This is a genomic window from Vibrio sp. QJM3NY_35, from assembly GCF_057785915.1.
The window spans coordinates 1,727,092-1,784,762 of sequence record NZ_CM173507.1 but is presented as its reverse complement, the minus strand read 5'-3'; the positions used below and the strand labels follow the sequence as shown (position 1 = coordinate 1,784,762).

Genomic DNA, 57,671 nt, shown 5'->3' with positions numbered 1-57,671 from the left:
GAAGATTCGTTCTTTATTGGCAGCTCGTAGCTGATAAATGCCATCTAAGGTTTCCACCAAGCGATTCTGAAAGCGTTCGAAAGATTGGTTCTCGTACTTTTTAAGGTGCTTAACCTTGCTGCCTAGTTTACGAGAGAAATAAATAACAACAGGATTGACCAGTAGAATGAACAGTCCTAAACGCCACTCTAACCATAACAACACGATTGCGGTGCCAAACACGGTTAAGAAGCTGATGAGGAACTTAGACAGAGTCGAACCAATGAACTTATCTATCGTCTCTATGTCTGTTATCAGGTGGGCGTTGATACCACCGCTGCCTTTGGTTTCGTACTGTCTAATGCTAATGCGGCCAAGCTTATCTATCATCTTGCTTCGCATTTGATAGGTAATTGTTTTAGAGACGAGTGTAAATTGACGCCCTTGCAGAATGTTTAACGCTTGGCTAACGGTGCGCATGATAATCACTAACAGCAAAGTTAGTGCTATATAGCCAGTCGGTGTTTGTAACGATGATGGAAGTAGGTGGTTCATCATCTCTAAACCAGAAGCCGGCTTATCAAGTAATACTTCATCAACCATTAATGGCATGAGCAACGGGATAGGGACACTAATGAGAGTTGCAAATATGGCAATAATGTTAGCAAACAGTAATTTGGACTTGTGTTTTTTTACTTGAGTTATTAACCAAGAACGGCTAATAGTGTCTTTTGAATTGTTCATTGTAATGAGAATAAGTCCTATTTAGTTTGATGGCCGCATTCTACTGCGTTCTCTTGATAATGGAAGTCTCAATTTAATTGGAAGTTAATATGAAAATAGAACATTACCAACGCTTAACCAAACAAGCCGTTGCATTAATTGAATCAGAAACCGATCTAACTGCTAATCTTGCTAATATCAGTTCATTATTATTCATGGAGTTGGATGAACTGAATTGGGCGGGTTTCTATTTAATGAAGCAGGACCAAGCTAAGGAAAAAGACGAACTTGTACTGGGTCCTTTCCAAGGCCAACCTGCTTGTGTACGAATTCCTGTAGGGCGTGGTGTGTGTGGAACTGCGGTTGCGACGAATACAGTACAGCGCATTCATGATGTTCATGAGTTCGAAGGTCACATCGCATGTGACGCTGCAAGTAACTCCGAAATCGTTATTCCGTTCTCGATTGGCGGAAAAATCGCGGGCGTTCTTGATATCGATAGCCCAAATGTTGGTCGTTTTTCTCAAATTGACGAGGACGGATTAACATTTTTCATGGCAGAAGTGGAAAAGCTGCTTAATTCGCACGCGAACAAGGCATAAATTATTCTCTTACTGTGGTTTTTCCCAAGCATCTCTCTATAATACGTAAAAATATTTTCTTAATGCTCGCGGAAAACCGCAAAAACCAGGAACCCACATGGAAAACACTGAAAAGTTAAAAAACAGCAAAGAAGTTATCGCATATATTGCTGAATGTTTCCCTAAATGCTTTACTCTAGAAGGTGAAGCGAAGCCACTTAAAATTGGTATTTTTCAAGATCTTGCTGAACGTCTAAACGAAGACGAAAAAGTAAGTAAGACTCAGCTTCGTGCAGCGTTAAGACAGTACACATCATCATGGCGTTACCTGCACGGCGTAAAAGCTGGCGCAGAACGTGTTGACCTAGACGGCAACGCGTGTGGCACACTAGAAGAAGAGCACGTTGAGCACGCTAAAGCTACACTTGCAGAAAGCAAAGCGAAAGTTCAGGCTCGTCGTAAAGAACAAGCACAAAAAGCTCGTGAAGAAGGCAAAGCGAAACCTAAGGCGAAGAAAGCTCAACAGCCTCGTCGTCAAGCGCCTAAAGCACCAAAAGTAGAAAAGCCTGTAGAAACACGCGCTTTGAACGCTGACGAATTCATCGCTGGCAAAGAAGTAAATGTGAACATGGGTAAAGGAAACATGGCTGCGACCATTGTTGAAATCAATAAGGAAGATGTGCGTGTTCAGTTAGCAAACGGCCTACAAATGGTTGTTAAAGCGGAGCACTTGCGCGCTTAAAGGAGATACTCCTACGCATGAAATGCCGTTCAAAATTGACACTGATTGCTGCTAGCTTTTGGCTAGCAGCTTCAGCTCAGGCTCTCGAAGCCAAATTAGATCAGGACGATTTACCTCTACTCGCTCCTGAGGTCCAACACGAAACTGCTAGTAAACGTGTTACTTCTCGATTTACTCGTTCTCACTATAAACACTTCAATCTCAACGATGATTTCTCTCAAGCTATCTTTAATCGTTACTTAGAGATGCTGGATTATAATCGTAATATCTTCACTCAAGCTGATATTGACTCTTTCGCTGCGTCATCTACACAAATTGATGATCAACTGAAAGCGGGTAATAACCAGATTGCATTCGATGTTTATAATTTGTCCATGCAGAAGCGTTTTGAACGTTTTCAATATGCATTGTCTTTGCTAGATACAGAGATCAAGTTTGATACCGATGAAAGTATTGAGCTAAATCGTAGCGAAGCGGAATGGCCAAAAGATATCGCTGAAGTGAATGAGCTTTGGAGAAAACGCGTTAAATACGATGCGTTAAACCTAAAACTTACTGGTAAAGAGTGGCCAGAGATTCAAGAAGTTTTGGAAAAGCGCTACAACAATGCGATGAAGCGTATTACGCAATCGCACAACGAAGATGCTTTCCAAATCTACATGAACGCATTCGCGCGAGAAGTTGATCCGCACACCAGTTACCTTTCTCCAAGAAATGCAGAGCAATTCCAATCTGAGATGAATCTATCTCTAGAAGGTATTGGCGCTGTACTTCAGATGACAGACGACTATACCGTTATTCGATCTTTAGTTGCTGGTGGCCCTGCGTCAAATAGCAAACAATTGAGCGATGGCGACCGTATTGTTGGCGTTGGTCAAGATGGTGAAGAGATTGTTGATGTTATCGGCTGGCGTTTGGACGATGTAGTGCAATTAATTAAAGGACCGAAAGGGACTAAAGTTAAGCTACAGATCTTGCCAGACGGTAAAGATGCAAAAAGTCACGTTGTCACAATTGTACGCGATAAGATTCGTTTAGAAGACCGCGCTGTTAAATCAGAAGTGATCGAGAAAGACGGCAAGAAGATTGGTGTATTAGAAGTACCAAGTTTCTACGTTGGCCTTTCTAAAGATACCGATAAACTGATCACCGAGCTTAAAGAGCAAGGTGTTGAAGGTATTATTGTTGATCTGCGAAACAATGGCGGTGGTGCACTAACGGAAGCAACCGAGCTCTCTGGTTTATTTATCAAAGAGGGGCCTGTTGTTCAGGTTCGTGATAGCTACGGTCGTGTCAAAGTGAACAGCGATACTGATGGTGAAATCAGTTACCAAGGTCCGTTAACGGTATTGGTGAATCGCTACAGTGCTTCGGCATCTGAGATCTTTGCAGCAGCGATGCAGGATTACGGTCGTGCAATCATCCTAGGTGAAAACTCTTTCGGTAAAGGTACGGTACAACAACATCGTTCTTTGAATCATATCTATGATTTGTTCGATAAAGAGTTGGGCTACGTTCAATACACAATCCAGAAATTCTACCGAATCAATGGTGGCAGTACGCAAAACAAAGGTGTAGTACCTGATATTGCTTACCCAACGCCAATTGACCCGGCAGATACTGGTGAAAGTGTTGAAGACAATGCTCTACCTTGGGACAGCATTGATAAAGCAAATTACTCAGTGTTACAGCGTAACGATGAGCAAATTGCTGCTTTAACAGCTCAACACCAAGCTCGTATTGCGACAGATATGGAATTTGGCTTTATCGCGCAAGATATTGAAAAATATAAGGCAGATAAAGACGATAACGACCTTTCTTTGAATGAAAAGGTACGTCAGCAAGAGAGCGATGATGCGGATGCGCTTCGTCTAGATCGTATTAATCAACGTCAAAAAGCCGCTAAGTTAGAGGCGTTTAAAACGTTGGATGATATTCCTAAAGACTATGAAGCCCCGGATGCTTATCTTGATGAGTCTGTTGCTATCATGCTGGATATGATCAAGAAATAGAGCAAGCGCCTGTTAAAAGGTGATTGTTTCAAGACGCAAAATTTAAAAAGCGAGCCTAGGCTCGCTTTTTTTGTGTCTATGATTTGACAGAAATATCTGATTGTAACCGTTTAGGTTGGCGCAAATAGCACTCAATATTCAGGGTAATTTAGCTCTGTTTTGTGTTGAATAATGACACTTAAGTTACTTCGCACTTAAAATTTAGTGACTTGGATCATATTTTTTCGCTTTCTAATCATTACGTGCCTAAGCTTAAAGAAAACGAGGGGGCGCGTATGAAATGGATTCTACTAATTTTATCTTGTTTAAGTTTTGTTGCTTTTGGGAGCGAGGTCGCTTCTAGCAGCCAACAATCAAAAAGTGATAGTAATCTATCTCATTTTGACCTTCCTCTGTTGCTTGGTGATTGGTATTTGATGAATCCAGATCCTGAGCAAGGTACTGAAAACTTTAGAGCAATCAAACTTACTCTCGATTCAAATTACTCATTCACTATCGATATCCAAAAGAAAGACTACAGTGTGGATCATTGGGAAGGTTTGTATAACGCCAATGAAGACACGATTATTTTGGGTTTGAATACTTCTGAGCCTCAGGTTTACGCGTACAGTAGTAATCATAATATGCTGAATCTTAACGGTGTTATGTTCACCAAAGCCTTGCCCAACGCCCTAGCTGGAATTTGGTCAAGCGCTGAATTGTCTGGAAGCGATTTGCGTGCGAGTAACATTCAAAAAATGGATTTAGTGCTTCAACCTGATTTTATCTTCATGTTCCGAGTGTCCGATGAAGAAGGGGGTGAAGTGATTCGTCGCGGTGTGTATTACACTGAGGGCGACCAATTAGTACTACTTTATGAGAACGGCGAACACGGTACTCGTTACACATTGAACAGTGATGTTTTGACGCTTCAAGGTGAAGAAGGAGACATGCTCGCGGTGCTTAATCGCATACGTTAAGGACGAGTTTAGCCATAAAATCGGCTCGTTGAAAATACGGCACACAGTTCATTTCTTAGCCGTTCCTTTCTGATTTGATTGATAAAATAGCAAAACATGGAGGCATTTTCCTACAATTCCTCCTTTTTTTAATATTCCCCTTGTGTTCTCGGCGCTCAACCTTTAGATATATACAGTTAACAAATAATTACGTATAACGATCAAAAGGAACCCGTCATGGCACATACACCTCAAGCCAAGTATCGTAAAGATTATCAATCACCATCTCACACTATTTCTGAAATCGATCTTACTTTCGATTTGTACGATTCAGCATCCATCGTTACGGCGGTGTCTAGTGTTAAGCAAGAGAAAGATAGCTCGACCTTAGTACTTGATGGTGAAGGCTTGAAGCTGGTTTCTGTTCTGGTAGAAGGTAAAGAGTGGACTCAGTATGAGCAGTCTGAAACTCAACTGACACTGAACGATCTACCACAAGAATTCACATTAACGATCGTGACTGAAGTCGATCCTGAAGGGAACAGTGCACTTGAAGGCCTGTACAAATCGGGTGGTGCTTTCTGTACTCAATGTGAAGCGGAAGGTTTCCGTCGTATCACTTACTACATGGATCGCCCAGACGTATTGGCAAAATTCACCACCACGGTTATCGCAGACAAAGCAGAAAATCCATTCTTATTAAGTAATGGTAACCGTGTTGATGAAGGTGAAGCTGAAAATGGACGTCACTGGGTGAAGTGGCAAGACCCACACCCAAAACCTGCTTACTTGTTTGCACTTGTTGCTGGTGACTTTGATGTACTTCGTGATGCTTATACTACGCAATCGGGTCGTAACGTTGACCTAGAAATCTTTGTCGACAAAGGCAACCTAGACAGAGCTAACCACGCGATGGTTTCTTTGATTAACTCAATGAAGTGGGATGAAGAGCGTTTCAACTTAGAGTACGACTTAGACATCTACATGATTGTAGCCGTTGATTTCTTCAACATGGGTGCGATGGAAAACAAAGGTCTGAACGTATTCAACTCTAAGTTTGTTCTCGCGAACGACCAAACTGCTACGGATACCGATTACCTAGGCATCGAAGCGGTAATCGGTCACGAATATTTCCATAACTGGACCGGTAACCGAGTGACTTGTCGCGATTGGTTCCAGCTGAGCTTGAAAGAAGGCTTAACCGTATTCCGCGATCAAGAGTTCTCATCTGATCTTGGCTCTCGCGCAGTAAACCGAATCAACAATGTTCGTATTATTCGCGGGCCACAATTCGCTGAAGACGCAAGTCCGATGTCTCACCCAATTCGTCCAGAAAAAGTGATAGAAATGAATAACTTCTACACATTGACCGTTTACGAAAAGGGCAGCGAAGTGATCCGAATGATCCACACATTGTTGGGTGAAGACGGTTTCCAAAAAGGCATGAAGCTTTACTTTGAACGTCATGATGGCACGGCTGCAACATGTGAAGACTTCGTCGCGGCAATGGAAGATGCATCTGGCGTTGACCTATCTCAGTTCCGCTTATGGTACAGCCAGTCTGGTACGCCGACGCTGTCTGTTGAAAGTCATTACGATGCAGAAAACAAACAATACACGTTAACAACTCGCCAAGTAACGGCACCAACGCATGAGCAAACTGAAAAGCAGGCTTTGCATATCCCTCTGGATATCGAGCTGTACACGGCTTCAGGTGATGTTGTTGAGTTACAATGTAACGGAAAGCCAGTTAATAACGTATTAGATGTCAAAGAAGCGGAACAAACCTTCGTGTTTGAAAACGTTTCTGAACAACCAATCCCATCACTACTTCGTGAATTCTCTGCGCCAGTGAAATTGGAGTACGACTATTCAGATGAAGAGCTTATCTTCTTGATGGTGAATGCGCGCAATGAGTTCTCTCGTTGGGATGCTGGTCAAATGCTATTGGCTAAGTATATTCGCAGCAACGTTGAGAAGGTTCAACAGGGTCAAGCATTTGAGCTTTCTGATTCTGTTGTTGATGCATTCCGTGGCGTACTGCTGAGTGATTCACTAGAGCCTGCGTTTATCGCAGAAATGCTTTCACTGCCAAGCCATAATGAAGTATCAGGTTGGTACGAGCGTGTTGATATTGATGCGGTTGCATCTGTTCTTAACTCAATGAAAGTAACATTAGCCGCTGAACTTGAAGACGAGTTAGCTGCGGTTTATCACAGCAATGCTCTCACTGAATACACAATCGATCACGATTCGATTGGTAAGCGCACTTTACGTAAAGTTTGCCTAAGTTACTTAGCGCACACAGAACAGGGTAACGATTTGGTTGTTGCAATGTACCAACAAGCAAACAACATGACCGATACAATGGCAGCAATGGGTGCGGCAAACAGTGCGCAACTACCATGTCGTGAAACCTTGATGGCGGATTACAGCGACAAGTGGAAACACGATGGTCTTGTTATGGATAAGTGGTTTGCTCTACAAGGTACAAACCCAAGTTCCAATGCTCTTGAAGTGATCAAAGCATCGATGTCACATCAAGCGTTTAGTTTGAAGAACCCGAATCGAACTCGTAACTTGGTTGGTTCATTCTTAAACATGAACCCGGTACAGTTCCATGACAAGTCAGGTCAGGGCTATGAGTTTGCTGGCGAGATCTTGCGTGAGCTTAACAGCAGTAACCCGCAAGTTGCTTCACGTCTGATTGACCCGCTTCTTAAATTCCGTAAGTACGATGATGAACGCCAAGCTCTGATCAAACAGGAACTTGAGACATTGAAGAACATGGATAACTTAGCAAAAGACCTATTCGAGAAAGTAACGAAAGCACTAGAAGCTTAAGTTAAACGTTCTCAAGGTTAACGGTTTACTAATAAACTGTTTGCCATAACGAAAAGTCATCAGTGGTAGAGAATATCTGCCACTGATTTTTTGTTTCTGGTTCATCGAATTTTCGATAAGCTAGAGAAGTTTTCAAGCTAAGTTTCACAGTCAGACATCGTTAAGTGCCAAAAAACACTGGCACTGTGTTTTTATACAGGTATCGTATGAATCGCTATATTTTCCAACTTAACATCTCATATCAGCAGTTTTTGGCCAGTTATTCTGGTGCGGCAAGTAAAGTTCAAGTGATAACAACAACAGGTTTACGTTTACAGTTACCTGCAACTCGATTCAGGCCATTTCTTACACAAATAGGGGTTAGAGGGCAGTTTAGGCTGACAACTGACCAAAAAAATAAGTTTATTAAGTTGGAAGCTCTGTAAACCTTGGCGTGCCTAGTGAGTTAAAAGGAATCTTAATCACATAATCAAACATTTCACCTCTTACCACCTCCAAAACAATTAACTATTTTTCAATAATGCTTTTACAATAAATGAATGCATTACCTTTGCTTAACTCGTTAGTAGAAAAGCGCTCAACGGCACGTTTCAAACACCAGATTAAGTGATCCCCCTAATAATAAAATATAATTCTAATTGTGGAGTGTGACTATGACCGCACGTGAAACTGTGGTTCCAGTTTTACTTGAAAAAGTTTACAAGCTGATTCAAGACAAACTTGACCTTGCTCATCGACCTCTCGTAACTCAACTTGCTCAACACTTGTTTAGTAACGTTTCTCACGACGATCTGACTCAGAGAAACGAATCCGATTTATATGGTGCTGTAGTTAGCTTATGGCATCACATCAATGAAAAGAAAGCCGACGAAATCTCTGTACGCGTTTTCAACCCGACGGTAAGTCGTCAAGGCTGGCAGTCTACTCATACTATCGTTGAGATAGTCGTTCCAGACAGTCCGTTCCTTGTTGATTCTGTAAAAATGGCACTTACTCGCCTAGACCTTTCTTCTCACCTTATGCTTCATAACCCAACACAAATCTCTCGCTCAGATAAGGGCAGTGTTGTCGGTGTTAGCAATAACGAAGGTGCATTCCAATCGCTTTTCCATATCGAAGTAGACCGTCTTAGCAGTAAAGCTGAAATGACAGCTCTTAAAACGGAGCTACTGGATATCTTTACCGATACTAGCTTAGTTGTGAACGATTGGTTGAAGATGGTTGAAAGACTTGAAGAAGTAACCAATCAAGTAGAAAAGCAAAAAGAGAGCATTCCTGTAGATGGCCAACGTTTTGATGAAACGTTGGCGTTTCTTCGTTGGTTAGGTGAACACAACTTTACATTCATGGGTTATAAGGAATATGACCTAGTTTCAGTTAACGGCGACACTGAACTGCAACCGACCAAGGAGCAAGGTCTTGGTTTGTTTGCGAACTCAGATCGTGTACGTAACGTTAAGCTATCTGAGTTTTCTGATTCGGCACGTCTTGAAGCGAAAAAGCCTTATGTGCTTATCGTAACCAAGGGCAACACGGCTTCACGCATTCACCGCCCAGCTTACAACGATTACATTGGTATTAAGAAGTTCGATAAGAACGGTAAGGTCATTGGTGAGCACCGCTTTACTGGTCTTTACACATCTGCCGTTTATAACCAAACCGTTGAAACGATTCCTCTTGTTCGCGAGAAAGTAGAACGTATTTTGGATGCGAGTGGTTACCGTGAAGGTTCATACTCTTACAAAGCGCTGCACAACATTCTTGAAAACTACCCACGTGATGAACTGCTGCAAGCTCGAGAAGAAGAGCTACTAGAAGTCGGTACGGGCGTAGTACAAATGCAAGATCGCGATCTTCTGCGTTTGTTTGTTCGCAAAGACCCGTTTGGTCGTTTCTTTAGCTGCATGGTTTACGTAACAAAAGATCGTTACAACACTGAGCTTCGTCGCCAAACACAGCGCATCTTGAAACAGTACTTTGGTTGTGAAGAAGAGGTTGAATTTACAACGTACTTCTCTGAAAGTCCGCTAGCAAGAACGCACTATATTGTTCGTGTTGATAACAACAACATGGATGTGGACGTGAAAACAATTGAGCAAAATTTAATGGAAGTATCGTCTACGTGGGATGACCGCCTGTCTGAATCAATCATTGCAAACTTCGGTGAGAGCAAAGGCCTTCCATTGTCGAAAGAGTATATGCGTGCATTCCCACGTTCGTACAAAGAAGACATGATGCCAGGTTCGGCTGTTGCTGATATCGAGCGTTTGGAAGCACTAAGTGAAGACAATAAACTGGGTATGCTTTTCTACCGTCCTCAAGAAGAAGCGGCAGATTCAAAAGCCGTTCGTTTGAAGTTGTTCTACCACAGCGATGAGCCAATTCACCTTTCTGATGTTATGCCAATGCTTGAAAACTTTGGCCTACGCGTTATCGGTGAATCTCCATATGAAGTGCGTAAAACCAACGGTGTGACCTATTGGATCCTTGATTTCTCTATGCTGCACAAGAGCGATAAGACCATTGATCTTCGTGAAGCTCGCGATCTTTTCCAACAAGCCTTTGCGGCAATCTGGGCGGGTGAGTTAGACAGCGATGGTTTCAACCGCTTAGTACTTGGCGCTGGTCTTTCTGGCCGTGAAATCTCAATCTTACGTGCTTATGCTCGTTACATGCGTCAAGTTGGTTTCCCATTCAGCCAACAATACATTGAAGACACATTGTCTCATTACCCAGAATTAGCGAAAGGGCTAGTGAGCCTATTCGGCAAGCGTTTTGCCCCGAAACTGAAGGGCAGCGTAAAAGGCCAACAAGATCTTATTAAGAAGATCACTGAACAGTTGGATCATGTAGAGAGCTTGGATGATGATCGTATCATTCGTCGCTACATGGAAATGATCACTGCAACGCTTCGTACTAACTACTACCAAGTAGACGAGAATAAGCAGTCTAAACCTTGGTTGGCTCTGAAAATGAGACCAAGCGAGATTCCAGATATCCCTGCGCCGGTTCCTGCGTTTGAGATCTTCGTTTACGCACCAGACATTGAAGGTGTGCATTTACGTGGCGGTAAAGTAGCACGCGGTGGTTTACGTTGGTCAGACCGTCAAGAGGACTTCCGTACTGAGATTCTAGGCCTAGTTAAAGCGCAACAAGTTAAGAACACGGTTATCGTACCGGTTGGTGCTAAAGGTGGTTTCGTTTGTAAGCGTCAACACATGATGTCTGGGCGAGACGAGATCTTTGCTGAAGGTCAACGTTGTTACAAGCGCTTCATCCGTGCATTGCTAGACGTTTCAGACAACATCATTGAAGGTGAGGTTATCCCACCTAAGAAGGTTGTTCGTCACGATGAAGATGACCCATACTTGGTTGTTGCAGCCGATAAAGGCACCGCGACATTCTCAGATCTAGCGAACTCAGTAGCTGAAGAGTACAACTTCTGGCTAGGTGATGCGTTTGCATCGGGTGGCTCTAACGGTTACGACCACAAAGCCATGGGTATCACGGCGAAAGGTGGCTGGGAATCGGTTAAACGTCACTTCCGCGAAATGGGTATCAACTGTCAAAGCACAGACTTCACTGCAATTGGTGTAGGTGATATGGCAGGCGACGTATTTGGTAACGGTATGTTGCTATCTAAGCACATTCGCTTACAAGCTGCGTTTAACCACATGCACATCTTCATTGACCCGAATCCAGAGTCGGCATCAAGCTGGGTAGAGCGTGACCGTTTGTTTAATCTGCCTCGCTCAAGCTGGGAAGATTACAATAAAGATCTTATTTCTCAAGGTGGTGGCATCTTCTCTCGTCGAGCGAAGTCTATCTCTTTAACACCTGAAATTCAGAAAATGCTGGGCACCAAGAAAGCATCAATGGCACCCAATGACTTGATCAAAGCGATCTTGTCTATGAAGGTTGATCTACTTTGGAACGGCGGTATTGGTACTTACGTTAAGTCTTCTAGTGAGACTCATACCGATGTGGGTGACCGTGCAAATGACGTGCTACGTATCGACGGCCGTGACCTGAAAGCTAAGGTTGTTGGTGAAGGCGGTAACTTGGGTATGACTCAATTGGGTCGTATTGAATACGCTCTAACGGGCGGTCGAGTTAATACTGACTTTGTCGATAACGTTGGTGGTGTAGATTGCTCGGATAACGAAGTTAACATTAAGATCTTCTTGAATGGCTTAGTGTCTAATGGTGACCTAACCGTTAAGCAACGTAACCAAGTTCTTGAATCTATGGAAGACGAAGTAGGCGAGATTGTACTAGATGACGCATACTGCCAAGCTGAGTCTATCTCTGTTACTGAGCATCAAGGTGTAGGCTTAGTGAAAGAGCAAATCCGCTTTATCCACACAATGGAAAAAGCAGGGTACTTAGACCGTGGTTTGGAATACATACCAGATGATGAAACGCTGCTAGAGCGTGAGAAGCAGGGCCAAGCACTAACAAGACCTGAGCTATCAGTATTGATCGCTTACGGTAAAATGGTTCTAAAAGAAGACCTTGTGAGTGATGACATTGCGAATGATGAGTTCCATGCTCAACAACTGATGCAGTACTTCCCAACAGAGTTACGCCGTAACTACTCTCAGCACATGGATAACCATCCACTTCGTGCAGAGATCATTGCGACTGCGCTTGCTAACCAAATGGTTAACGAGATGGGCTGTAACTTCGTGACTCGCTTGCAAGAAGAGACGGGCGCGAACATTGTTGATATTGCGAATGCTTACGCGGCATCACGTGAAATCTACGGCCTGGGTAAGGTATTAAAGAGCATCCGTGAACTGGACAACATCTCAAGTTCTGAAGCTCAATACGAATTGCTTTACCATGTACGTCGTACGCTTCGTCGTCTAGCACGCTGGTTGCTAAGAAATCGTACCGGTAAACAGTCAGTGAATGCATTGATTGAGCTTTACCAAGGTGATGTCGTTGCGATTACTGAAAAGCTGGATGAAAACCTAGTGGCTTCAGAAGTAGAAGAGCATCAAGCAATGGCTCAACTTTGGATTGACCAAGGTGTAAACGCTGAGCTGGCTAACTCAGTGGCTCGTTTGTCTAGCCTGTACTCAGCACTGGATATATCCACAGTGGCTCGTGAAACAGGTAAAACTGTACAACAAGCGTCTAAGCTTTACTTCAATCTAGGCGACCGTTTGTCACTGCACTGGTTCTTGAAACAAATCAATGGCCAAGCTGTAGACAACAACTGGCAAGCACTGGCGCGTGCAGCATTCAGAGAAGATCTGGATTGGCAGCAACGTCAGTTAACTGGCCAAGTACTTAACTGTGGTTGTGCTTCAGACATCGATGTGATTAAAGCGCTTGATGACTGGATGGAAAGTAACTCTGTTTCTCTACATCGTTGGGAAAGCATCTTAAACGAATTCAAAGTGGGTTCTGTTCATGAGTTTGCTAAGTTCTCAGTAGCACTGCGTGAATTGATGCTGTTGAATCTAAACTGCATGTCGAAAGACTAGTCACTAGATAAGACGAAAAAGTATAAGGGCAGGCCACAAGGTCTGCCTTTTTTCTTTTCGGTAAAGTCGAAACAATGGGACTAACGATTTTTGAAGAACCAACTTCGACGCACACGTTGTTTGTTGTTAAGCGAGCTGGTGGTTGTAATAGGGCTGAGATTAGAAATGGCTTAATAACCTGAAGAAACGATAACGTTTGCTTAATAATGAACCTCATTCGTTAGCAAACTCGATTATCTTACCCTTACAGGCAGTAATAGATTGAATAGTTGGATAAATAAGTAAATAATATCGCCCCGTTTACACGGGGCTTTTTTCTATCGGAGGCACAATGCTTTACCGTCTAGCCAGAACTGGCTTTTTCCAACTTGATGCCGAAAAGGCACATGATCTTGCAATTCAAAATTTCAAACGCTTCACAGGCACACCTATTGATCTTTTGTATCGCCAACAATTACCTCACCGACCTGTAGAGTGCATGGGTCTTACTTTTAAAAACCCAGTTGGCTTAGCTGCTGGCCTAGATAAAAACGGCGAATGTATTGATGCATTTGGCGCAATGGGTTTTGGTTTCGTTGAAGTAGGAACGGTGACTCCACGTCCGCAAGCGGGTAACGACAAACCTCGTTTATTCCGTCTTGTTGAAGCTGAAGGTATCATCAACCGCATGGGCTTTAACAACCTAGGCGTCGACAACCTTGTTGAGAATGTTAAGAAGTCGAACTACGATGGTATCTTAGGCATTAACATCGGTAAGAACAAAGACACACCAATTGAAAAGGGCGCTGAAGATTACTTGATCTGTATGGAGAAGGTATATCAATACGCTGGTTACATTGCTGTGAACATCTCTTCACCAAACACTCCAGGACTTCGTTCTCTACAATACGGCGAAGCTCTAGACGATCTATTGTCTGAACTTAAAACGAAACAATCTGAACTGGAAGAGAAGCATGGTAAATATGTGCCTCTTGCTCTTAAGATTGCTCCGGATCTAAGCGACGACGAAATTCGCCAAATTTGTGAGTCATTGATCAAAAATAAGATCGATGGTGTGATCGCAACAAACACAACATTGGATCGTTCAATCGTTGAAGGCATGAAACATTGCGATGAAGCGGGTGGCCTAAGTGGACGTCCTGTTCAATCTCGTAGTACTGAAGTAGTTCGTAAACTTCACGAAGAGCTGGGTGACAAACTGCCGATCATTGGAGTAGGTGGTGTTGACTCGTATGTTGCTGCAAAAGAGAAAATGATGGCGGGCGCGAAGCTTGTACAGGTTTACTCTGGTTTCATCTACAAAGGCCCAGGCCTAGTTGGCGACATCGTTAAAAATCTATAAGCTGAAAATTGCTTTTATTTTTGAAAAGCGACAATCTGGCATCGTCTTACTAAAAGAGACACTGTAACTCACTGAGTTGTAGAGAAAAGCGATAAGAAAGAGGAATTCATTTCCTCTTTTTTTTTGCCTATTGCTCAGTAAAATTACTGTAATTGAAGGTAATTTTGCGTTTTACCTAATGGAATGGTTCAACAGTGTGAGACGAAATGATGCTTAAACCTAGCGATACATGGAGTTGGTATTACGATGAGCAGCAATGTTCATTAATGCTAAACCTCGGAGAGGATATGATTTTCAAAACGAATCTGGTCCGCAATAAGCTGGTGGACTGCGCGTTTAGAGATAATGAATTCACCGTTGATGACGCATCTTCATACCAAACCTTCAAAGAACAAATTTCTGGCTTAGAACTGTCTGAGCCTCGTCAAGCTGAACTCGCGCTTTATTGTGTAGCAGCAAAGCGCTTCCATAAGCCTGTACAGCCTAAGAGTTGGTTCTTCGACTCACAAGGTACAAGCCATGAACACCCTCAAGAGGGGGACATAGTACAAATGAGTAACGAGCATAGCTTAGGTTACTTCATCGTACTAGAAGTGGGAGAGTGTGCGAGCCTTTGTGCATTTGTCGACCTAGAAGAGTTTCTGCTTACACCTTCAAAAGGGTTACGCTTTGGCGACTCGATTAAGGTCATGCACGATAGAATGATAGACGCGAACGCTATTCTTCATCAAACGCACATTGCGATGGTCGGTTAGCCTTCTATTTAGTCCATCATTTCTCACACACATCGCAACGCGTGAACCTGTCAAACCTTCCCCAAAATCGGCTCAATAGCCGATTTTTTTGTGCCTAAAAAACCTCATCCTGATAAATACATCACTGCCTAACCATTTAAATAGTGAACTTACGACTATTTTTTCGCCTTAATTTCTGCCTGTTTTCATCACTAGAAGTGTAATTTGCCCATCTTTATTCCCTGTTTTTGCCTATTTGTAGCTAACTTTCACCCATAAATCCCTCTTGGTATATACCAATTTTGGGGTGAATATAAATTCACACTGTCGCTTTGAGCGGTATTGGGTCATGAATCGTGTTGGATTGATAAGTCTTATGTTCTAAGGGGGGGGTGGGTAAGCGATCGCTTCAAGGCTGTGCGTTTGCTAGCCAGTTAGAAGAAAGATTCAATGAAAAGACGAGTTTAGTGTGATGCTCTAGTAACAAATTCAGGTATAATCGAGCTCATTTTTATCAATAAAAGAACACTATGAATCAATATCTAGCGGTTACCTCAAATGGCCTTGAGAATTTATTAGTTGAAGAACTAACCCAACTAGGGATTACAAACGCAAAACCTGTTCAAGCAGGTGTTAAATTCAAAGCCACCAATGAGCAAATTTATCGTTGTTGTTTGTGGAGCCGTTTGGCTTCTCGATTTGTACGTGTCCTTTCTGAATTTACTTGTATGGACGACATGGATTTGTACCTATCAACCACTGCGGTTAACTGGGTAAACCAATTCCATAGTTCAAAGCGTTTTGTTGTTGACTTCAATGGTACGAACAACGAAATCCGCAACAGCCAATACGGTGCGATGAAAGTAAAAGATGCCGTTGTCGATTGCTTCGAGAAGAAGTCTCTACCTCGTCCTTCTATCAACAAAGAGAACCCAGACATTCGTATCCACGTTCGTCTACACCGTGACAAAGCGATTCTTGGTGTTGATATGGTAGGTAGCGGTCTGCATCAACGTGGTTACCGTCCAGAATCTGGTCGTGCACCTTTGCGTGAAACGCTTGCTGCAGCGATTCTTCTTCGTAGTGGTTGGGATGCGACTAAGCCTTTCCTAGACCCAATGTGTGGTTCAGGTACGTTAGTGATTGAAGCGGCAATGATGGCTGCGAACATGGCTCCAGGTGTTAAACGCCAGAAGTGGTGTTTTGAATCACTAGAAGATTTCGAACCAGAGCTTTGGGCTGAAGTTAAAGCTGAAGCGAACGTTCAAGGTCGTCGTGGCGTTAAGAAAGTAGAATGTAAGTTCTATGGTTATGATAATGATGAGCGCATGATCAAAACAGCACGTGACAATGCTCGTCGTGCTGGTGTTGAAGAGTTGATTGAATTCGAAGTAGGTGACGCTGCAAAGCTTAAACGACCTACAGAATTTGCTGATGGTGTGATTGTTTCTAACCCACCTTATGGTGAACGTTTAGGTACAGAGCCTGGCCTAATTGCACTGTACACGGCATTCGGCGCACAGCTTAAAGCTGAATTTGGCGGTTGTAACGCGTCTATCTTCTCTAGTTCAGACGAACTACTTAGCTGCTTACGCATGCGTGCAGACAAACAGTTCAAATTGAATAATGGTGCGTTACCGTGTCACCAAAAAAATTACTCAATTTCAGATCGTCCGATGTCAGAACGTCCAGCGGGCGAGCAAGAACAGCTGATTGCTCCTGACTTTGCAAACCGTCTTAAAAAGAACATCGGTAAAATTGGCAAGTGGGCTAAGAAAGAGCAATTAGATTGTTACCGTATCTACGATGCAGACTTACCAGAATACAATGTAGCGATTGACGTATACCCAGGTCACCTTGTGATTCAAGAATACGCAGCGCCTAAAGATGTACCGGAAGAGAAGGCAAAACGTCGCTTAACCGATATCATCCGTGCTTCTATCCAAGTAACAGGCGTTGAAGCAAACAACGTTGTGCTTAAGGTTCGTCAGAAGCAGAAAGGCCGTTCTCAATACCAGAAGATGGCTCAAGACTCATCTAACCTAGAAGTGAACGAATACGGCGTTAAGCTGATTGTTAATCTTCATGATTACTTAGATACAGGCTTGTTCCTAGATCATAAGATCACTCGTCGTCGTATCGGTGAGATGGCTGCAGGTAAAGATTTCCTAAACCTGTTCGCTTACACAGGTAGTGCCTCTGTTCATGCTGCTGTCGGTGGCGCTCGTTCTACAACAACGGTTGATATGTCTAATACCTACCTTGAGTGGGCAAAACAGAACATGGAGCTTAATGGCCGTGTTGGTCGTCAACATCAGTTTGTGCAAGCTGACTGCTTACAGTGGTTGGTTAAAGAGCAGGGTTCTTACGACCTGATCTTTATTGATCCACCTACGTTCTCAAACTCTAAACGTATGGATCAATCTTTCGATGTTCAACGTGATCACATTCAGTTGATGGAAAACCTTAAGCGTCTTCTTCGTGAAGAAGGCACGATTGTGTTCTCTAACAACAAACGTCACTTTAAAATGGATCTAGAAGGTCTAGAAGCGTTAGGTCTTAAGGCTCAGAATATCTCTGCTAAGACACTTCCATTAGACTTCTCTCGCAATAAGCACATTCATAACTGCTGGTTGATTACACATAAGTAATTAAGAGATTGTATAAGGATATAGCGTGCTGACTCTCTACAGTACAGAAGGGTGCCATCTATGTGAGATGGCATTCCAACTCACGGAACAGTTAAATATTAGCCATCACGTCAACGTTGTCGACATTGCATTCGATGATGAGCTCTTTTCCCGTTACGGGGTCACTATTCCGGTGCTCAAATTTGAAAGCTCTGATCTTTCTCAAAGCTCAGAGCTTAACTGGCCATTTGGCTTGTTAGAACTTAATGATTGGTTAAAGAAGAATGGCATTACTTACAATTCATAATGGGCAATTAGCGTTTGGCGATCACCCGTTATTAGATCGTGCGGATTTCGCACTGCAAGAAAACGAACGTGTGTGTTTAGTAGGGCGCAATGGTGCTGGTAAGTCTACGTTGATGAAAATCCTGTCTGGGAACATCATCATGGACGACGGCAAGATGCAAATCACACAAGATGTGGTTGTATCTCGTCTTGAGCAAGATCCACCGCGTAATGAGCAAGGTACCGTTTATGATTACGTTGCTGGTGGCCTAGCGGAAATCGGTGAACAGCTGAAGATCTATCATGATCTTCTGGATCTCATCGGTACTGACCCTAGTGAAAAGAATCTAAATCGTCTTACTCGTGTTCAAGAGCAACTGGATCATGCGAATGCATGGCGCTTTGAAGATCGCGTAAGCAACGTATTGGCTGCACTTAAGCTGACAGCTGAAACAAAGCTGACTGATTTATCTGGTGGTTGGCAACGTAAAGCGGCGCTTGCTCGTGCACTTGTGTGTGACCCTGACGTGCTTCTACTAGACGAACCGACTAACCACCTGGACGTTGCAACCATTGAATGGTTAGAAGGCTTCCTGAAAGACTTCCGTGGTTCCATCATCTTTATCTCGCACGACCGTGCGTTTATTAAGTCGATGGCAACACGTATCGTCGATCTTGATCGCGGTAAGTTGAGCTCTTTCCCAGGTGATTACGAAAACTACCTAGTTGAAAAAGAAGAAGCGCTTCGTGTTGAAGAGATGCAGAACGCTGAATTTGATAAAAAGCTCGCTCAGGAAGAAGTATGGATTCGTCAGGGTATTAAAGCTCGTCGAACTCGTAACGAAGGCCGTGTACGTGCGCTTAAGAAGCTACGTGAAGAACGCTTGAACCGTCGTGAAGTACAAGGCAAAGCCGTTATCCAAATCGACGATGGCCAGCGTTCAGGCAAGATTGTATTTGAAGCTGAGAACATTAACTTTGGCTTCGAAGGCAAAGAGATTGTTAAAGACTTCAGCTTCAACATTATGCGTGGCGATCGTATCGCTCTGATTGGTCCTAACGGTTGTGGTAAGAGTACGGTGCTCAAGCTGCTTCTTGACCAGCTTAAGCCTGATTCAGGTCGTCTGCATTGCGGTACTAAACTTGAAGTGGCTTACTTCGACCAATACCGTGAAATCCTTGACCCTGAGAAGTCTGTAATTGATAACCTAGCGGATGGTAAGCAAGAAGTCACTGTAGGCGGCCGTGAGCGTCATGCACTAAGCTACTTACAAGATTTCTTATTCTCTCCAAAACGTGCTCGTACTCCTGTTAAAGCACTATCTGGTGGTGAGAAAAACCGCCTGTTATTAGCTCGTATCTTCCTTAAGTCGAACAACTTATTGATTCTCGATGAGCCAACCAACGATCTAGATATCGAAACTTTGGAACTTTTAGAAGATTTGCTTGCCAACTATCAGGGTACGCTTCTTTTAGTGAGCCACGATCGTCAGTTTGTTGATAACACAGTTATGACAAGTTGGATCTTCGAAGGTAACGGTGTGATTGAAGAATTTGTTGGCGGCTATCACGATGCTCAGCAGCAAAGAAAGCAAGCATTAGAGTACCGACAGGTTGAAAAGCCATCAAAGCCTGAGAAAGTAGTTGAGGAAACTCCCAAAACTGCGCCAGTTAAGGCTAAACCTAAGAAGTTATCGTATAAGCTACAACGAGAACTAGAAGCGCTACCAATGCGTTTGGAAGAATTGGAAACTCAAATTGAAACTCTTCAGGAAGAAGTCAACGATCCAAGCTTCTTTTCAAAATCTGTAGAGCAGACACAACCAGTATTAGATAAGCTATCTGCAGCAGAGCAGGAGCTTGAAGTTGCTTTTGAGCGCTGGGAAGAGCTCGAGGCACTACAACAGGAAAGTTAAGAAGTAATAATGACTTGTACTAAATTTAAATTAACAACAGTTGCAGCATTAGTTTTTGCTGCAACTAATGCGAATGCTGCGCTTTATAAGGTAGTAGAAGTTACTCCTTCGATTACAGGCGCGTCAGAGATATTCGGTGTGGCTATTCAGCCAGCAACGGTTTCTGGTACCGAGAGTTGCTTTACGACAGGTACTGTTGGTGGTGTTGCGTGTGATAGCTTCAAATTGGCTGGCGAAACTCGTAATACTGTCGAAGCGGTAAGTTATCGTGAAGAAGTCCCATTCGCGATGGATGCTCCGTTTCAATATATCCAAGAGTTCGATGACTTCGAAAACTATTGCTACCGAGAGCTAAGATACTCTACATGTGAAAGCTGGGCACAAAACCGTTGGAATGACACTTGGAGCAAGGAAAGGTTCGACCTAACTTACGTTAATGCAAAAGCATTTGTTGAAGGCGGCGTTACATTTGACACTCGCAATACAGTAATTAACTCACTTGATGACAATGCTCAACCATTAGGTGTTAAATCTGAAGGTGATATTCGCAATAACGCGATGTTTACGACGACTGCTGGACCTACTGGTACTTCTGAAACTCGTGCATGGAAAGCGATTACTGCAAGCAACGGTACTGTTTATAATGTAGGTAGTGTATCTACGGCAGGTCCAAAAACAGACACTTCGGATACAACATTTAGCTCAAAAGCTGCTATCTGGGATGGTACTACAACAAAAGATATTGATTGGATCAGAAGTGGGAATGCTCAACAAGATGAATATTTTGCCCAAGGCAGTATGCGTTCAATTGTTGAGTCGGACTCTCTTTTTTATGGTGTAGGCTATAATACTGCTGATGGAAACGGCGATCTGCAAGATATGAATGCAAGTGTCTTTGTGAGTAGTTCGCTAGATCTTGGAACGGCAACTTGGACTACTACACAGATTAGCGGTGCAGAGGTTAAGTCTGGCTCGTCCAACGATGATGCTAGATACAGTAACTCTGTAGCGACTGACATCAATGATAATTTGTTCGCTGTTGGTTATTCTAAGCGTAATGGTTATGTACCAGAGAGTGGTAGTGCAGGTAATAAGCCTTTCGTTGTAACCGATGCCAAAAACCCAACAGCAACGTACTTGTCTGGTGGTATCTTCTTTGGTGGTTCGAGCGGTGAAGCTAAAGCAGTTAACAACTTTAATGAGTTTGTTGGCCAAATAGATGCAGAAACCACTCGTGAGGTTGATGGTAGTGAAAGAAGACACAGAGGCTTTATATATCCTTATAACGTGTCTTCATCAACTGAAGCTCGTCGTGTAGACATCTTTAACGGCCAAGCTTGGTGGTTAGATGATCTAACAAATGATGGTATTGTTTCCGGAGAGAACAACAAGTTCCGAATTATTGATGCTACTGACATTAACGATGCTGGTGTGATCTCTGCTACTGCTATCAAATGTACAGTTGGAGGAACGACTCAACCGTATGACACAACGTCTCACAATTCATACTGTGGTGGCGCGTCATCTAACGCGGTAGAAGAGGTTGTTGCAGTTAAGCTTGTGCCAATTGCCGGTGCAACTAAAGCTGATATCCAAACTCGTAGTGCCGACTCAGAGAAAGTTGATCGTCAAGGCGGTAGCCTAGGTTGGTTAACTTTGACTGTGCTTGGTCTGTTAGGGTTCCGTAGAAAATTTAAATAATTTATCTCTTGAGCCCGAGTTCACAATTCTGAACTCGGGCTTTTTTTCGCCTTGAGAAAAGTGAAAATCTGATCGATCCTTAAAGTTGGAGTCACAAAAACTCCGCAAAGTTGTAATCATTGTATGTTAGTTAATGGAACACCCGTATGAGGACTGCACTATGAAGAGACAAAAGCGTGATCGACTAGAACGAGCACAATCTCAAGGTTACAAGGCTGGTTTAAATGGACGGTCGCAAGAAGCTTGCCCATATAGCCAAATGGATTCTCGGTCTTATTGGTTAGGTGGTTGGCGTGATGCCAAAGATGATAAGCAATCAGGTCTCTATAAGTAGATAGGGCACAAAGAATTCAAGGTCAGGGCTCCATTGCCTGTTGATTACAACGGCTGGAGCCTTGTTAGTTTCAGAACAATACAAAGATTCCCAGAGCTACTAGTATTCTAGTTTCGCTATCATAAGCGTATCGCTGGTGGATTTATTCTGTTTTAAGTTAAATACAGGATACCTTAATGCACTATAACTAAATTTATTGGAGTGAAAATAAAGCAGCCATGGGCTGCTTTATTAAAAATCTAACTAACAGATTAGAACGCTGACGTATCTTGGAAAAGGCCAACTTTCAGATCTTTAGCAACATAGATCTCTTTGCCATCAACAAGTACGCGACCATCCGCAAGGCCCATAACTAGGCGGCGGTTAACAACACGTTTCATGTGTATCTCGTAAGTTACTTTTTTCGCTGTTGGCAGAATTTGACCAGTGAATTTCACTTCGCCAACACCGAGAGCTCGGCCTTTACCTTCGCCGCCAACCCAACCAAGGTAGAAGCCAACAAGCTGCCACATTGCGTCAAGGCCTAGACAACCCGGCATTACAGGGTCGCCTGGGAAGTGACAATCGAAGAACCATAGGTCAGGAGTAATATCCAGCTCAGCAAGAACTAAACCTTTACCGTAATCACCTTCAGTTTCAGACATCTTAGTGATGCGATCCATCATTAGCATGTTCGGTGCTGGTAGTTGAGGGCCTTGTGGCCATAGTTCGCCTTGGCTTGATGCTAGAAGCTCTTCGCGAGTGTAAGAATCACGTTTGTTTTGCATTATCAATTACTCCGATTTTTGATAGGTGCATATTAGTGAACAGGTGTACGCTAAACAAGTCCGATCAGTACTAGACAAACCAGTTTTTAATGCGTCCAACGATTCCAATAGGTTGCTCATGTCTTTCAAAGTTTTCAATACGTTCCGCGATTTTACTCAGAACGCTTTCTTGTTCATCGTCTCTAAATGGTTTGTTCATAATGAGAGGAATTGCTTCGTCTACATTAGACACAGACCAAATATGGAATTCTTCATTCTTAATACTTTCAATAAGGTCTGGCTTCAGTGCAAGGTGCCTTAAATTCGATCTAGGAAGGATCACGCCTTGTTCGCCAGTTAAGCCATTGTGCTTACACACATGGTAAAAGCCCTCGATTTTCTCGTTTAGCCCACCAACCGCTTGTACACGACCAAATTGGTCAACTGCACCTGTAACCGCAATTTGTTGATTGATAGGGTATTCAGACAAAGCACTCACTAGAGAACAAAGCTCAGCAAGAGAAGCACTATCGCCATCGACTTCGCAGTACGATTGCTCAAACACAACAGAAGCAGCGTATGGCAACGGATCTTCTAGGTTTAGTGCGCTGCTCACAAATGCTTGCATGATCATCATACCTTTAGCATGAAGATTACCACCTAACTCGGCTTTGCGCTCAACGTCGGCAATATCACCATCACCAAAGTGAATAACGCAGGAAATTCGAGCAGGTTCACCATAAGAGATCGGGTGTCCGGGAACATCGATAACCGTCAGGCCATTAACTTGGCCAACTTGTTCACCCTCGGTTTCGATAATGACTTGGCCATCTCGAATGTCATCCAGAGCGCGTTCTGGTAAGTACGATTCACGGTTGTATTTGTGCTGTTGAGCTTGTTGGATATGGTGAATATCAATCTCACCATTGTCGGCTTCAATAAGAGCTTCGTTCAATAACGCATTGTGCCAAATAGGGCATAATGGAATATAGCTCTGATCTTCAGTCTCTCTTGCTCCGGCAGTAAGAATGCCCGTCAACGCTTGTTGCGTGATGGTTGGCAATTCATAACGTTGTTGAAGCCACTTAAGGTAACCAAGATATTGAGTCAAAGTCTCTTCAGAGAGCTTGATATCTTGTTCAATTTCGCTAAATAGGCAAAAACCGGTTTGAATATCGCTGTCCAGGTAATCAAGGTCACCTAGTTGAGCTCTGTCTCCAACCACAATCAACTTAATGTTGTAAGTCAAAGGCAAAGTCGGGGACTGGTTCAAGTGCTCTGGATTACTGCTGATTGGTTCTACGGCTTCACCAAGCAGTGCTGATTTAAGCAGTAACCAGCTTCCTGGGTTGGCCAAGATCAAGTTTGCTGAAACGATCAGATAGCCGTTGTTTGCTCTAGCCAGTAGGCCGGGCTTTGTCGCTACAACCTTACCGTCTTTTGATTGAACTTGGTCAAACAGAGAGACAGCATTTAAAGACTCAGTTTTTATAACCGGTAGAGTGTGATCATCTAAAGCAGTGACTAGAGATTCAACAATCATTTGACGATAGATCGAATTGTCTGGAGCGTTTACAAGTAAAACACGCGAAAGGTTAGACAAACGGACAAAGCGGGTTAGCGCATCTTTGAATCTATGTTGAATATCTGAAAACGGGAAAGGCGAGATGTCAGGGAATTGCTCTAATTGAGCGCTATATTCGTCGTACTGAGGCGTAACATGTCGCCAATCTACTTGAGTCATTTAAGTTTCTGATTATGATAATGAGGTAGGGAGTATATAGAAAAACCGATCTCGCTTGTAGCTCTATGTTGTAGTTACTAATCACTAAGCTAATATAAGTATGATCTTGGTCTATTCTTTCAAGATCATAATTGTTAAATAGCCTATTTTGGGTTACGCTGTCACTAGGATTAACTCTCGAGATTAGACATGAAATATCAGCAACTTGAAAACTTGGAATGTGGTTGGAAATGGAACTATCTGGTCAAAAAATGGAAAGAAGGCGAGTCGATCACCTGCCACATAGATTCAAGTGAAGCTGACGTTGCTGTTAAAGCCTTATTGAAGCTTGAACACCAACCTACAGGTGTCCTTGAGTGGATATCTAACAACATGTCTCCTGAGCTCGATAACAAGCTTAAACAAGCGATCAGAGCTAAGCGAAAACGCCACTTCAATGCTGAACAAGTTCATACAAAGAAGAAATCAATCGACCTTGATTACCGTGTATGGGAAAAGCTATCTCAACGTGCGAACGAGCTAGGTTGTACGCTCTCAGATGCCATCGAGTATTTGGTTAGCGAAGCGTCTCGTAGTGAGCAGGCCAGCAAGACGGTGACTAGCCTCAAAGAAGACTTAAGCAAGCTCCTTTCTGACGATAAATAACCATCAACAGTAGTGGTGACATTATGATGTACGTAATATTAATCGGTGCGGTATTAGTTTTTTGGTTAGTAGCAGTCGATCGACCGGTGTTGAAAATTAAATTTAGTGACGGGGCGATCGAACAAGTTAAAGGGCATCTTCCACCGAGCTTTAAGCATAACCTTCAAGAGATTGGTCATAACAATACCTTTAAAGGTGAGCTAAAAGTGTATGCAAAACGTTCTGGCTACAATCTCAAGTTCACTAAAGATGTGCCTAAAAACGTACAGCAACGTATTCGTAACGTGTTCCCGCATAATGGTTTTAAGTCTAAAGGCTCAAAGAAAGCGTAATCGTTGAGAGTTACGCGCTAGCTAGTCAATCTTCATACTAAGTTAATCCTTCATTTCTCTTAAATCTCCGCATACTGTTCTCACCCTCAACAAAGAGAGAGCAGTATGAGATACCTAGTATTACTATTATGTTTTTTATCCCCAGTCGCTTTTCCCGACGATGCATTGGTTAATCCTGTAGCCAAAAAGATAAAAGTCACCGTCATGAAAGGGCTCAACAAGAGTAATGTTGATTTCGAGGGTTATTGCGATCTGATGATTGAGATGAAGCACTCTAAAGGTTACGCAAGAATCAAAAAGGTGAGAACGTCTGGAGATAGTAAAATTTGCAAGCAGGCAAAAAAAAATCTACCGACGAAGAAAAGGTTCAAATACAGCTTTCCAGAAAAGTATATCCGGTTACATATCACGTATTAACCGTTTTCAACGCACTATAACTAAATCACCTTAATTTTATTGAAACAATTTCGTGAACCAATCTCTAATTTCTATTAATATTAGTTTTGTTATAAAGGCAGGATATGCCGATACAAGAGCATTTACGGCAAAGGAAAGTCACGGTTGTTGTTAGCAAATAAAAGTTATACCCCTGAAGTCGTTGAGATCTCAAGGAAGGTCTCAATCAATGTTGAAGCTCGCTTTAATCGATGGTTAATCTCACCTGAATATAAGCTCGCACAATCTACAGTAGACACGTTACTAAGTTTAGAAAATAGGTATTGTGATAGCGTCATATTTGATGAATCTGACCGCATATCTCACAATCAACGTATTTTATTGCGCTGCGAGCAGGATAGAGTCAATGCTCATCGTGAGAAAGTCGACGCGAAGCAACAAACCTTACGATACGTTATCGATGATGTCAGCAATGCCGCTTCTGCGCTAATGCTCGAGAAGCTTCAAGGTACCTTAATAAGTTCGTTGTTTTCAGACTTACCCGATTACAATCAGTTCGCTAGTGTTGCGTATTCGCCATCTTTAAACTTTTCCAAACTCCATGAAATATCCGCGAAAAGTAGGCCATTGAGCTCAAGTTTAATCGAGTTTGTTTCCAATCAAGAGTTTGCAGATAAATATGGAAAGAAATCTAAGGTAATTCTCGATCCAAAAGTTGCAGCACGACAAATAGGAATAGAAAATTGTCGTTTATTGTTCCCATTGTTAATGAGTCAACAGCTGATTAAGTGGAATGATGGCAACATTAAACACATCACACCTAAGGTTTGGCAACACTTGGTCGTGACATCAAATGCGACTCGAATTCGACTTCAAGAAACGTCGGTTAAAGATCCTAACGTAGGCATTTTACTTGGCGTGTTGCGAGTTCTGCCTTTGTTTTTAATTTGTAACCACTTTTCTTCAACGTTTGAAGACGCATTGGTAAAAACGATGCTTGGTTATCGTGAAGCAAGTGACAAGCATGACGAATATTATGCTTGTACTGAGGTGATGCCAAACACACAGTTTCTCGAATCAATGGTCGAGCAGCTAGAGCTCAAGCTACTAAAAAATCTCGTTGAATTTATAGATTGGAGCCCTGGAAACCAGTTCATCAAGAGGGCACTTCTAGAGGAAGTGAATGACATTCCAGTACTTGAGCGAACGGTTTATGGTGCAGCTTTGGCTCAAGGTAGAAAATATTCTGTTTTTGAGGCGTTAGATAATAGTGAACTATTTAACGTTAAGCACCGACCTTATTGGTTTTCAACTGTTCAAATGTCTATCGCGACGATTGAGCAGATGCAAGATAAAGTGCCTGGAAAACTGACGACGAACATGTAAAAAGGGAGCCACATTAAATGTGGCTCCCTTTTTCGTTGCACTGTAACTTAATGAAAGTGTCTGACTTATTGATATAAATTTTGCTGTATACCGTTTAACAGACCACTTCGAATGTAAACGACTCCTGCTTGGCAATTGCGTGCTTAACGGGTATACCAAGGCGCTGGCAAGTCATCAGAACTTTCAACTTCCTGTCGGCAGGAGCGTGCTCTGACAGAATTACTGAGCTTAGGCATTCTCTATTAAGGTAGAGTTTATTTCCGATCATCTCGTCATCAGGTAATACCCAACGATATTCCTTTTCATAACGCCAATTAGAATGCTTAATTTTGAATATCTCAGCTCCCAGTCTTGCTGTTTGTAAACCACTTAGCGATGCCGGGTGGAACATACAAGGTTCGTCTTCATACTGGACTTCAAAACAGTTGAGTTTGGCCTCGCCGTTATAGCAGTTGAGATCATACTCGATACACATGCCTTTAAAGTTGTCACCATACTGCGACCATAGTATTGGGTGGTCGCTCGACTGAGAGAAACACATGATCTTAAAGTTTTGTTGAAGCTCTATATTGAATACGTGGTTAGATTCAAAAGGGTTATTAAAAGTTTTAGCGTAATCAAACCACAACGAACACTCGGAAATAGATTGTATGTTTCTGTCGTGGAGCGATCTGAACTTATAAAGTTTAGGCAACATATCAAACACCTAGTTTACAAAATTGCCTGATGTTAACACTTTAATTTATTTTTAAGGATTGAGTGCATAGCATTTGATTGCTTAATCACCAAATTTATTCATATAACTGTTTGATAGATCAAAATTTAAACACGAAATAGTAGCCTGTTAAAGTGGTTTATTTTGCGTTAATGCTAAGTTTTCAGGCTGCAGTTTTGAAGAAAGATACAACGTAACTTTATTTATGGTTGAAATATCTTGTCAAAGTAGAGGTCGAGTAGGGAAATAGGTGATCAAAATTAAAGCCGAGCTTTAAAAGGACGGCTTTAGTAGTATTGAGCCTACGAGTGAATCAAGTTTAGAAGTGGTACCTTGCACCTAGGTAAGCGGTTTGGGGTGATACATCGATGGATTCTATTTCAACGTTTGCATAGCGGTAACCAATATGGATGTCGATGTTGTCTGTTACTATCGCACCAAGTTCAGCACCAACTTGGTAGGCTGCTTCAGACTTAGAGTCTGATACTCCAAAAGCTTTCGCTTCCATATCCATAGAGCCAACACCGGCTAATAGAGATACATACAGATCTAAGACGTCACCTTTAACAATAAACTTTGGTTTAATGTTTACGAAGAAAGCTTGGCCTTCAATATCCATTAAGTCGTTATAGTTAACTTTTCCTATTTTTCGGTACTCGGCCTCTAGTCCCAGTTTGACGACATCGTGTGTATTGAATTCGTAGCCCCCAACCAAGTTATAGCTAAAGTCTGATAGATCAGATGAATCTTCAATGGCGCTGCCACGATATTCTAATTCAGTTTCATTATAAAAGCCGATATCAACACCAGCATAAAAATGACCATGCTCTCTAGGTGAGTTTTCGTTTTCACTAGCAAGCGCCTGCGAGCTGATGCCAAAAAAAGCGGTGAATAGCGATAGGGCGATTGTACTGATTTTCATGTAAAGCCTTCTAAGATAATAAGTTATTCAGTTCCAAAATATGTTAACAAACAAAAGATACTCTAACTAATTGAAAACTAGCCTAAATATCTGATTTTAAAGACTTGTTGGTAATAGAAGTGTCATTATCGCAGTTATGAGACAAGGCAATATAGTCCAGACAGAGGTGAATAGAATTTATGTTGCACTGTGACTTACTATCCAAATGCGGATTCTGTCTCGCTGAATCTTAGGTTCATCAAGCGGCCAGTCGCATCATCAATGAACACCAGTAGGCAGCATTTGTCGCTGCGGCCCTCAAACCAGTCATGATGTGAGCCATCTATCTGAATCAATTCTCCAAGACAGTCTCGACGGTAACGAGGTTGATAGACTCTAGGTTTTCGTTGTGAGTGCGGGATCCAAAGGTTGTCGGCAATCATCCATTGGCGAAGTGTCTCTAACGAGATAGCTAAATTATGATTTTCTATGATCTTTTCACGTGCAAATGTGGGCGAGAAATCAGAATAGTGTTTATGGATAGTCGAAAGAATCTCTTTGCGATATTCGTTAGAATAACGCCGATTACTGGGTTTACCTCTAGAAGCATGGGTTAAACTAGCCGCACCATGTTCACAGACGTCTTGAATAACTTTGAATCGACTAATTTCTTTTTCACTCATGGCAATCAACATCTCAGTAGTCCTTAGTAACCGAAGCTGGTACATGAAATGTAGTCAGCAACCAGTACTAAGGTGACATCTTAATCTAGCTCAAAAGTGACATTACTATCTGGGGTTTACATGACCACTACGTATTATGTATATTATGTTAAATTGGGTTTAATGTTTATAAGGCAGGTATCTTTATGTGATGCCCTGCCTCTTGTTTATCTACCAAATCGACGTTCTATTTAACAGTAAGGCTATTTACCATAAAATACCTAATAAACATATTTCCTAATCTTCGATTAAGAATACGTTTATTAGACTTCAAGCATTAATCGATCAATTGCTTCTGTGATCTCTTTAGTTCTTACTGGTTTGGTCACGAAATCATTCATGCCGACATCTAAGCAAGAACATTTGTCTTCTATTGATGTGTGTGCTGTTAGCGCGACGATTGGCGTTTTGATGTTCGCGTCTCTCATATATTTGGTTGTGGTTAATCCATCCATTACCGGCATCGACACATCCATTAAAATAATGTCTATCGAGTCATTGGCTCTTTCCACAAAGCCAATCGCTTCCTCACCGTTGCTTGCGATGAAAACTTCGTGGCCTTGTCGCGTTAGGATTAATTTGATCACCATTTGATTCGTTGGGTTGTCTTCGACAACTAACACTGAATAACGGCTTCTTAAATCTCGTGAGGATTCATTATCTTCAATGTTGGCCAGATTGTTCGTGACTCTGGTAAGCACTGGTAACTGTACTTCGAATTTTGAACCTTTTCCTGGTTCACTCTCAACCGATATGCGCCCGCGCATTAGCTCAACCAGTCTTTTAGTGATAGCCAAGCCTAAACCTGTGCCACCAAATCTACGTGTGATTGTGCTGTCAGCTTGTACAAATGGACTGAACAGCGACGAAAGCTGTTGCGAGCTAATGCCAATCCCTGTGTCTTCTACTGTTATATAGAAAGAGCTCTGCTGGTACTTGATAGAAACATGGACATGCCCACGCTCAGTGAACTTAATCGCGTTACCAATCAGGTTAAATAGGATTTGTGCCAAGCGGCTTGGGTCTATGTAATGAAGTTCACCCTCAGGGATATCGCTGGTTATTGTTAGCGCCAAACCTTTATCGTCTGCTGTCTTCTTTTGTTCAGATAATACAAAAGTTACAGTGTCTCTTACATTACTCCACTGAGGTGCTAGTGAGAAGCATCCAGATTCAATCTTAGAAAAATCTAACACGTCACTGATAATTGCTAACAAAAGCTCAGATGATGTGCTCATATTAAGCAGTATAGACTGTTGTTCTTCGTTCAGTGATGTGGATTTTAGAGTGTCTATCAAGCCAATAATGGCATTTAGCGGTGTTCTTAGTTCATGACTCATCATCGCGAGGAATTCAGACTTGGCCTTGTTGGCTCTTTCTGCGTCTTTTCTTGCTGTGACAAGCTCTGCTGTACGTTCTCGAACGGTTGCTTCAAGCTTTTCTTTGTTCTCAATATCGAAAACAGCACGCTCTATCAACGGTCGGAAACGGTTTAGTGTGGCCTTGGTTTCAATACTAAAGTGCTTGGTATTTGAGTGGATAAAGATGATGACGGATTGTGTTAGTCCGCTATCTATACCTGTAATCAGAACGGAATTGATTTGGTCGAGAACAATGGGGTGCAGGGAGTTAAATTCCCCAAGAGACTTGGGTTCGAAAAGGATGGCGCATTCACCATTGATGACTCGCGATAGCTTGCCACAATCGCTCCAATTCATCTGTTCGAAGACTTTGTTATTGCTTAGCAGGGTTTTGAAACTGCCTTCGTTCCCTACCCTTGATACCACGATAAAGTCATCAAACTTAATGTATTTTTTGAGCACGAACTCAAGACTGGAGAATATCTCAGATATGTTACTTGCCTTACTGATCGCAGAGATGGTTGATAAGATAACCCTGTTCTCTTCAGCCAGTTTTCGCTCACGGGCTTTTAGTTTTTGCAGTTCAATACGTGCTTCTTGCAGCGCTTCTTGACCTTCAGAACCCATTATTTTTTCAACCTATAAAACGTTGCAGACGATACCATTAAATTCCCGTGTGCATTCTCACCACCAGAGAGCCTGCCTTGCTCACCAAACGTGAATGGACATATGTACGGAAGCCCATTAAGTGCTTGATTTATTCGTTCGCAAACCTCATCCATATCTTGTTTAAGATTGAGCATTGGGCCGGCACAAAAGATATTGATCGCCCCTAGTTTCTCTTCAAGATCCATGTCGTTGTAGTATGAGGATTGAATGATATTAGCGGCGCGGCTAATCAACTGCTGCTTAGAACCTTGCATCAAGTAGATGGTGTCACCTTCACTGATGTCTGTGAATAGCTCAATCCCATTACACTCCGTCTCTCTGATCGAATGAGACAATTTGAAATATGGGTAATCGTAAGAAGAGCCGACTTTCCTGCCCAATGGGTAGACTGACGACTTTTCGAATATGTAGCCATCATCACTGTCACCTAAGTGGAAATTAGTCCATTCGTTGTAAACAGTGACGGCTGGCCTGTGGTCTATCTCCAACAATATTCGGTTTCTTACTTTTGTCACGGTGCCTGAATAGCGCGTAGGTGTGTGACCGGCGCTGAAAGAGGAGTAGATGGACTGAGACGCAAACACTACCGTTAAAGATACGCCATTTATCGACAGCGACTCTTCGGTGAAGATGCTCCAATTTCCGGAAACCTGATTGTCTGCAGCACTGCCGCCAATAATAGGCACCTCAGTACCAAACTTTTTATCGATAGCTGCCATCACCTTCTCTTCATTACCAGGAGTGGAATGAAGCAAGATAAGATCGGGGATTTCGCCCTCTCGGTTGGCGTTCTTAAGTGCTTTATCGATAGCGCTGAAGGTGCTGCGGTCTATGGAGTCGCTAAAGTGCTCGATGCCCGTACCGTAGGCGTTGATTCCTGAGTCATAAATGATGAGTACGCCAATTACCGGACCAGAATGAAACCCAGTTTCTGTCATAATACCGTGACAAGTGGTACAGCCATGTATGGGAGTGTTAGGGAGAGCATCTACGAAATATCTCTGCACAGCGAGTGTCGAATACTCTTCTGTGCAGTAGCAAATAAGACAAGCAATATCGTCAGGTTTTTCCACCCCGCTGAGCAACTCATCTACTGCGATTTTATCGTCTAGGGAGTAAGAGACTTTTGATAGAAATTTCATAGATTCTGGGTAACTTTATTAATGCTCTCTTTATAACACTTTAATGCACTGTGTTTCACTGATTTGGTACATATTTCTATCAAAAGAACCGAGGCGTACCCCAGTTTTTTCTCTGTTACTCTTTAGACAGGTTTACAGAAAACGTGCTCACCTGTTGTGGAAATGTAACCGTTATTGAGGGTGTCTTATCATTAGTTTGTAACAGCCAATTCGAAGGCCCTTTTTCTTCTAGAATTCCGTTCTCGGTATAGTTAATGATAAATTTGCCAGTTTTAGATGTTTCGATCGAATACCCTAGGTTATCGCCCGAAATTAAAACATTATGATTATCAATGCCAAATTCACAAGGTTTTGAAACTATACAGTTTACTGTTTCGTTATTATCGTATGTTACTGTTCTCCAAGTAAATGCAGCTATTAAAATAACCAACATGACGATAATTTGAACAAGCCTGCCTTTTGTTAGCTTTTGTGCCGCCATTATAATCTTTACTCCTTGTTACAAAGTTCAAAGTTTTTAAATAAAAATCCAATTCCAGACCAAGCGTAAGGTTACTACTCTGTCATTGATTTGTTAATTCAAGTATAGTGTCGCGTTGAAAATGCCACTTTTTTTTAAAATCAGCAAGTGGAAATAAAGCCCTGAATAGGCTGAATTTCCTTTTCTAATTTGGGTGGCATTACGACGTGAGTCGTGTTGGAAGTAAAGTGTAGTAAATAAGAAATTGGAAGCATGCAAATGAGCCAAGAAAAGCAGCTTGAACAAAACTACAACTATACGGTCGTCCGTCAATTTACCCTAGTTACAATTTTGTGGGGTATTGTCGGTATGGGCGTTGGTGTTTTGATTGCCGCTCAATTAGTTTGGCCACAGCTAAACTTTGATACGCCGTGGTTGACGTACAGTCGTTTACGTCCCCTGCATACTAATGCGGTTATTTTTGCGTTCGGTACAAGTGCGCTGTTTGCAACATCATATTATGTTGTACAACGTACCTGTCAGACGCGTCTCTTTGGTGGCCCTCTCGTAGCCTTTACCTTTTGGGGTTGGCAAGCGATTATCCTGTCCGCTGCAATTACTTTACCGTTAGGTTTAACCTCTGGTAAAGAATACGCAGAACTTGAATGGCCAATCGATATTGCTATTACTCTTGTGTGGGTAGCTTATGCGGTCGTGTTCTTCGGAACCATGATTAAACGTAAGACATCGCACATTTACGTAGCAAACTGGTTCTTCGGAGCCTTCATCATCACGGTTGCCGTGTTGCACATCGTTAACAGCCTAGCTGTTCCTGTATCTGCGTTTAAATCGTACTCGATTTATTCCGGAGCGATCGATGCAATGGTGCAATGGTGGTACGGACACAATGCGGTAGGCTTCCTATTGACAGCTGGTTTCCTAGGTATGATGTACTACTTCGTTCCTAAACAAGCTGGTCGCCCTGTTTACTCTTACCGTTTGTCGATTGTTCACTTCTGGGCTCTCGTGTCTCTGTATATCTGGGCTGGTCCTCACCACCTACACTACACTGCACTTCCTGACTGGACTCAATCTCTAGGTATGGTTATGTCTTTGGTTCTGTTTGCTCCATCTTGGGGTGGCATGATCAACGGTATTATGACTCTATCTGGTGCGTGGCATAAGCTTCGCTACGACCCAATCCTACGTTTCCTAATCGTTTCTCTATCATTCTACGGCATGTCGACTTTCGAAGGCCCAATGATGGCAATCAAAACGGTTAACGCACTATCTCACTACACGGATTGGACTATCGGTCACGTTCACTCTGGTGCGTTAGGTTGGGTTGCAATGGTTTCTATCGGTTCGGTTTACCACTTAGTTCCTAAACTATTTGGTCAAGAGCGTATGTACTCTGTATCTCTAATCAATGTTCACTTCTGGTTGGCAACGATTGGTACGGTTTTCTACATTGTTGCAATGTGGATCTCTGGCGTGATGCAAGGTCTGATGTGGCGTGCTGTTAACTCTGACGGTACATTAACTTACAGCTTCGTTGAATCTGTAGAAGCGTCTTACCCGTTCTACTTTGTACGTTTCTTAGGTGGTTTCATCTTCCTATCAGGTATGTTCTTAATGGCATACAACACGTACAAAACTGTTTCTGCACCTAAAGATAGCCTTAAAGCTATCCCTCAACCGGCTTAAGGAGATTTAGAATGAGCTCAAATTCAAATAATCGCCATGAGTTGGTAGAGAAGAACGTTGGCCTACTAGCGATTCTTATCGTTATTGCTATCAGTTTTGGTGCTTTAGTAGAAATTACCCCACTTATTTTCCAAAAGCAGACTACTGAACCTGTAGAAAATCTACGTGTTTACTCTGCTCTGGAAATGGAAGGTCGTGATATCTACATTCGCGAAGGTTGTAACGTATGTCACAGCCAAATGATTCGCCCTTTCCGCTCTGAAACTGAACGTTACGGTCACTATTCTGTAGCTGGCGAAAGTGTTTGGGAACACCCATTCCTATGGGGTTCTAAGCGTACAGGTCCTGATCTAGCGCGTGTTGGTGATCGTTACTCTGATGAGTGGCACCGCGTTCACCTTATCGACCCTCGTGAACTTGTTCCTGAATCAAACATGCCTGGTTTCCCATGGCTTGCTGAGAATGTACTTGATGGCAAATTGACTAAACAGAAGCTTGAAATCTTCCGTAATCAATTTGGTGTTCCTTACACAGACGAACAAATTGCTAACGCTAAACAAGATGTTGAAGGAAAAACAGAGATGGATGCAATCATCGCTTACCTTCAATCGCTTGGCCACGCAATGAAATAAGGAATAATTATGGACATTATTACATTTCAAAGTGTTTGGACTGTTACTGTTTTTGCTTGTTTCATCGGTATCGTTTGGTGGGCTTTCGGTAAAAATCGTAAGTCGCGCTTCGACGAAGATGCAAACCTAGTGTTCGCTGATGAAGCACCTGCGAAAGATAAAAATCAAGGAGTGACGAAGTAATGAGTACATTCTGGAGTATTTGGGTAACAGTAATCACAATCGGTACATTGATTGGCTGTGCAGCCTTACTTCGTTGGTGTTCCAACGATAAAACAGGTGTAGAAGAAGGTCAGGATATGGGCCATGAATACGATGGTATTCGTGAGCTTAATAACCCGCTACCTAAATGGTGGACATACCTTTTCGTTAGCACAATTGTGTTTGCAGCTGTTTATCTAGCTCTATACCCAGGCCTTGGCAACTTTAAAGGTCTACTAGGTTGGACGAGTTCAAACCAAACAGTTCGTAGCGTAGAAGAGTCTCGCTCTGCAATCGCTGCTGCGCAAGCAAACAAACAGTTAGACGCATACGCGAAAGAGCTTGATGATGCAGACACCTACTTTGGTGAAGCATTCAGAAAGCTAGCTCACGACGAAAACGGTCTACGTTCTGTCCCTGACATTGCATCAGATGCTGATGCAATCAAAGTGGGCCAACGTTTGTTCCTACAAAACTGTTCTCAGTGTCACGGCTCTGATGCACGTGGTCAGAAAGGTTTCCCGAACCTAACTGATGACGCATGGCTATATGGTGGTGAACCACAAGCTATCGTTACTACCATCATGCATGGTCGTGTCGGTCAAATGCCAGGTTGGAAAGACGCTCTTGGCGAAGAAGGCGTAAAAGAAGTAGTTAGCTACACGCTTAGCCTTTCTGGTCGTAGCGTAAACGCACGTGAAGCAGACGCTGGTAAAGCGCGCTTTGTAGTGTGTGCAGCGTGTCACGGTACTGATGGTAAGGGTAACCCTGCTGTTGGCGCCCCTGACCTGACTGACCGCGACTGGCTATTCGGCGATTCTCGCGCTGATGTGACGGAAACAGTCATGTACGGACGTTCTGGTGTAATGCCGGCTTGGAAGGACATCCTCGGTGAGGATAAGGTTCAGCTCGTCTCTGCCTACGTCTGGAGCCTCAGCAACTCAGATAAAGAGTAACATAATAATAACAGCCCCTTCTTAAGGGGCTGTCTTTCTTTTACAGTTATAACCTTAAGTGTTTGTAAAAATTAGTTTTATTTCATTGTATATATTGAGAATAATAATATGGAACAACCTTGGTATAAGCAGTTTTGGCCGTGGTTTTTGATCTTCCTAACCGTTGGCGTTTCTATGCTGACATTGGTTCGAGTCGCGATACTTACCAACCATTCAGTTAACGTTGTCACTGAAGATTACTATAAAAAAGGTAAAGGTATTAATGTCGACATTTCGAAAGTAAATGTTGCTAAAGAGCTTGGCCTATCAGCTTCAGTTAGCGAGAAAGGTAACTCAGTTATCATTACCCTAGACAAAGGCAAGCTAGACCACTTCCCTGCTATTAGCGCAATGTTCGTGCACCGAACGCTGCCTGACCGTGATTTTACTCAGCTACTGACCGCTGATGCGAGAGGCAACTACACGTTGACTCTGGACCATGAAATGCAAGGTCCATGGTTTATCGAGCTTTCTCCGCATGATTCTGAATGGTTGGTGCAAGGTCGCATGAACTTCCCTATTGATACTCCTACTCAACTAACGAACTAAAGCTTATGTGTGAATCCTGTTATCACTGCGGTGAAGATGTACCAGCGGAAACGGATTTTAAAGTAGAAATCTTAGGATCGGTGCGACCTATGTGTTGTCCGGGTTGCGAAACCGTAGCCCAGACAATCGTTGATAGCGGTTTGGTCTCTTACTACCAATATCGTACCGCTCCAGCTGAAAAAGCGGATCTCGTGCCAGAGCAACTTCTGGCACTCAGTCATTACGACAACGAAGATGTTCAATTGGAGTTCGTCCGTAACTCTGAAAACACCTCTGAAGTGACATTGTCACTAGAAGGTGTCTCTTGTGCTGCTTGTGCGTGGCTTATTGAGAAGCAAGTCTCTTCAAAGTTAGGGGTTGTGAGTATTCGTGTTAATACCACGACTAACCGCGCCCTGCTCAGTTGGGACAACAGTAAGACAAAACTGAGCGAGCTGTTATCTGCAATCCATACCTTAGGCTACAAAGCCGCACCATTCGAGGCTGATCAACAAGAAGCCGCCTATCATCGTTCGATGAAGAATTATCTCTATCGTCTTGGTATTGCTGGTTTAGCAACCATGCAGGTCATGATGCTGGCTGTGGCGCTTTATCTTGAAGTCTTTGGTAACCTTGAGCCCGAATTCAAAAGCTACTTCCGTTGGGTGAGCTTAATCTTTGCAACACCGGTTCTGCTCTACTCTGCATTGCCTTTCTATATCAATGCGTGGCGTAGCCTCAAAGGTCGAACATTGGGTATGGATGTACCTGTGTCGATTGCTCTGTTGTTTGCCTATGTTGCAAGTTTGGTCGCAACGGTGACAGAGAAAGGTGAAGTCTTCTTCGAATCTATCTCGATGTTCACCTTCTTCCTACTGCTTGGTCGTTTCCTTGAAATGCGCGCTCGTCGTAAAGCAGCAGCCGCTAGTGGTAACCTGCTTAAGCTTGTTCCGGCTATGGCAACAACGTTAGATGGCGAACAAGTTCCGGTAAAAACCTTAAAAGTTGGCGACCAAATTCGCGTTCTTCCGGGTGAACACATTCCTGCCGATGGCAAAGTATTATCTGGCAGAGTCCATATCGATGAATCGATGCTGACTGGCGAATCTATCCATGTGGTCAAAAACGAAGGCGATACCGTCTTCGCTGGTACATTGAATGGTGATGAATCGTTTGAATTGGAAGTAATGACGTCAAAAGCGGATTCGGTTATTTCCAATATCGTTCGCCTGCAAGACGAAGCGCAATTGTCTAAACCTCGCATCGCAGAAATTGCTGATGTGGTAGCGCGATACTTTGTTGCGGTGATCTTAATCATCTCATTCGGTACTTGGTTCTACTGGCACCAAACACGACCAGAAGACGCTTTCTGGATCATGCTTTCGGTATTGGTAGCAACGTGTCCTTGTGCTCTGTCACTGGCAACACCGACGGCGATTACCTGTTCCACTTCTCGCATGGGTAACTTCGGTATTTTGCTGCGCAAAGGCCACGTATTCGAAACCTTGTGCAAAGTAAATCACTTGATCATCGATAAAACAGGCACATTGACTGAGGGTGATATTCGTATCAGCCAAGTTGAAACCTTCGCTGAGCTTGATAAAGACACCTGTCTCAAAGTAGCGGCGAGCCTGGAGCAACACGCTAACCATCCTATCGCTAAAGCGTTCAAGACTCATATTTCAGATGATATCGAAGTAGAGTCAGTCAACAACGTGATTGGTTCAGGTATCACTGGTGAGTGGAACGGCCAAGAAGTTGCGATTGGTAGTAGCGAATTCATTCTAGGTGAAGCTCAACCATCGGAAAGCAACGGCATTTACTTGTCGATGGCGGGCCGTCATATCGCAACGTTTACATATGAAGATCCGATCCGCAAAGAAAGCATCGAGTTTATTAAGCAATTTAAAGAAGCGGGAATCAAAACGACTCTGCTTACTGGCGATTCTTTGATTAACGCGAAGCCTGTTGCTGAAGAGATCGGTATTACAGACATTGTTGCTAACGCGAAGCCTGAAGATAAACTTGCTTACTTGAACTCTCGAGATGCAAGTGACATTACCATGATGGTTGGCGATGGCATTAACGATGCCCCTATTCTTGCGGGTGCTCACCTTTCCGTTGCTATGGGCGGCGGTACGGATGTGGCGAAAGCTTCTGCGGATATGGTGTTGTTGGGTGATAAGCTCGATAGATTACTTAAGTCGCGTACTTTGGCGTTAAAAACGCGTAAGATAATCCGTGAAAACCTAGCTTGGTCATTAGGGTATAACTTACTCATTCTTCCATTGGCTGTTGCAGGTTTGGTTGCTCCATACATTGCCGTTGTTGGCATGTCTGCCAGCTCTATTATTGTTGTGTCTAACTCGTTAAGGCTTTTAAAAGAGCAAGGTAAATAATGGAAAGTTTATACATTCTGATCCCCATTGCGATTGTTCTGGTGTGCATCGCTGTTGGTATTTTTCTATGGGCGGTGAAGAGCGAACAGTTTGAAGACCTAGAACGTCAAGGCCACAACATTCTGTTTGATGAAGACGAAAAGGCTCACAACCATTCTGATAGTAAACCTACCAAGAATGAGAAAGCTAACAGCGAAAGCCAAACTAACGTAGACAAAAAGAACGATGACGCCTGATTGGATCGGAGCCTTTGTTGTTGGATTGATCGGCGCAGGCCACTGCATGGGAATGTGTGGTGGTATTGCGTCGCTTCTTTCGATTGGCAACAGTAAACCTTCCCCTGTTATTCCCCTACTTTATAACCTAGGGCGCTTGCTAAGTTATGCCGTGATTGGTGGTGTGGTTGGCGGTGCAATTTCTTCTATAGGTCAGCTAAGCGATTTTAACGCTCTGCTGGGTTGGCTCCGATTATTTGCTGCTGCCTTTATGATCGTCTTAGGTTTGTATATCGGTAAATGGTGGTTCGGCTTGTTGTTCTTTGAAAAAGTTGGACAGACGCTCTGGCGCTATATCTCTCCTTTAGGTAAATCATTTCTACCCTTGAAGCATTCTAGCCACGCTTTGCCGTTTGGTTTTATTTGGGGGTGGCTACCATGCGGGTTGGTTTACTCAATGCTTACGTGGGCGGCCGTATCAGGAAGTTGGTACAACGGCGCAGGTATCATGCTTGCTTTCGGTTTAGGTACGCTTCCAGCAATGCTCACAGTAGGCATGGGTGCTAATTTCCTTAAAAAACTGCAACAAGCTGACTTATTTCGCCAGTTAGGCGCAATTTTAATCCTCATTTACGGTTTCTATACCGGATATATGGCATTGCAGCTCATCATTTATACCGTATAGGTAATCTTTAAATCCAGTTTTTTTACTACCCAACTGGATAAAGGAATGCTAAAATATTGACGTATATCAAATAGTGAAAGATTGTTATGATTTCTGAAAAGCCTGTGACGAAACGAGTTCAGTCTGGTGGCTGTGCGATCCATTGCCAGGATTGTAGTATTAGCCAGCTCTGTATTCCGTTTACTTTGAATGAATCTGAACTCGATCAACTTGATCAGATCATTGAGAGAAAAAAGCCTATTCAAAAAGGCCAAGAGTTATTTAAAGCCGGTGACGAGCTTAAATCTCTATATGCTATTCGCTCTGGAACGATCAAGAGCTACACGATTACCGAGCAAGGTGATGAGCAGATTACTGCATTCCACCTAGCGGGCGATCTTGTTGGCTTCGATGCGATTACTGGTGACCTACACCCTAGTTTCGCACAAGCGCTAGAAACTTCTATGGTATGTGAAATTCCATATGAGATTCTTGATGACCTATCAGGAAAAATGCCTAAATTGCGTCAGCAAATTATGCGCCTGATGAGTAACGAGATTAAAGGTGACCAAGAAATGATTCTGCTTCTTTCTAAGAAGAACGCGGAAGAGCGTCTTGCTGCATTCCTTTACAACCTTTCTACTCGCTTCTCTCAACGTGGCTTCAGCCCGCGTGAGTTCCGCCTAACGATGACTCGTGGCGATATTGGTAATTACCTTGGTTTGACTGTTGAAACAATCAGCCGTCTTCTAGGCCGTTTCCAAAAAGCAGACATCTTGAGCGTTAAAGGCAAATATATCACTATCGAAGATCACGATGCGTTGATGGAACTTGCTGGTGTTTCAAAAGAATAGTCTAGATATCAATGATGTAGTTCAATAATGAGCTACATCATGTTTCTCTCTTAAAACCTCTTATATTTCTCTTAATCTCCCCATAACTACGCTACATTATTTATATGTTCGGTCTGAAAAGTAGGCTTAGTTATGAGTATCTATAACAAAATTTTAGTTGTCGCAGACATTAATCACGATGAGCAACCTGCTCTGGTTCGTGCTATCCAACTTGCCAAGAAAAGCACCTCAACAAGCCACATCACTTTCTTTTTGTCGATATACGACTTCTCGTATGAAATGACATCTATGCTCTCTGTCGATGAGAGAGACGCAATGCGTAAAGGCGTGATTCACCAGCGTGAAATCTGGATGAATAAAGTCGCAGAACCTTACCTTGATGACTCCATCGAATTTAACGTTCAAGTGGTTTGGCACAATCGCCCGTACGAAGCGATCATTGCTGAGGTCTACAGTGGTGGACACGACATCTTGATTAAAGGGACGCGTAAACACGACACCTTAGAATCAGTTATCTTCACACCAACCGATTGGCACCTATTGAGAAAGTGCCCTAGCCCTGTACTATTGGTTAAAAATGATTTCTGGCCTGATAACGCGAAGATCTTTGCTTCGGTTCACGTAGGCTCAGAGACAGAAGCTCACCTAGAACTTAACGATACGATGGTTGATAGATTACTTGAGATCACTGGGCGTTTGGATGCTGAACCACTCTTGGTTAACGCTTATCCCGTGACACCGGCGAATATCACTATCGAACTGCCTGAGTTTGACCCAACGTCTTACACTGACGCCGTTCGTGGTCATCACTTAACAGCAATGAAGGCACTACGCCAGAAACACGGTATGTGTGAAGAACAAACTGTCGTTGAGCAAGGCTTACCAGAAGATGTGATTCCACGCGTCGCGTCTGAAAATAACGCTGCTATGGTAATTCTAGGTACAACGGGTCGTACTGGCTTGTCTGCCGTGTTTATTGGTAATACCGCAGAACATGTGATCGATAAGATTAACTGTGACGTGTTGGCTCTTAAGCCGTCTGGTTACGTTAGCCCGTTAGACCCTAACCTTTCGAAAGGTTAAGTCGTTTAAGCACTGAACTTCACGACAAGTTCAACTCATGAAAAAACGCCTCAAGCACTGCTGAGGCGTTTTTGTTTGTCTATCGCTACTTATAAAAATAGCTCAAGCGTGATTCATCTCGTTATACGTTAGTCACGTCGATGAACATTGACTCATCGATGTTAGAAGATGAAATTTCAGCTTCTTGGAATTCGTACTCTTCACGTTCACCGCTACGGTCTAGTGGAAGGTTTACGAAATCAAACAGTTCGCGGTCAGCCAGTTGGCTTGGACTTACGTTCTGAATTGACTTGAAGATCTTCTCAACACGCCCCGGTGTTTTCTTGTCCCAATCAATCAGCATCGCTTTGATGTTCTGACGTTGTAGGTTTTCTTGCGAGCCACATAGGTTACAAGGAATGATTGGGAACTCTTTGTGTTCTGCGTATTTGATTAGGTCCGTTTCACGACAGTAAGTCAGTGGACGAATAACAACGTTACGACCATCATCTGAACGAAGCTTAGGAGGCATAGCCTTAAGACGAGCGCCGTGGAACATGTTAAGGAACATGGTCTCAACGATGTCGTCTAGGTGGTGACCAAGTGCGATCTTAGTTGCGCCAATCTTCTCTGCGAATGAGTACAAAGTACCACGACGAAGACGAGAACATAGGCCACACGTTGTTTTGCCTTCTGGCACTTTCTCTTTAACCACCGAGTACGTGTCTTTATCTACGATGTAGTAAGGAATGTTCAGCGTTTCAAAGTACTCAGGAAGAATGTGCTCAGGGAACCCAGGTTGTTTTTGGTCTAGGTTTACCGCAACAACATCAAATTTGATTGGTGCTGCTTCACGCAAACGTAGCAAAATATCTAGCATCGCAAATGAATCTTTACCGCCACTAATACATGCCATTACCACATCATTCTCTTCGATCATGTTGTAGTCGATGATGGCATTTCCAACATTTCTTCTCAGACGTTTCTGAAGTTTGTTGAATTCAAGTGTTTCTTTTCTATTATCGTTTTGGTTCATTGCGACTCTCACACCGTCGTATTACCGACTGTAGATTGCTAGTGGGACTGTTTTAGGGCGTGGATTATACGGATTTTTATTTCATGTTGAAATAGTAACGGTAGGATAAACAAGCTGAGTATTAGAAAGATTCTGCTTTTATTGTGCGATAAGCTCTCTCTGCGGATGGAGAAACGTGTCTTAGCAAGATCTCGGTTTCTATCGCAGATAAAGAAAAGCAGCCTGCTCTTATTCGATTAGGCTGCTTTAAAGTATGTAACGAAAGCTTAGGGAAATGATTTCGCTAACAATTATTCCATTAAAAACTATTGCGCGGGAATGTACGGCAATACGCGAACTGTTGATTCTGGCAGCGTGATGCTCTCAGTTCCATTCAACTCCGCTAAGGTGAATTTCGCTCGCCCTTTTTTGATTGGTATTTGTTTGCCGTTTGAAAGCTCGATGTTACCTTCAAGCTTATTTGCGAACTCCAGCGTTAACCCTTGGATATCTGGCGTGAACCAGCCAGAGAACATGCCGCTGACGTCTTCAAGCATCGCCTGCATCTGTGGTAATAGGCTTTCTATCTGTGCAACTTCAACAGTTCCAACTAAAGGTTCTTGTGTCATAACGACCAACGAGTACGCACACTCTTGTTCTTGTGTTTGTACAAAAATAAGAGGGTTGGCTGAGCGCAGGTTTTGATCTACCGGCAGAAGCAGTTCATTCGATGAAGAGACTTTTAGCTCTTCGTAGTGCTCTTCTTTTTCCATCCAAGCTTTGCTGATGTGACAGGTTTGCTGAGCTTGTTGATCAACAAAGAAGACCGCAACTTTGACATCATCATGCCCTTCTTTGGTGTTATTTTTCAGCTGAGTATAAAGTTTAGAATACGTGAACATGTATTCTTGCGCTGAAGCAGGAAGAGAAACCCCAAGGCTTAATGAGGCTAATAAAGCGAGTGCTGTCTTTTTCATTATTATAATCTTGTCGAAGTTGAGCGTTTATAAATAGAAAGAGCAGCCAATGAGCTGCTCTTTTTGTGATATTACTTGGTGTAAGCCGACTATCGAAGGCAACCAAGTTGGTATCAAAATGAGTTACTTTTTCCAGTATACCTCGTTGTGACGGATCATAGCTTGTAAATCAGTCACATAGTCGGAACCTCGCTCAGAATATTTTAATAAGCCATTGGTGAGCTCTGTCGCCGTTGTGGTTGTTAAAAGATCATCACCTTGGGCAGCAAGTTTTGCTCGAATCGCTCTTAGATCGGCGTAAGCACGATTACGATTAAGGTTCATGAAGTAACGATGTACAGATTCTTGGCTTGAAGAGAATGTTGCGACTTCATGCGAGCTACCTTCGTTACGTTGTAGCGGAACAAGGCCACAACCCTTGGTGTAACACCAGTGTCCGAAATAGTTGTTGGCTTTAGTAGCGAAACGTGACGTTCCCCAAGCTGACTCATTCGCAGCTTGTGTCAGTACAAGCGCCTCTGGCAGCACATTCACGCGGTTAAGCATCTCTGTCAGCCATGCCTGATCCAAACCTTCATTAGGTACTGGCAGGCTGTACAACTTCCCTAACCTTTTCGCATAAGACGCGTCTTCAGAATCAATATTGCTTAAACCAGACTCAGAGAGCTTAGTTAAAAACGCGCGTTCTTTGGTGATACGTTTGTTTTCAATATTGATGCTTGGACGTAGAAACGAAAAGAATGTGTCCTTTTTCTCATTCACATCTTCGATGGCCGCAAAGTTCGGTGTGCTCGAAGAAACCGTCAAGTCACCAAACTGGTCAGTTGAGTTGGAGCTCTGCTCTGTCGTACGTCGACGCTCTTCTTCTTGGTAAATATAAGGACCAATCAGAGAAATAGATCCAACAAGAGCCAGTGCCGTCACTTTAAGCGCAAGTGATTTGCTTGCGCTTGCCTGTGTGTCTTTATGCATCGAACACCTGTGGGTTTTTGTTATTGTCGTCGTTATTGCTGTCGTTGTTATCGTCATCGCTCTTTGGACGATCTGAAGCAATCAGTTTCAACTTGATGCCAAACATCTCACGGTAAAGAATACCTTTGACGTGGAAGAAGAACGGAAGAACGAAGATTAAGCCAATGCCGTACATCATTGCAGCGACGATGAACATCAACATAACGAGTAAGTAGATAGATGCAACGGTGAAGATTTTCTTATTCACAGCACGTAATGAAAGCAGCAGCGATTGCATTGGCGGCACTTTCTTATCACAAATCAGCAGAATTGAATGGCTGAACGCTAGCGAGAAGTAAATCGACAAGAACGGCAGAATCATACCCGCGATGCCTTGCAGCATTAGGCTAAACAAAGTCACCAGAATAACAGGAACCGTGAACTGCAAACCTTTACCAATATGACGCACTTTAGTTTGTAGGCCAGCTGCGTGGCTCATCGCCATCAAACAGATGCCAGCATAGATAGGCGCGCTGATCACTTCGTAGCTGAAGTTGGCAATAAAAATGGATTCAACGATTTGTGGCGTAAACGCCTCAGGATCGATAACCGCATCTAAGATAACCGCAGGGTCACCCAGTTGCAGTTTTAGTGCGATATAAAAGATAGCCAGTTGCACGAACATCAGAGCAACAATCGCAGGGGAAAACGAAAGAAAGTGACTTATCGTATGTTTCCAAGCTTCTTGGAATACAGCCGTTGCTTTGAGCTCATAATCGCCGGAAAGTGCACGGTTGATACTACCGCCCAAATTAAAATCTTTTTCGATGTCGTTGTTCATATTGATACCTAGGTGCGCCAATTAAACTAAGCGACCTAACTTATTGATAAAAAATTACCTTCATTATACTCATATGTCGGATACAAACTAAAATATGAATCTGTAACAAGGCTTGCTTTTGCGTCTTAATGGTTAATAATTAGACACTTGTCGGGGTGTAAACCCAGTAAATAACAGTATGGTAAAGGATGTTTACTTTTACCTGCGAAATTTTTTATCTTCGAAAGGTAAAAAATGCTTTGAATTCACGTTTTTGGTGATTATGATGCGCGCCTTAAAGGTGTATAGCAACAGGTCTCAAATAGAACCAAGGTGGAGAAAAACAGACGTTGAACGCTAAAAAATCAGTAGGAAAGCCAGTAGTACAGCTAACTGGCATCAGTAAAAGTTTCGATGGTAAGGAAGTCATCGGCAATCTGGATTTAAACGTAAATCATGGTGAGTTTCTCACGATTTTAGGCCCATCAGGTTGTGGTAAAACAACCGTGCTAAGAATGATTGCGGGTTTTGAAACGGCAGATAGTGGTCAAATACTATTAGCTGAACAAAACGTAACCCAAGTTCCTGCTGAACAAAGGCATGTAAACACTGTATTCCAAAGCTATGCCCTATTCCCGCATATGACCGTTTTCGACAATGTGGCATTTGGCTTACGCATGCAGAAAGTACCAAGCAGCGAGATTGAACCTCGTGTAATGGATGCTTTAAAAATGGTGCGCCTAGAACAAATGGCACAACGAAAACCACACCAGCTATCTGGTGGCCAACAGCAACGTATCGCAATCGCTCGTGCTGTCGTTAATAAGCCAAAAGTTCTTCTATTGGATGAATCTCTATCTGCTCTGGATTACAAGTTACGTAAACAGATGCAAATCGAGCTAAAACAATTACAGCGTCAACTTGGTATCACGTTCATTTTTGTAACGCATGACCAAGAAGAAGCGCTGTCTATGTCTGACCGTATTATTGTTATGCGTGATGGCGTGATTGAACAAGATGGCACACCAAGAGAGATCTACGAAGAGCCTAAGAACCTGTTTGTAGCGCGCTTCATTGGTGAAATTAACGTATTCGAAGCGACAGCGAAATCTCGTCTAGATGAAAAACGCATTGTTGCGACAATCGAAGGTGAAGAGTCGGTTATCTATCACGATAAAGACGTAACACCGGGTCAAAAACTGCAAGTATTGCTTCGCCCTGAAGATCTTCGTATCGAAGAAATCAAAGAGTCTGAGCAACGCGGTATTGTTGGCCACATTGTCGAGCGAACCTATAAAGGCATGACATTGGATTCAGTGGTAGAACTTGAATCTGGTATGCGTGTCATGGTTAGCGAATTCTTCAACGAAGATGACCCTGATGTTGATCACTCACTGGGCCAAAAAGTTGCAGTAACTTGGGTTGAGAGCTGGGAAGTGGTATTAAAAGATGAGCAAGAAGTTTAATTTACAAAACGCGATTGTTGCTTTAATCACAGGTTGGTTAGTGCTGTTCGTGATGATTCCAAACATCATGATCATCGGTACTAGTTTCTTAACTCGTGACGAAGCGAACTTGATCGAGATGACCTTCACTCTCGATAACTACGTGCGTTTGGCCGACCCGTTGTATTTTAAAGTGCTGATGCACTCTTTCTATATGGCGATTGTCGCAACCCTACTTTGTTTAATCATTGGTTACCCGTTCGCTTACATCGTGGCAAAAATGCCTGCGAAATGGCGTCCAATCATGTTGTTCCTAGTGATTGTGCCATTCTGGACGAACTCTTTGATCCGTACTTACGGACTAAAAGTGGTGCTAGGTACTCAAGGTGTGTTGAACAAAGGCTTGTTAGCATTAGACATTATCGATAAGCCGCTACGTATCATGTACTCAGAAACCGCAGTAATGATCGGTTTGGTGTATATCCTACTGCCTTTCATGATTCTGCCGTTGTATTCAGCGATTGAAAAACTGGATGATACGTATTTAGAAGCCGCGAAAGATTTAGGTGCGAACAAACTGCAAACGCTATTGAAAGTGGTACTTCCCCTAACGATGCCTGGCATCATCGGTGGTTGTTTATTAGTACTGCTTCCTGCGCTAGGCATGTTCTACATCTCTGACCTATTAGGCGGCGCTAAGAACCTATTGATTGGTAACGTGATTAAGAGCCAGGTGCTCAACGCTCGAGACTGGCCATTTGGTGCAGCGACGAGTATCGCACTGAGCATGGCAATGGCTGTGATGCTGTATGCTTACTACCGAGCAGGTAAGCTATTGAACAAGAAAGTGGAGCTAGACTAATGGGGCGCACAGTTAAGTTCAGCTTTATGGCGCTGGTATACGCCTTTCTATACCTACCTATTATCGTATTGATTGCTAACTCGTTTAATGCCAATAAGTTTGGTATGAAATGGGGGGGCTTCACGAATAAATGGTATGACGCGCTTATTAACAACGACAGCCTAATGCAGGCTGCGTGGCACTCGATCAATGTAGCGGTGTTCTCAGCAACAGCCGCAACGATTGTCGGTAGCCTTACAGCAGTAGCCCTATTCCGTTACCAATTTAAAGGTAAAGGCATCGTAAATGGCATGTTGTTCATCGTAATGATGTCACCAGATATCGTAATGGCAATTTCGTTATTGGCTCTGTTCTTAGTAATGGGTGTACAACTTGGGTTCTTTACCCTACTTGCTGCTCACATTACCTTCTGTCTACCGTTCGTTGTGGTAACGGTTTACAGTCGCTTGAATGGCTTTGATGTGAAGATGTTAGAAGCAGCAAAAGACTTAGGTGCGAGCGAATGGACGATCCTAAAACAGGTCATCTTACCACTTGCTAAGCCAGCGGTTGCTGCGGGTTGGTTATTGAGCTTCACTCTGTCTCTGGACGATGTGATCATCAGTTCTTTCGTAACCGGTCCAACGTATGAAATCTTACCACTGAAGATTTACTCAATGGTTAAAGTGGGTATCTCTCCTGAGGTAAACGCCCTAGCAACAGTGATGTTAGTGGTGTCGTTAATACTGGTGATCATTTCTCAGTTATTAGCGAGAGAAAAAATCAAGTAAGTCTCCTACTCTATAAAGAGACAGGCTTGGTAAGAAGTTAAGCTACTTCAAGTTCAAAAAAGTGTTAATCATAAACAGAATGGTAAATTGCCATTCTGTTTTTCTATCTACTGCCTTCGGGCAACGTTTAGTTTGGAGCTAACGTCAATGAAAAAATGGGCTACTCTATTAGCTGGTAGTGCATGTGCGCTTTCAATGTTATCTGCACCATCATTTGCAAAAGATAACAAAGAATTGGTATTCATGAACTGGGGACCTTACATCAACAGTGAGATTCTAGAACAGTTCACTGATGAAACTGGTATCAAGGTTATCTACTCGACTTACGAGTCGAACGAAACCCTGTACGCAAAGCTAAAAACACACAACAAAGGCTACGACCTAGTTGTGCCGTCGACTTACTTCGTATCTAAGATGCGTGACGAAGGTATGCTACAAAAGATCGACAAAACTAAGCTGAACAACTTCAAGAATCTAGATACAAACTACCTAGATAAGCCTTACGACCCAAATAACGACTACTCTATTCCACACGTAGTTGCTATTACTGGTTTGGCTGTTAACACAGACATGTACGATCCAGAAGATTTTCAAAGCTGGGCTGACTTATGGAAGCCTGAGCTTGAAGGTCAGTTGATGATGATGGACGATACTCGCGAAGTGTTCCACATTGCACTACGCAAGTTAGGTTACTCAGGTAACACAACTAACGAGAAAGAGATCGACGAAGCGTACGCTGAGCTACAAAAGCTGATGCCAAACGTTCTAGTATTTAACTCAGATAACCCAGGCGCGCCATATATGTCTGGTGAAGTTGGACTTGGTATGCTGTGGAACGGTTCTGCTGCCGCTGCGCAAAACGAAGGTCTACCAATCAAACTGGTTTTCCCTAAAGAAGGCGGTATCGGTTGGGTTGATAACTTTGCAATCAGTTCTGGTGCGGTAAACGTAGAAGCGGCTCATAAGATGATCGACTTCCTACTTCGCCCTGAAATTGCTGAGCAGATTTCTCGCGATACTGGCTACCTAACGGCAGTTAAAGCGTCTAATGATAAGTTCAAAGACAGCCCTGCTCTGTTCCCGTCTCAAGAAGATCTTGACCGTGTTGAATGGCAAGCTGCAGTTGGCGACAAGACAGTGAAGTACGAAGATTACTTCATGAAACTTAAAGCAGGTCAGTAACTTAGCTTATTATCTAATGGCGACTAAGTAATAGGTTTACTTCACAAGCCTAGCTAGATAATCAACAAGTTAAAAATAAGAATATCAATGAATAGGCAGCTTAGGCTGCCTATTTTATTATATCGCTGCTATAATATACCGCGATTTTTAGGAATCCTTTTACTTTGGGCTCACTACCCAACTTCAAATCAAACAAATGAACGGAACAGTAATGAAAAAAACACTGTATACCGGCGCATTGTGTGCTGCTACTTTACTTTCTACACCCTCTTTCGCAGCTGACCAAGAACTGTATTTTTACAACTGGTCTGAATATATCCCAAATGAAGTATTAGAAGACTTCACAAAAGAGACGGGCATTAAGGTTTATTACTCTACTTATGAGTCTAACGAAAGCATGTACGCTAAGTTAAAAACTCAAGGTACGGGTTATGACTTAGTGGTTCCTTCTACTTACTTCGTTTCTAAGATGCGTAAAGAAGGCATGCTTCAAGAGCTTGATAAAACTAAGCTAAGCCACTTTGCTGATTTGGATCCAAATTACTTAGATAAGCCATTTGACCCAAGCAACAACTACTCAATCCCATACATTTGGGGTGCAACGGGCATTGGTATCAACTCAGATATGCTAGACAAGTCTTCAGTGAAAAACTGGGGCGACCTGTGGGATACACAGTGGGAAGGTCAGTTGATGATGATGGATGACTCTCGTGAGGTTTTCCATATCGCTTTATCTAAACTGGGTTACTCTCCAAACACAACCAACCCAGAAGAAATCAAAGAAGCGTACGAAGAACTTCGTAAGTTGATGCCAAACGTATTGGTATTTAACTCAGACTTCCCTGCGAACCCTTACCTAGCGGGTGAAGTGTCACTTGGTATGCTTTGGAATGGCTCTGCTTACATGGCACGCCAAGAAGGCGCAACGATTGACATTATCTGGCCAGAGAAAGGCGCTATCTTCTGGATGGACAGCCTAGCGATTCCGTCTGGTGCTAAGAACATCGAAGCCGCTCATAAGATGATCGATTTCCTTCTTCGCCCAGAGAACGCAGCGAAAATTGCTCTAGAGATCGGCTACCCGACTCCAGTTAAAACCGCTTACCCTCTTCTTCCAAAAGAATTTGCTGAAGACAAGAACGTTTTCCCACCACAAGCAGTGATGGATAACGGTGTATGGCAAGATGAAGTTGGTGAAGCGAGCGTCATTTATGACGAGTACTTCCAAAAACTTAAAGTGAACAACTAAGTTATTGTTAGTTAATCAGTTAAGTAAATAAAGCGGCGTAAGCCGCTTTATTTTTTTCAGATTCAGAAACTGATGTGCTTTATCAAAGACAAGGCTTAGGCCGTTAAAGAACCTTTCTCTGAACATAACAATTCCCCGACGAGTTTAGGTACCTCGATACTCGCCTTACCGTAACGTTTCTCTTCAAACTCACTTTCAACCGCGCTTGGTTCTAGATTGATCTCTATTGTGTGCGCACCGTGCATTTTTGCATCATGTACAAAGCCTGCTGCGGGATAAACTACCCCTGAAGTTCCGATAGAGATAAAGAGATCGGCTTCTTCGAGTGCTGAATAGATGTCACCCATTCTTAATGGCATTTCGCCAAACCACACAATATGAGGACGCATTTGCGCTGGAATTTGACAACAGTGACAAAGTTCACCAGTTTCAATATCACCTTTATATTCGATAACTTGATTCGATTCACTGCAACGTGCTTTTAGAAGTTCACCGTGCATGTGAATAATGTTGTTGCTGCCGCCTCTCTCGTGCAGGTTGTCGATGTTCTGAGTGATGATTGTTACTTTGCCATCAAGTTTGTCTTCGAGCTCACCTAGCGCCTTATGGGCGGAATTTGGTTGAATGCTCTCACCTTGTAAGCCATGGCGACGCTTGTTATAGAATGCTTGAACCAAGTCGGGATCTTTAGCAAAGCCTTCAGGTGTCGCGACATCTTCGATTTTATGGTTTTCCCATAATCCGTCTTGTGCTCGGAATGTTTGAATCCCCGACTCTGCAGAAATGCCAGCGCCAGTAAGAATTACGATATTTCGATATGGGAAATGCATATAACGTCCTTTTAGATATGTCACTTTGTAACAGCTTAGCACTGTTCAAATTCCAACAATAGTTTTAGGGATTAGACCATAGTCTTAGGCAACTGAATTCATTGGCTATTTGTGACATAACTCGCTTGATAGTTGTTGCCGTTGTTACGCAAACTCTCTGTTTTGCTTTTGATAGAAACAAAAAAAGCGACTGACGCCGCTTAGTTTTGTTTAACTTTTATGTATTCGATGAGTTTAAAACTCATCGCAGCAACTAGAGTTAGTCTTCGTTGATTGAAGAGATTTTATGGATTGAAAGATCCGCACCGTTGAACTCGTCTTCTTCACTTAAACGAAGGCCTGTTAGTTTGCTCAGCACACCATATACAATCAAAGCACCAATTAGAGCAACAGCAATACCCGCCAGTGTACCAACCACTTGAGAAGCAAAGCTCACACCGCCTAAGCCCCAGAATGTTTGCGAACCGAAGATACCCGCTGCAATGCCACCCCAAGCGCCACATACACCATGCAGAGGCCATACACCCAATACATCATCAATCTGTGTTTTGTTTTGCATGTACGTGAACAAGTAAACGAACAACGCGCCTGCCACACCGCCAGTCACCAAAGCGCCTAATGGGTGCATTAAGTCTGAACCTGCACAAATTGCTACTAAGCCAGCCAAAGGACCATTATGGATAAAGCCCGGGTCATTCTTACCAGCAACAAGCGCCGCAAGAATACCGCCAACCATTGCCATCAGTGAGTTCATCGCCACTAGGCCGCTGATGCCGTTGATTGCTTGTGCAGACATCACGTTAAAGCCAAACCAACCCACACATAAGATCCAAGAACCTAGTGCTAAAAATGGAATGTTCGATGGTGCGAAGTTAGTGTGTTTACCCGCGCGGATGCGACCTTTACGCATCCCTAAGAAGTAAACCGCAACCAATGCAATCCAACCGCCGACACCGTGAACCACTACCGAGCCTGCGAAGTCATGGAAACCATAGCCAAACTGGCCTTCTAGCCAATCTTGGAAACCAAAGTTACCGTTCCAAATGATGCCTTCGAAAAATGGGTAGATGAAACCAACGGTAAATAACGTTGCGATCAAAATTGGATAGAAACGTGCACGCTCTGCGATACCACCAGAAACAATCGCAGGAATTGCCGCAGCGAAGGTCATTAGGAAGAAGAACTTAACCAGTTCGTAACCATTACCTTGTGAGAGCGTTTCAGCGTCGGCAAAAAAGTGTGCACCGTAAGCAACCCAGTAACCGATAAAGAAATAAGCGATGGCGGAGACACCAAAGTCGGAAAGGATTTTAACCAGCGCGTTTACTTGGTTTTTCTTTCGCACGGTACCGACTTCGAGAAAAGCAAAGCCTGCATGCATCAGGAAGACCATGATTGCGCCAAGTAGTAGGAATAAAGTATCTGAACTTTGGGTAAGGGTTTGTACTGCACTATGAACTTGAGTCACCGTTTCACTCATTAAAGCATTCTCCTTCGCTTTATCTGATTTGCACTGATATCGTGCGATTCAATGTTGTAATTAATTAAAGACTCAACAGTAAACGCAAGATGTGTTCCAAGTGTCAAGGGTAATTTTCGTGCAACAGATTTTAATTTTAAGTCGTTGATTATTAAATTCTAAATATTTACGTGCACTTTTATGGTTATTAAAAATCGAAAAAACAACCACGACAATTGCACCAAATAAGGGAGTTGCACCATATTGAAGCGGTCAATAAGTAGGTTCTGATACAGAGAGCGGCTGACAACAATTTACGGTTCCAGAGCCTAAAACAAAAAGCCCAGTGAAATTGAATCACTGGGCTTTTTTAGAGATGTCGTTAACGTGTTAGCGTTACAGGTTTGGCCCTGTCGACGGGTTTTGCGGTAGATTTTGACTTAAACGCTGCATACCTTGATACATACGGATAAACCAAACCACAATCGCAACACCACCGAACAACATACCCACATATGGAATGTAGTAAGCGATGTCATCGATAATATGGTTTTGGTACCAGTAATCGTTCACACCGATTAACACGCCATTAGAGGTCGCTACCGTTACGATAAGCACCACAAAGAACGTCAGGTTCAAGAAGAACGAGCGAATCAAGCCGTAGTAATGCGTATCCACTACTTCGCCGTCTTCGCCTTTATCTAAACGATAGCCCGCGTAGATGATGGCAACCACACCAGAGAGAAGGCAAGTAAATGGTGTAAAGCAGCTTAGTATGTAAGCGACCCAAATACCTTTATGAGGTTTGTTCATTCTTATTCACCCCTTCCGTCTTCTCTGTTGTTGCGTTTGCGTTTTGTTCGACGCCGTTTTTCTCTTGTTCCATCACTTCTTTGTACCAAAGGTCATGGTGCTCTTTAGCCCAAGTTTCATCAACTTCGCCTGTTACCATGCCTTCTAGTGCCCCTTCCATACCGAACAAGCCGATGTAGATGTGGAACACGAAACCACAGATAAGGATCAAAGCAGCTAACATGTGGACTAGGTTTGAAAGCTCCATATCTCGACGCGTTTGACCGAAGATTGGGAAGTCTAAAACCAAGCCACTGATCGCAGCCACACTACCCATAACAATCAATAGCCAGAACAGTGCTTTTTCACCCGCATTCGAAAACTCTGCAGACGGATGAGAACCTTTATGTTTACCTACCATACCACCCAGTTTCATGAACCACTGGATATCGACCATCTTAAAGATCGACTTGCGCCACCACTTGATAAGAACAGCCATCAACAGCACATAGAAAATCGGTCCGATGTAGTTATGGTATTGCTTAGCCAGTAGAACAATGAAGCCCCATAGATCCGTTGGGATATAAGGTTTCAAGAAGTGTTTACCGTAAACCAACATCAAACCACTGAATGCCAGTGTTAAGAAGGTAAACGCCATGCTCCAGTGCAATGCACGATCAAGTCGAGACCAACGTTTGATCTTACGACCTGTTCTTGGTGCGCTTAGCATTAGCGGTCCAATCACAACGTACATCAAAGTCACGAAAGCAATACTGCCAAAGATAGCGACGGCACCGGCTGGTGACATCCACTTCTCTTTCAATATGTACCACGTCTGACCTGGAGTACTGATTAACACACCGTGTTCAGCCGATTGAGATGTGGTGTAACCTTCTTCACCATTTCTTACTTGTCGCCAAAAATCGGCACCAGCAAGTTGAGTGATTTCTCGTTGAGCAGAGCTCGATTGAGTTTGTGATGAGTTCGTCTCAGATGCATGACTCATAGGAGAAAGCATTGTTAGTGCTGCCAACATAGGCAGCACAACAAGGAAGAGACGCTTAAACATTGTAAGCATATGTCTCTCCTACTTAGCTCTTAGTCGCATCGTAAGAAAGGTCGTTGCCGTCTGTCCAACCTGCACCTTTCGCACCACGTTCAACTACACGCTGACGGAAAACATCAGAAACTTTCTCTGCGTCACCCGCTAGCAGTGCTTTGGTTGAACAAAGCGAAGCACACATTGGCAGTTTGCCTTCTGCAATACGGTTCGCACCGTACTTTTGACGCTCTTCAACAGAACCTGGCTCTGTTTCTGGGCCGCCAGCACAGAAGGTACATTTGTCCATCTTACCGCGCTCACCAAACGCTTCCTGTTTAGGGAATTGAGGTGCGCCAAACGGACAAGCAAACAAGCAGTAACCACAACCGATACACAGATCTTTATTGTGAAGTACGATACCGTCTTCTGTATGTTCAAAACAGTCTGCAGGACAAACTGCCATACATGGCGCATCAGTACAGTGCATACACGCTACTGAGATTGAGTTCTCGCCCGGTTCGCCATCGTTCAGTGTTACAACGCGACGACGTTGAATACCCCATTCCAGAGCATCATCATTTTCATTCTTACATGCAGTGACACAACCGTTACATTCGATACAACGCTTGGTGTCACAAAGAAATTTCATTCTAGCCATTTTAAGACTCCTTACGCTTTACGAATATTACAAAGGGTTACTTTCGTTTCCTGCATCAACGTGACAGGGTCGTAACCGTATGTGGTTGCTGTGTTAGCAGCTTCACCAATAACGTAAGGATCAGTGCCTTCTGGGTATTTAGAACGCAAATCTTCGCCTTGGAACTTACCACCGAAGTGGAATGGGATGAATGCCAGACCCGGTTTCACACGACGTGTAACCATCGCTTTCACCTTAATACGGCCCTTCTCTGCACCCTCAACCCAAACATCGTCACCATCTTTAAAGCCGATGTCGTTTGCATCTTTCGGGTTCACTTCAACAAACATCTCTTGCTGTAGTTCTGCTAGCCAAGGGTTAGAACGGGTTTCTTCACCACCACCTTCGTACTCAACCAAACGACCAGAGGTCAGGATAATCGGGTATTCGCCAGATTTGTCTTGCTCTTGAATCGACTTGTAAAGCGTAGGTACACGGAAGATAGCTTCTTTGTCGTCCCACGTTGGGTAATCAGCAACTAGGTCGCGACGTGGTGTGTAAAGCGGCTCACGGTGCAGTGGTACACGGTCTGGGAATGTCCAAACAATCGCACGTGCTTTCGCATTACCAAATGGGATACAGCCGTGTTTAATTGCCACACGTTGGATACCACCTGAAACGTCAGTCTTCCAGTTTTTGCCTTCAGCAGCCGCTTTCTCTTCTGCAGTTAGATCATCCCACCAACCCAGTTGTTTCAGTAGTTTGTCACTGAACTCTGGGTAGCCGTCTTTGATCTCACAGCCTTTCGAGTAGCTGTCTTCTGCCAGTAGGCTTTGACCTTCAAACTCAACACCAAAACGAGTACGGAAGTTACCACCACCTTCAGCAACCGTCTTAGACGTATCGTA

51 protein-coding genes and 1 pseudogene (2 of these 52 only partly in view) are annotated in these 57,671 nt (G+C 43.1%); 33 read left to right on the top strand and 19 right to left on the bottom strand.

Annotated features, from left to right (window positions below; translation table 11 throughout):
- On the bottom strand, positions 1–723 hold the beginning of the coding sequence (locus tag AC3CH3_RS08260; protein ID WP_488536929.1) for an ABC transporter ATP-binding protein. The gene continues 1,074 nt to the left of window position 1, outside the view; only the first 723 of its 1,797 coding nucleotides appear in the window; its start codon is at positions 721–723; its stop codon lies beyond the left edge, outside the window.
- Positions 724–812: 89 nt separating this feature from the next.
- Between AC3CH3_RS08260 and AC3CH3_RS08255 the strand changes: the two genes are divergently transcribed.
- The 14 genes from AC3CH3_RS08255 to rmf all read left to right on the top strand — a co-directional run bounded on the left by AC3CH3_RS08255 (position 813) and on the right by rmf (position 22,256).
- The gene (locus AC3CH3_RS08255) at positions 813–1,304 is read left to right on the top strand and encodes a GAF domain-containing protein (protein ID WP_019823239.1); all 492 of its coding nucleotides are present in this window, start codon (positions 813–815) and stop codon (positions 1,302–1,304) included.
- Between the two features lie 97 nt (positions 1,305–1,401).
- Positions 1,402–2,025, top strand: a complete 624-nt coding sequence (proQ, locus tag AC3CH3_RS08250; protein ID WP_017057223.1) for an RNA chaperone ProQ — start codon at positions 1,402–1,404, stop codon at positions 2,023–2,025.
- A 17-nt stretch (positions 2,026–2,042) separates the two neighbouring features.
- Entirely contained in the window at positions 2,043–4,037 is a 1,995-nt protein-coding gene (prc, locus tag AC3CH3_RS08245; RefSeq protein ID WP_048612134.1) for a carboxy terminal-processing peptidase, read from the top strand.
- A 275-nt stretch (positions 4,038–4,312) separates the two neighbouring features.
- Positions 4,313–4,996, top strand: a complete 684-nt coding sequence (locus AC3CH3_RS08240; RefSeq protein WP_488536928.1) for a hypothetical protein — start codon at positions 4,313–4,315, stop codon at positions 4,994–4,996.
- A 216-nt stretch (positions 4,997–5,212) separates the two neighbouring features.
- Positions 5,213–7,819: an aminopeptidase N gene (gene pepN / locus AC3CH3_RS08235; RefSeq protein WP_488536927.1), complete on the top strand. Its 2,607-nt coding sequence runs from the start codon at positions 5,213–5,215 to the stop codon at positions 7,817–7,819.
- A gap of 206 nt (positions 7,820–8,025) precedes the next feature.
- Positions 8,026–8,244 carry a DUF2835 domain-containing protein gene (locus tag AC3CH3_RS08230; RefSeq protein ID WP_004733645.1) on the top strand — a complete coding sequence of 73 codons (219 nt, stop codon included), beginning with the start codon at positions 8,026–8,028 and terminating at the stop codon, positions 8,242–8,244.
- A gap of 228 nt (positions 8,245–8,472) precedes the next feature.
- A complete protein-coding gene (locus AC3CH3_RS08225; protein ID WP_488536926.1) occupies positions 8,473–13,314 on the top strand; it encodes an NAD-glutamate dehydrogenase in 4,842 nt (1,613 codons plus the stop codon).
- A gap of 331 nt (positions 13,315–13,645) precedes the next feature.
- Entirely contained in the window at positions 13,646–14,656 is a 1,011-nt protein-coding gene (gene pyrD, locus AC3CH3_RS08220; protein WP_017063847.1) for a quinone-dependent dihydroorotate dehydrogenase, read from the top strand.
- Between the two features lie 206 nt (positions 14,657–14,862).
- Positions 14,863–15,411 (top strand): cell division protein ZapC, encoded by a 549-nt coding sequence (locus AC3CH3_RS08215; protein ID WP_488536925.1) that lies wholly within the window; start codon positions 14,863–14,865, stop codon positions 15,409–15,411.
- A gap of 509 nt (positions 15,412–15,920) precedes the next feature.
- Positions 15,921–18,041 carry a bifunctional 23S rRNA (guanine(2069)-N(7))-methyltransferase RlmK/23S rRNA (guanine(2445)-N(2))-methyltransferase RlmL gene (gene rlmKL / locus AC3CH3_RS08210; protein ID WP_488536924.1) on the top strand — a complete coding sequence of 707 codons (2,121 nt, stop codon included), beginning with the start codon at positions 15,921–15,923 and terminating at the stop codon, positions 18,039–18,041.
- Positions 18,042–18,108: 67 nt separating this feature from the next.
- The gene (locus AC3CH3_RS08205) at positions 18,109–18,327 is read left to right on the top strand and encodes a glutaredoxin family protein (RefSeq protein WP_017057231.1); all 219 of its coding nucleotides are present in this window, start codon (positions 18,109–18,111) and stop codon (positions 18,325–18,327) included.
- Positions 18,305–20,221, top strand: a complete 1,917-nt coding sequence (locus AC3CH3_RS08200) for an ABC transporter ATP-binding protein (RefSeq protein WP_108020679.1) — start codon at positions 18,305–18,307, stop codon at positions 20,219–20,221. Before AC3CH3_RS08205 ends, AC3CH3_RS08200 begins: the two co-directional genes overlap by 23 nt.
- 9 nt (positions 20,222–20,230) lie before the next feature.
- Complete coding sequence (locus tag AC3CH3_RS08195; protein WP_488536923.1) at positions 20,231–21,922, top strand: DUF3466 family protein; 1,692 nt, start codon at positions 20,231–20,233, stop codon at positions 21,920–21,922.
- A gap of 160 nt (positions 21,923–22,082) precedes the next feature.
- Positions 22,083–22,256: a ribosome modulation factor gene (gene rmf, locus AC3CH3_RS08190; RefSeq protein ID WP_017059676.1), complete on the top strand. Its 174-nt coding sequence runs from the start codon at positions 22,083–22,085 to the stop codon at positions 22,254–22,256.
- A 251-nt stretch (positions 22,257–22,507) separates the two neighbouring features.
- Here the strand turns inward: rmf and fabA are convergent, their stop codons facing one another.
- Positions 22,508–23,023, bottom strand: a complete 516-nt coding sequence (fabA, locus tag AC3CH3_RS08185) for a bifunctional 3-hydroxydecanoyl-ACP dehydratase/trans-2-decenoyl-ACP isomerase (RefSeq protein ID WP_017059675.1) — start codon at positions 23,021–23,023, stop codon at positions 22,508–22,510.
- A gap of 70 nt (positions 23,024–23,093) precedes the next feature.
- Positions 23,094–24,746 (bottom strand): AAA family ATPase, encoded by a 1,653-nt coding sequence (locus tag AC3CH3_RS08180; RefSeq protein WP_488536922.1) that lies wholly within the window; start codon positions 24,744–24,746, stop codon positions 23,094–23,096.
- Positions 24,747–24,935: 189 nt separating this feature from the next.
- Here AC3CH3_RS08180 and matP point away from each other — a divergent pair, with 189 nt between their 5' ends.
- The 4 genes from matP (at position 24,936) to AC3CH3_RS08160 (ending at position 27,505) form a co-directional block, all read left to right on the top strand.
- Positions 24,936–25,391 (top strand): macrodomain Ter protein MatP, encoded by a 456-nt coding sequence (gene matP / locus AC3CH3_RS08175; RefSeq protein ID WP_017059673.1) that lies wholly within the window; start codon positions 24,936–24,938, stop codon positions 25,389–25,391.
- A 23-nt stretch (positions 25,392–25,414) separates the two neighbouring features.
- On the top strand, positions 25,415–25,723 hold the full coding sequence (locus AC3CH3_RS08170) for a DUF3634 family protein (protein WP_017059672.1): 309 nt from the start codon (positions 25,415–25,417) through the stop codon (positions 25,721–25,723).
- 105 nt (positions 25,724–25,828) lie between these two features.
- Positions 25,829–26,140: a hypothetical protein gene (locus tag AC3CH3_RS08165; RefSeq protein ID WP_488536921.1), complete on the top strand. Its 312-nt coding sequence runs from the start codon at positions 25,829–25,831 to the stop codon at positions 26,138–26,140.
- Between the two features lie 144 nt (positions 26,141–26,284).
- Entirely contained in the window at positions 26,285–27,505 is a 1,221-nt protein-coding gene (locus AC3CH3_RS08160) for a hypothetical protein (protein ID WP_488536920.1), read from the top strand.
- Positions 27,506–27,599: 94 nt separating this feature from the next.
- Here the strand turns inward: AC3CH3_RS08160 and AC3CH3_RS08155 are convergent, their stop codons facing one another.
- The 6 genes and pseudogenes from AC3CH3_RS08155 to AC3CH3_RS08130 form a co-directional block, all read right to left on the bottom strand.
- Positions 27,600–28,202, bottom strand: coding sequence for a DUF2971 domain-containing protein (locus AC3CH3_RS08155; protein WP_488536919.1), 603 nt, complete (start codon positions 28,200–28,202; stop codon positions 27,600–27,602).
- Between the two features lie 337 nt (positions 28,203–28,539).
- The gene (locus AC3CH3_RS08150; protein ID WP_488536918.1) at positions 28,540–29,142 is read right to left on the bottom strand and encodes a porin family protein; all 603 of its coding nucleotides are present in this window, start codon (positions 29,140–29,142) and stop codon (positions 28,540–28,542) included.
- Between the two features lie 203 nt (positions 29,143–29,345).
- Positions 29,346–29,804 (bottom strand): annotated as a pseudogene (locus AC3CH3_RS08145) (transposase family protein); the annotation flags it as partial.
- 302 nt (positions 29,805–30,106) lie between these two features.
- Positions 30,107–31,831 carry an ATP-binding protein gene (locus AC3CH3_RS08140; RefSeq protein WP_488536917.1) on the bottom strand — a complete coding sequence of 575 codons (1,725 nt, stop codon included), beginning with the start codon at positions 31,829–31,831 and terminating at the stop codon, positions 30,107–30,109.
- On the bottom strand, positions 31,831–33,015 hold the full coding sequence (locus AC3CH3_RS08135) for an FIST signal transduction protein (protein ID WP_488536916.1): 1,185 nt from the start codon (positions 33,013–33,015) through the stop codon (positions 31,831–31,833). The genes AC3CH3_RS08140 and AC3CH3_RS08135 overlap by 1 nt, the downstream gene beginning before the upstream one ends.
- 115 nt (positions 33,016–33,130) lie before the next feature.
- The gene (locus AC3CH3_RS08130) at positions 33,131–33,496 is read right to left on the bottom strand and encodes a hypothetical protein (protein ID WP_488536915.1); all 366 of its coding nucleotides are present in this window, start codon (positions 33,494–33,496) and stop codon (positions 33,131–33,133) included.
- Between the two features lie 252 nt (positions 33,497–33,748).
- On the opposite strand from AC3CH3_RS08130, the gene ccoN reads away from it, so the two are divergent.
- The 10 genes from ccoN to uspE all read left to right on the top strand — a co-directional run bounded on the left by ccoN (position 33,749) and on the right by uspE (position 42,753).
- Positions 33,749–35,182 (top strand): cytochrome-c oxidase, cbb3-type subunit I, encoded by a 1,434-nt coding sequence (ccoN, locus tag AC3CH3_RS08125; RefSeq protein ID WP_009846707.1) that lies wholly within the window; start codon positions 33,749–33,751, stop codon positions 35,180–35,182.
- A gap of 11 nt (positions 35,183–35,193) precedes the next feature.
- Positions 35,194–35,814, top strand: a complete 621-nt coding sequence (ccoO, locus tag AC3CH3_RS08120; protein WP_017059643.1) for a cytochrome-c oxidase, cbb3-type subunit II — start codon at positions 35,194–35,196, stop codon at positions 35,812–35,814.
- A gap of 9 nt (positions 35,815–35,823) precedes the next feature.
- A complete protein-coding gene (locus tag AC3CH3_RS08115) occupies positions 35,824–35,997 on the top strand; it encodes a CcoQ/FixQ family Cbb3-type cytochrome c oxidase assembly chaperone (RefSeq protein WP_004733679.1) in 174 nt (57 codons plus the stop codon).
- Positions 35,997–36,971 carry a cytochrome-c oxidase, cbb3-type subunit III gene (gene ccoP / locus AC3CH3_RS08110; RefSeq protein WP_488536914.1) on the top strand — a complete coding sequence of 325 codons (975 nt, stop codon included), beginning with the start codon at positions 35,997–35,999 and terminating at the stop codon, positions 36,969–36,971. Before AC3CH3_RS08115 ends, ccoP begins: the two co-directional genes overlap by 1 nt.
- Before the next feature lie 108 nt (positions 36,972–37,079).
- Entirely contained in the window at positions 37,080–37,559 is a 480-nt protein-coding gene (locus AC3CH3_RS08105; RefSeq protein WP_017059641.1) for a FixH family protein, read from the top strand.
- Between the two features lie 5 nt (positions 37,560–37,564).
- On the top strand, positions 37,565–39,937 hold the full coding sequence (locus AC3CH3_RS08100) for a heavy metal translocating P-type ATPase (RefSeq protein ID WP_488536913.1): 2,373 nt from the start codon (positions 37,565–37,567) through the stop codon (positions 39,935–39,937).
- On the top strand, positions 39,937–40,173 hold the full coding sequence (gene ccoS, locus AC3CH3_RS08095) for a cbb3-type cytochrome oxidase assembly protein CcoS (RefSeq protein ID WP_019824627.1): 237 nt from the start codon (positions 39,937–39,939) through the stop codon (positions 40,171–40,173). Before AC3CH3_RS08100 ends, ccoS begins: the two co-directional genes overlap by 1 nt.
- Complete coding sequence (locus tag AC3CH3_RS08090; protein WP_488536912.1) at positions 40,163–40,837, top strand: sulfite exporter TauE/SafE family protein; 675 nt, start codon at positions 40,163–40,165, stop codon at positions 40,835–40,837. Before ccoS ends, AC3CH3_RS08090 begins: the two co-directional genes overlap by 11 nt.
- A gap of 86 nt (positions 40,838–40,923) precedes the next feature.
- Positions 40,924–41,670, top strand: coding sequence for a fumarate/nitrate reduction transcriptional regulator Fnr (fnr, locus tag AC3CH3_RS08085; RefSeq protein ID WP_017632474.1), 747 nt, complete (start codon positions 40,924–40,926; stop codon positions 41,668–41,670).
- Between the two features lie 132 nt (positions 41,671–41,802).
- Entirely contained in the window at positions 41,803–42,753 is a 951-nt protein-coding gene (gene uspE / locus AC3CH3_RS08080; RefSeq protein ID WP_176681181.1) for a universal stress protein UspE, read from the top strand.
- 121 nt (positions 42,754–42,874) lie between these two features.
- On the opposite strand, the gene ttcA is transcribed toward uspE, so the two are convergent.
- The 4 genes from ttcA to AC3CH3_RS08060 form a co-directional block, all read right to left on the bottom strand.
- On the bottom strand, positions 42,875–43,768 hold the full coding sequence (ttcA, locus tag AC3CH3_RS08075) for a tRNA 2-thiocytidine(32) synthetase TtcA (protein WP_017632476.1): 894 nt from the start codon (positions 43,766–43,768) through the stop codon (positions 42,875–42,877).
- Between the two features lie 305 nt (positions 43,769–44,073).
- Positions 44,074–44,724 carry a DUF2987 domain-containing protein gene (locus AC3CH3_RS08070; RefSeq protein WP_019824631.1) on the bottom strand — a complete coding sequence of 217 codons (651 nt, stop codon included), beginning with the start codon at positions 44,722–44,724 and terminating at the stop codon, positions 44,074–44,076.
- 123 nt (positions 44,725–44,847) lie between these two features.
- Positions 44,848–45,696, bottom strand: a complete 849-nt coding sequence (locus AC3CH3_RS08065; protein WP_065677488.1) for a glucosaminidase domain-containing protein — start codon at positions 45,694–45,696, stop codon at positions 44,848–44,850.
- Complete coding sequence (locus AC3CH3_RS08060) at positions 45,689–46,516, bottom strand: hypothetical protein (RefSeq protein WP_488536911.1); 828 nt, start codon at positions 46,514–46,516, stop codon at positions 45,689–45,691. The genes AC3CH3_RS08065 and AC3CH3_RS08060 overlap by 8 nt, the downstream gene beginning before the upstream one ends.
- A 329-nt stretch (positions 46,517–46,845) precedes the next feature.
- Here AC3CH3_RS08060 and potA point away from each other — a divergent pair, with 329 nt between their 5' ends.
- From potA to AC3CH3_RS08035, 5 genes are all read left to right on the top strand, one after another.
- A complete protein-coding gene (potA, locus tag AC3CH3_RS08055) occupies positions 46,846–47,961 on the top strand; it encodes a spermidine/putrescine ABC transporter ATP-binding protein PotA (RefSeq protein WP_019824634.1) in 1,116 nt (371 codons plus the stop codon).
- Positions 47,945–48,802: a spermidine/putrescine ABC transporter permease PotB gene (gene potB, locus AC3CH3_RS08050; protein ID WP_488536910.1), complete on the top strand. Its 858-nt coding sequence runs from the start codon at positions 47,945–47,947 to the stop codon at positions 48,800–48,802. Before potA ends, potB begins: the two co-directional genes overlap by 17 nt.
- Complete coding sequence (gene potC / locus AC3CH3_RS08045; protein WP_488536909.1) at positions 48,802–49,572, top strand: spermidine/putrescine ABC transporter permease PotC; 771 nt, start codon at positions 48,802–48,804, stop codon at positions 49,570–49,572. The genes potB and potC overlap by 1 nt, the downstream gene beginning before the upstream one ends.
- A 147-nt stretch (positions 49,573–49,719) precedes the next feature.
- The gene (locus AC3CH3_RS08040) at positions 49,720–50,754 is read left to right on the top strand and encodes an extracellular solute-binding protein (protein WP_488536908.1); all 1,035 of its coding nucleotides are present in this window, start codon (positions 49,720–49,722) and stop codon (positions 50,752–50,754) included.
- Positions 50,755–50,965: 211 nt separating this feature from the next.
- On the top strand, positions 50,966–52,003 hold the full coding sequence (locus tag AC3CH3_RS08035) for an extracellular solute-binding protein (protein ID WP_048665032.1): 1,038 nt from the start codon (positions 50,966–50,968) through the stop codon (positions 52,001–52,003).
- Positions 52,004–52,098: 95 nt separating this feature from the next.
- On the opposite strand, the gene cobB is transcribed toward AC3CH3_RS08035, so the two are convergent.
- From cobB to AC3CH3_RS08005, 6 genes are all read right to left on the bottom strand, one after another.
- Positions 52,099–52,833, bottom strand: coding sequence for a Sir2 family NAD+-dependent deacetylase (gene cobB / locus AC3CH3_RS08030; protein ID WP_488536907.1), 735 nt, complete (start codon positions 52,831–52,833; stop codon positions 52,099–52,101).
- A 259-nt stretch (positions 52,834–53,092) separates the two neighbouring features.
- Positions 53,093–54,313: an ammonium transporter gene (locus AC3CH3_RS08025; RefSeq protein ID WP_102431931.1), complete on the bottom strand. Its 1,221-nt coding sequence runs from the start codon at positions 54,311–54,313 to the stop codon at positions 53,093–53,095.
- A 375-nt stretch (positions 54,314–54,688) separates the two neighbouring features.
- Positions 54,689–55,105 (bottom strand): hypothetical protein, encoded by a 417-nt coding sequence (locus AC3CH3_RS08020; RefSeq protein WP_048658737.1) that lies wholly within the window; start codon positions 55,103–55,105, stop codon positions 54,689–54,691.
- Positions 55,089–56,162, bottom strand: a complete 1,074-nt coding sequence (locus tag AC3CH3_RS08015) for a formate dehydrogenase subunit gamma (protein ID WP_488536906.1) — start codon at positions 56,160–56,162, stop codon at positions 55,089–55,091. The genes AC3CH3_RS08020 and AC3CH3_RS08015 overlap by 17 nt, the downstream gene beginning before the upstream one ends.
- Positions 56,163–56,175: 13 nt before the next feature.
- Complete coding sequence (fdh3B, locus tag AC3CH3_RS08010) at positions 56,176–56,784, bottom strand: formate dehydrogenase FDH3 subunit beta (protein ID WP_004742271.1); 609 nt, start codon at positions 56,782–56,784, stop codon at positions 56,176–56,178.
- 11 nt (positions 56,785–56,795) lie between these two features.
- Positions 56,796–57,671: the final stretch of a formate dehydrogenase subunit alpha gene (locus tag AC3CH3_RS08005; RefSeq protein ID WP_488536905.1), read on the bottom strand. 1,980 nt of this gene lie beyond the right edge of the window; 876 of the gene's 2,856 nt are visible here — the last part of the coding sequence; the start codon falls outside the window, past its right edge — the gene reads right to left on this strand; it ends in the stop codon at positions 56,796–56,798.

Excerpts from the sequence above, each read along its gene's own strand:
- rmf (WP_017059676.1), top strand. The coding sequence starts at position 22,083 with ATGAAGAGACAAAAGCGTGATCGACTAGAACGAGCACAATCTCAAGGT.
- AC3CH3_RS08105 (WP_017059641.1), top strand. The coding sequence starts at position 37,080 with ATGGAACAACCTTGGTATAAGCAGTTTTGGCCGTGGTTTTTGATCTTC.
- cobB (WP_488536907.1), bottom strand. The coding sequence starts at position 52,833 with ATGCATTTCCCATATCGAAATATCGTAATTCTTACTGGCGCTGGCATT.
- AC3CH3_RS08130 (WP_488536915.1), bottom strand. The coding sequence starts at position 33,496 with ATGGCGGCACAAAAGCTAACAAAAGGCAGGCTTGTTCAAATTATCGTC.
- AC3CH3_RS08015 (WP_488536906.1), bottom strand. The coding sequence starts at position 56,162 with ATGCTTACAATGTTTAAGCGTCTCTTCCTTGTTGTGCTGCCTATGTTG.
- AC3CH3_RS08150 (WP_488536918.1), bottom strand. The coding sequence starts at position 29,142 with ATGAAAATCAGTACAATCGCCCTATCGCTATTCACCGCTTTTTTTGGC.
- AC3CH3_RS08225 (WP_488536926.1), top strand. The coding sequence starts at position 8,473 with ATGACCGCACGTGAAACTGTGGTTCCAGTTTTACTTGAAAAAGTTTAC.
- ccoS (WP_019824627.1), top strand. The coding sequence starts at position 39,937 with ATGGAAAGTTTATACATTCTGATCCCCATTGCGATTGTTCTGGTGTGC.
- AC3CH3_RS08165 (WP_488536921.1), top strand. The coding sequence starts at position 25,829 with ATGAGATACCTAGTATTACTATTATGTTTTTTATCCCCAGTCGCTTTT.
- fdh3B (WP_004742271.1), bottom strand. The coding sequence starts at position 56,784 with ATGGCTAGAATGAAATTTCTTTGTGACACCAAGCGTTGTATCGAATGT.
- prc (WP_048612134.1), top strand. The coding sequence starts at position 2,043 with ATGAAATGCCGTTCAAAATTGACACTGATTGCTGCTAGCTTTTGGCTA.
- AC3CH3_RS08035 (WP_048665032.1), top strand. The coding sequence starts at position 50,966 with ATGAAAAAAACACTGTATACCGGCGCATTGTGTGCTGCTACTTTACTT.
- AC3CH3_RS08155 (WP_488536919.1), bottom strand. The coding sequence starts at position 28,202 with ATGTTGCCTAAACTTTATAAGTTCAGATCGCTCCACGACAGAAACATA.
- AC3CH3_RS08060 (WP_488536911.1), bottom strand. The coding sequence starts at position 46,516 with ATGAACAACGACATCGAAAAAGATTTTAATTTGGGCGGTAGTATCAAC.
- ccoO (WP_017059643.1), top strand. The coding sequence starts at position 35,194 with ATGAGCTCAAATTCAAATAATCGCCATGAGTTGGTAGAGAAGAACGTT.
- AC3CH3_RS08255 (WP_019823239.1), top strand. The coding sequence starts at position 813 with ATGAAAATAGAACATTACCAACGCTTAACCAAACAAGCCGTTGCATTA.
- AC3CH3_RS08230 (WP_004733645.1), top strand. The coding sequence starts at position 8,026 with ATGAATCGCTATATTTTCCAACTTAACATCTCATATCAGCAGTTTTTG.
- pyrD (WP_017063847.1), top strand. The coding sequence starts at position 13,646 with ATGCTTTACCGTCTAGCCAGAACTGGCTTTTTCCAACTTGATGCCGAA.
- fabA (WP_017059675.1), bottom strand. The coding sequence starts at position 23,023 with ATGCAAAACAAACGTGATTCTTACACTCGCGAAGAGCTTCTAGCATCA.
- rlmKL (WP_488536924.1), top strand. The coding sequence starts at position 15,921 with ATGAATCAATATCTAGCGGTTACCTCAAATGGCCTTGAGAATTTATTA.
- AC3CH3_RS08215 (WP_488536925.1), top strand. The coding sequence starts at position 14,863 with ATGATGCTTAAACCTAGCGATACATGGAGTTGGTATTACGATGAGCAG.
- ccoP (WP_488536914.1), top strand. The coding sequence starts at position 35,997 with ATGAGTACATTCTGGAGTATTTGGGTAACAGTAATCACAATCGGTACA.
- AC3CH3_RS08020 (WP_048658737.1), bottom strand. The coding sequence starts at position 55,105 with ATGAACAAACCTCATAAAGGTATTTGGGTCGCTTACATACTAAGCTGC.
- AC3CH3_RS08115 (WP_004733679.1), top strand. The coding sequence starts at position 35,824 with ATGGACATTATTACATTTCAAAGTGTTTGGACTGTTACTGTTTTTGCT.
- AC3CH3_RS08040 (WP_488536908.1), top strand. The coding sequence starts at position 49,720 with ATGAAAAAATGGGCTACTCTATTAGCTGGTAGTGCATGTGCGCTTTCA.
- AC3CH3_RS08240 (WP_488536928.1), top strand. The coding sequence starts at position 4,313 with ATGAAATGGATTCTACTAATTTTATCTTGTTTAAGTTTTGTTGCTTTT.
- AC3CH3_RS08195 (WP_488536923.1), top strand. The coding sequence starts at position 20,231 with ATGACTTGTACTAAATTTAAATTAACAACAGTTGCAGCATTAGTTTTT.
- AC3CH3_RS08135 (WP_488536916.1), bottom strand. The coding sequence starts at position 33,015 with ATGAAATTTCTATCAAAAGTCTCTTACTCCCTAGACGATAAAATCGCA.
- AC3CH3_RS08200 (WP_108020679.1), top strand. The coding sequence starts at position 18,305 with ATGGCATTACTTACAATTCATAATGGGCAATTAGCGTTTGGCGATCAC.
- uspE (WP_176681181.1), top strand. The coding sequence starts at position 41,803 with ATGAGTATCTATAACAAAATTTTAGTTGTCGCAGACATTAATCACGAT.
- AC3CH3_RS08205 (WP_017057231.1), top strand. The coding sequence starts at position 18,109 with ATGGCATTCCAACTCACGGAACAGTTAAATATTAGCCATCACGTCAAC.
- potC (WP_488536909.1), top strand. The coding sequence starts at position 48,802 with ATGGGGCGCACAGTTAAGTTCAGCTTTATGGCGCTGGTATACGCCTTT.
- AC3CH3_RS08100 (WP_488536913.1), top strand. The coding sequence starts at position 37,565 with ATGTGTGAATCCTGTTATCACTGCGGTGAAGATGTACCAGCGGAAACG.
- matP (WP_017059673.1), top strand. The coding sequence starts at position 24,936 with ATGAAATATCAGCAACTTGAAAACTTGGAATGTGGTTGGAAATGGAAC.
- AC3CH3_RS08065 (WP_065677488.1), bottom strand. The coding sequence starts at position 45,696 with ATGCATAAAGACACACAGGCAAGCGCAAGCAAATCACTTGCGCTTAAA.
- AC3CH3_RS08140 (WP_488536917.1), bottom strand. The coding sequence starts at position 31,831 with ATGGGTTCTGAAGGTCAAGAAGCGCTGCAAGAAGCACGTATTGAACTG.
- AC3CH3_RS08180 (WP_488536922.1), bottom strand. The coding sequence starts at position 24,746 with ATGACTCAAGTAGATTGGCGACATGTTACGCCTCAGTACGACGAATAT.
- AC3CH3_RS08090 (WP_488536912.1), top strand. The coding sequence starts at position 40,163 with ATGACGCCTGATTGGATCGGAGCCTTTGTTGTTGGATTGATCGGCGCA.
- ccoN (WP_009846707.1), top strand. The coding sequence starts at position 33,749 with ATGCAAATGAGCCAAGAAAAGCAGCTTGAACAAAACTACAACTATACG.
- AC3CH3_RS08070 (WP_019824631.1), bottom strand. The coding sequence starts at position 44,724 with ATGAAAAAGACAGCACTCGCTTTATTAGCCTCATTAAGCCTTGGGGTT.
- ttcA (WP_017632476.1), bottom strand. The coding sequence starts at position 43,768 with ATGAACCAAAACGATAATAGAAAAGAAACACTTGAATTCAACAAACTT.
- proQ (WP_017057223.1), top strand. The coding sequence starts at position 1,402 with ATGGAAAACACTGAAAAGTTAAAAAACAGCAAAGAAGTTATCGCATAT.
- pepN (WP_488536927.1), top strand. The coding sequence starts at position 5,213 with ATGGCACATACACCTCAAGCCAAGTATCGTAAAGATTATCAATCACCA.
- potB (WP_488536910.1), top strand. The coding sequence starts at position 47,945 with ATGAGCAAGAAGTTTAATTTACAAAACGCGATTGTTGCTTTAATCACA.
- AC3CH3_RS08170 (WP_017059672.1), top strand. The coding sequence starts at position 25,415 with ATGATGTACGTAATATTAATCGGTGCGGTATTAGTTTTTTGGTTAGTA.
- fnr (WP_017632474.1), top strand. The coding sequence starts at position 40,924 with ATGATTTCTGAAAAGCCTGTGACGAAACGAGTTCAGTCTGGTGGCTGT.
- AC3CH3_RS08025 (WP_102431931.1), bottom strand. The coding sequence starts at position 54,313 with ATGAGTGAAACGGTGACTCAAGTTCATAGTGCAGTACAAACCCTTACC.